The sequence below is a fragment of the Enterococcus sp. ARL09-542 genome (assembly GCF_005234805.1).
Classification (GTDB): Bacteria; Bacillota; Bacilli; order Lactobacillales; family Enterococcaceae; genus Enterococcus_D; species Enterococcus_D gallinarum.
In genome coordinates this window covers 230687-288357 of sequence record NZ_QPQX01000003.1, presented here as the reverse complement: position 1 = coordinate 288357, position 57671 = coordinate 230687, and the positions used below count along the sequence as shown (strand labels likewise).

The 57671-nt window shown below is 41.1% G+C and carries 60 protein-coding genes, 1 tRNA gene and 2 pseudogenes (2 of these 63 running past the window's edge); 44 read left to right on the top strand and 19 right to left on the bottom strand.

What is annotated here, in order from left to right; all coding sequences use genetic code 11:
* A protein-coding gene (nrdE, locus tag DVW06_RS05370) for a class 1b ribonucleoside-diphosphate reductase subunit alpha (RefSeq protein WP_003127407.1) crosses the window boundary here: on the bottom strand, positions 1-1441 show its 5' portion. 719 nt of this gene lie to the left of the window's left edge; the window shows 1441 of its 2160 coding nt (coding positions 1-1441); the start codon lies at positions 1439-1441; its stop codon lies off the left edge, out of view.
* 98 nt (positions 1442-1539) lie between these two features.
* Entirely contained in the window at positions 1540-1764 is a 225-nt protein-coding gene (nrdH, locus tag DVW06_RS05365; protein WP_003127409.1) for a glutaredoxin-like protein NrdH, read from the bottom strand.
* A 357-nt stretch (positions 1765-2121) separates the two neighbouring features.
* On the opposite strand from nrdH, the gene DVW06_RS05360 reads away from it, so the two are divergent.
* From DVW06_RS05360 to DVW06_RS05280, 17 genes and pseudogenes are all read left to right on the top strand, one after another.
* Positions 2122-2589, top strand: a complete 468-nt coding sequence (locus tag DVW06_RS05360; protein ID WP_003127410.1) for a ferrous iron transport protein A — start codon at positions 2122-2124, stop codon at positions 2587-2589.
* The gene (gene feoB / locus DVW06_RS05355; protein ID WP_137264482.1) at positions 2586-4733 is read left to right on the top strand and encodes a ferrous iron transport protein B; all 2148 of its coding nucleotides are present in this window, start codon (positions 2586-2588) and stop codon (positions 4731-4733) included. The genes DVW06_RS05360 and feoB overlap by 4 nt, the downstream gene beginning before the upstream one ends.
* Entirely contained in the window at positions 4730-4861 is a 132-nt protein-coding gene (locus DVW06_RS05350; RefSeq protein ID WP_005471667.1) for a FeoB-associated Cys-rich membrane protein, read from the top strand. Before feoB ends, DVW06_RS05350 begins: the two co-directional genes overlap by 4 nt.
* Positions 4862-5151: 290 nt before the next feature.
* Positions 5152-6408, top strand: coding sequence for a CapA family protein (locus tag DVW06_RS05345; protein ID WP_137264490.1), 1257 nt, complete (start codon positions 5152-5154; stop codon positions 6406-6408).
* Between the two features lie 369 nt (positions 6409-6777).
* Positions 6778-7242 carry a PTS sugar transporter subunit IIA gene (locus DVW06_RS05340; RefSeq protein WP_005471669.1) on the top strand — a complete coding sequence of 155 codons (465 nt, stop codon included), beginning with the start codon at positions 6778-6780 and terminating at the stop codon, positions 7240-7242.
* A complete protein-coding gene (locus tag DVW06_RS05335) occupies positions 7235-7510 on the top strand; it encodes a PTS sugar transporter subunit IIB (protein ID WP_005471675.1) in 276 nt (91 codons plus the stop codon). Before DVW06_RS05340 ends, DVW06_RS05335 begins: the two co-directional genes overlap by 8 nt.
* Positions 7511-7533: 23 nt before the next feature.
* Complete coding sequence (locus DVW06_RS05330; RefSeq protein ID WP_021149274.1) at positions 7534-8796, top strand: PTS ascorbate transporter subunit IIC; 1263 nt, start codon at positions 7534-7536, stop codon at positions 8794-8796.
* A 116-nt stretch (positions 8797-8912) separates the two neighbouring features.
* Positions 8913-9527, top strand: a complete 615-nt coding sequence (locus DVW06_RS05325; protein WP_003127416.1) for an SIS domain-containing protein — start codon at positions 8913-8915, stop codon at positions 9525-9527.
* Positions 9524-10417, top strand: coding sequence for a dihydrodipicolinate synthase family protein (locus DVW06_RS05320; protein ID WP_003127417.1), 894 nt, complete (start codon positions 9524-9526; stop codon positions 10415-10417). The genes DVW06_RS05325 and DVW06_RS05320 overlap by 4 nt, the downstream gene beginning before the upstream one ends.
* The gene (locus tag DVW06_RS05315) at positions 10410-11042 is read left to right on the top strand and encodes a bifunctional 2-keto-4-hydroxyglutarate aldolase/2-keto-3-deoxy-6-phosphogluconate aldolase (protein ID WP_003127418.1); all 633 of its coding nucleotides are present in this window, start codon (positions 10410-10412) and stop codon (positions 11040-11042) included. Before DVW06_RS05320 ends, DVW06_RS05315 begins: the two co-directional genes overlap by 8 nt.
* A gap of 20 nt (positions 11043-11062) precedes the next feature.
* Positions 11063-13159, top strand: coding sequence for a BglG family transcription antiterminator (locus DVW06_RS05310; RefSeq protein ID WP_003127420.1), 2097 nt, complete (start codon positions 11063-11065; stop codon positions 13157-13159).
* A gap of 559 nt (positions 13160-13718) precedes the next feature.
* Positions 13719-14720 (top strand): DUF916 and DUF3324 domain-containing protein, encoded by a 1002-nt coding sequence (locus tag DVW06_RS05305; protein WP_137264481.1) that lies wholly within the window; start codon positions 13719-13721, stop codon positions 14718-14720.
* A gap of 147 nt (positions 14721-14867) precedes the next feature.
* Positions 14868-15608, top strand: a complete 741-nt coding sequence (locus DVW06_RS05300; RefSeq protein ID WP_137264480.1) for a WxL domain-containing protein — start codon at positions 14868-14870, stop codon at positions 15606-15608.
* 48 nt (positions 15609-15656) lie between these two features.
* On the top strand, positions 15657-17414 hold the full coding sequence (locus tag DVW06_RS05295) for a WxL domain-containing protein (protein ID WP_137264479.1): 1758 nt from the start codon (positions 15657-15659) through the stop codon (positions 17412-17414).
* Positions 17411-17647 (top strand): hypothetical protein, encoded by a 237-nt coding sequence (locus DVW06_RS05290; protein WP_003127424.1) that lies wholly within the window; start codon positions 17411-17413, stop codon positions 17645-17647. The genes DVW06_RS05295 and DVW06_RS05290 overlap by 4 nt, the downstream gene beginning before the upstream one ends.
* 716 nt (positions 17648-18363) lie before the next feature.
* The gene (locus DVW06_RS05285; protein WP_081132291.1) at positions 18364-19200 is read left to right on the top strand and encodes a WxL domain-containing protein; all 837 of its coding nucleotides are present in this window, start codon (positions 18364-18366) and stop codon (positions 19198-19200) included.
* Positions 19187-19432, top strand: a pseudogene (locus DVW06_RS05280) (IS3 family transposase); the annotation flags it as partial. The gene DVW06_RS05285 and the pseudogene DVW06_RS05280, both read left to right, overlap by 14 nt.
* Positions 19433-19530: 98 nt before the next feature.
* Here DVW06_RS05280 and DVW06_RS17765 read toward each other — a convergent pair.
* From DVW06_RS17765 to DVW06_RS05260, 4 genes and pseudogenes are all read right to left on the bottom strand, one after another.
* A pseudogene (locus DVW06_RS17765) lies at positions 19531-20333 on the bottom strand (glycerophosphodiester phosphodiesterase).
* A gap of 681 nt (positions 20334-21014) precedes the next feature.
* Positions 21015-21284: a hypothetical protein gene (locus tag DVW06_RS05270; protein WP_003127426.1), complete on the bottom strand. Its 270-nt coding sequence runs from the start codon at positions 21282-21284 to the stop codon at positions 21015-21017.
* A 5-nt stretch (positions 21285-21289) separates the two neighbouring features.
* Entirely contained in the window at positions 21290-21511 is a 222-nt protein-coding gene (locus tag DVW06_RS05265) for a hypothetical protein (protein ID WP_003127427.1), read from the bottom strand.
* 228 nt (positions 21512-21739) lie between these two features.
* Positions 21740-21812: transfer RNA gene (locus DVW06_RS05260), tRNA-Lys, on the bottom strand.
* 283 nt (positions 21813-22095) lie between these two features.
* Here DVW06_RS05260 and DVW06_RS05255 point away from each other — a divergent pair.
* From DVW06_RS05255 to DVW06_RS05220, 8 genes are all read left to right on the top strand, one after another.
* Entirely contained in the window at positions 22096-22662 is a 567-nt protein-coding gene (locus DVW06_RS05255; RefSeq protein ID WP_005471696.1) for a DUF1836 domain-containing protein, read from the top strand.
* On the top strand, positions 22655-23524 hold the full coding sequence (locus DVW06_RS05250) for a DegV family protein (protein ID WP_003127431.1): 870 nt from the start codon (positions 22655-22657) through the stop codon (positions 23522-23524). Before DVW06_RS05255 ends, DVW06_RS05250 begins: the two co-directional genes overlap by 8 nt.
* A 358-nt stretch (positions 23525-23882) precedes the next feature.
* Positions 23883-24170 (top strand): DUF1905 domain-containing protein, encoded by a 288-nt coding sequence (locus tag DVW06_RS05245; RefSeq protein ID WP_005471698.1) that lies wholly within the window; start codon positions 23883-23885, stop codon positions 24168-24170.
* Positions 24171-24326: 156 nt separating this feature from the next.
* Positions 24327-25031 carry a response regulator YycF gene (gene yycF / locus DVW06_RS05240; RefSeq protein ID WP_005471699.1) on the top strand — a complete coding sequence of 235 codons (705 nt, stop codon included), beginning with the start codon at positions 24327-24329 and terminating at the stop codon, positions 25029-25031.
* Between the two features lie 3 nt (positions 25032-25034).
* On the top strand, positions 25035-26876 hold the full coding sequence (gene walK / locus DVW06_RS05235) for a cell wall metabolism sensor histidine kinase WalK (protein ID WP_003127434.1): 1842 nt from the start codon (positions 25035-25037) through the stop codon (positions 26874-26876).
* The gene (locus tag DVW06_RS05230; protein WP_021149292.1) at positions 26873-28177 is read left to right on the top strand and encodes a YycH family regulatory protein; all 1305 of its coding nucleotides are present in this window, start codon (positions 26873-26875) and stop codon (positions 28175-28177) included. The genes walK and DVW06_RS05230 overlap by 4 nt, the downstream gene beginning before the upstream one ends.
* Complete coding sequence (locus DVW06_RS05225) at positions 28178-29032, top strand: two-component system regulatory protein YycI (RefSeq protein ID WP_137264478.1); 855 nt, start codon at positions 28178-28180, stop codon at positions 29030-29032. It begins immediately after the preceding gene.
* 53 nt (positions 29033-29085) lie between these two features.
* A complete protein-coding gene (locus DVW06_RS05220) occupies positions 29086-29892 on the top strand; it encodes an MBL fold metallo-hydrolase (protein WP_003127437.1) in 807 nt (268 codons plus the stop codon).
* A gap of 128 nt (positions 29893-30020) precedes the next feature.
* Here the strand turns inward: DVW06_RS05220 and DVW06_RS05215 are convergent, their stop codons facing one another.
* Positions 30021-30665 (bottom strand): CPBP family intramembrane glutamic endopeptidase, encoded by a 645-nt coding sequence (locus DVW06_RS05215; protein WP_137264489.1) that lies wholly within the window; start codon positions 30663-30665, stop codon positions 30021-30023.
* A gap of 232 nt (positions 30666-30897) precedes the next feature.
* Here DVW06_RS05215 and groES point away from each other — a divergent pair, with 232 nt between their 5' ends.
* A complete protein-coding gene (gene groES / locus DVW06_RS05210; protein WP_003127440.1) occupies positions 30898-31182 on the top strand; it encodes a co-chaperone GroES in 285 nt (94 codons plus the stop codon).
* 29 nt (positions 31183-31211) lie between these two features.
* Complete coding sequence (groL, locus tag DVW06_RS05205; RefSeq protein WP_003127441.1) at positions 31212-32840, top strand: chaperonin GroEL; 1629 nt, start codon at positions 31212-31214, stop codon at positions 32838-32840.
* Positions 32841-33234: 394 nt separating this feature from the next.
* On the opposite strand, the gene DVW06_RS05200 is transcribed toward groL, so the two are convergent.
* The gene (locus DVW06_RS05200) at positions 33235-33486 is read right to left on the bottom strand and encodes a helix-turn-helix domain-containing protein (protein WP_003127442.1); all 252 of its coding nucleotides are present in this window, start codon (positions 33484-33486) and stop codon (positions 33235-33237) included.
* Between the two features lie 187 nt (positions 33487-33673).
* On the opposite strand from DVW06_RS05200, the gene DVW06_RS05195 reads away from it, so the two are divergent.
* Together DVW06_RS05195 and DVW06_RS05190 are read left to right on the top strand one after the other, a co-directional pair.
* Positions 33674-33946 carry a hypothetical protein gene (locus tag DVW06_RS05195; protein WP_003127443.1) on the top strand — a complete coding sequence of 91 codons (273 nt, stop codon included), beginning with the start codon at positions 33674-33676 and terminating at the stop codon, positions 33944-33946.
* Between the two features lie 10 nt (positions 33947-33956).
* On the top strand, positions 33957-34892 hold the full coding sequence (locus DVW06_RS05190; protein WP_005471706.1) for a LacI family DNA-binding transcriptional regulator: 936 nt from the start codon (positions 33957-33959) through the stop codon (positions 34890-34892).
* 27 nt (positions 34893-34919) lie between these two features.
* Here DVW06_RS05190 and DVW06_RS05185 read toward each other — a convergent pair whose 3' ends face one another.
* Entirely contained in the window at positions 34920-35681 is a 762-nt protein-coding gene (locus DVW06_RS05185) for a MerR family transcriptional regulator (RefSeq protein WP_003127445.1), read from the bottom strand.
* 112 nt (positions 35682-35793) lie between these two features.
* Between DVW06_RS05185 and DVW06_RS05180 the strand changes: the two genes are divergently transcribed.
* The 5 genes from DVW06_RS05180 to DVW06_RS05160 all read left to right on the top strand — a co-directional run bounded on the left by DVW06_RS05180 (position 35794) and on the right by DVW06_RS05160 (position 41660).
* Positions 35794-36672, top strand: a complete 879-nt coding sequence (locus DVW06_RS05180) for an HAD-IIB family hydrolase (protein ID WP_029487224.1) — start codon at positions 35794-35796, stop codon at positions 36670-36672.
* Complete coding sequence (locus DVW06_RS05175) at positions 36659-37009, top strand: DUF1827 family protein (RefSeq protein WP_005471710.1); 351 nt, start codon at positions 36659-36661, stop codon at positions 37007-37009. The genes DVW06_RS05180 and DVW06_RS05175 overlap by 14 nt, the downstream gene beginning before the upstream one ends.
* Positions 37010-37209: 200 nt before the next feature.
* Complete coding sequence (locus DVW06_RS05170) at positions 37210-38676, top strand: nicotinate phosphoribosyltransferase (RefSeq protein WP_003127448.1); 1467 nt, start codon at positions 37210-37212, stop codon at positions 38674-38676.
* A 51-nt stretch (positions 38677-38727) separates the two neighbouring features.
* On the top strand, positions 38728-39552 hold the full coding sequence (nadE, locus tag DVW06_RS05165) for an ammonia-dependent NAD(+) synthetase (protein WP_003127449.1): 825 nt from the start codon (positions 38728-38730) through the stop codon (positions 39550-39552).
* A gap of 278 nt (positions 39553-39830) precedes the next feature.
* Positions 39831-41660, top strand: coding sequence for an LTA synthase family protein (locus DVW06_RS05160; RefSeq protein WP_374849309.1), 1830 nt, complete (start codon positions 39831-39833; stop codon positions 41658-41660).
* A 192-nt stretch (positions 41661-41852) separates the two neighbouring features.
* On the opposite strand, the gene DVW06_RS05155 is transcribed toward DVW06_RS05160, so the two are convergent.
* On the bottom strand, positions 41853-43499 hold the full coding sequence (locus DVW06_RS05155) for a MutS-related protein (RefSeq protein WP_005471715.1): 1647 nt from the start codon (positions 43497-43499) through the stop codon (positions 41853-41855).
* Positions 43500-43553: 54 nt separating this feature from the next.
* Positions 43554-43991, bottom strand: a complete 438-nt coding sequence (gene nrdI / locus DVW06_RS05150; protein ID WP_005471716.1) for a class Ib ribonucleoside-diphosphate reductase assembly flavoprotein NrdI — start codon at positions 43989-43991, stop codon at positions 43554-43556.
* A gap of 112 nt (positions 43992-44103) precedes the next feature.
* Here nrdI and gloA2 point away from each other — a divergent pair, with 112 nt between their 5' ends.
* Together gloA2 and DVW06_RS05140 are read left to right on the top strand one after the other, a co-directional pair.
* Entirely contained in the window at positions 44104-44481 is a 378-nt protein-coding gene (gene gloA2, locus DVW06_RS05145) for an SMU1112c/YaeR family gloxylase I-like metalloprotein (RefSeq protein ID WP_124018646.1), read from the top strand.
* A gap of 93 nt (positions 44482-44574) precedes the next feature.
* Positions 44575-45141 carry a GNAT family N-acetyltransferase gene (locus tag DVW06_RS05140; RefSeq protein ID WP_005471718.1) on the top strand — a complete coding sequence of 189 codons (567 nt, stop codon included), beginning with the start codon at positions 44575-44577 and terminating at the stop codon, positions 45139-45141.
* A gap of 5 nt (positions 45142-45146) precedes the next feature.
* Here the strand turns inward: DVW06_RS05140 and DVW06_RS05135 are convergent, their stop codons facing one another.
* Together DVW06_RS05135 and DVW06_RS05130 are read right to left on the bottom strand one after the other, a co-directional pair.
* Complete coding sequence (locus tag DVW06_RS05135; protein WP_124018647.1) at positions 45147-45668, bottom strand: LURP-one-related/scramblase family protein; 522 nt, start codon at positions 45666-45668, stop codon at positions 45147-45149.
* A gap of 38 nt (positions 45669-45706) precedes the next feature.
* Positions 45707-46576 carry a Cof-type HAD-IIB family hydrolase gene (locus DVW06_RS05130; protein ID WP_005471720.1) on the bottom strand — a complete coding sequence of 290 codons (870 nt, stop codon included), beginning with the start codon at positions 46574-46576 and terminating at the stop codon, positions 45707-45709.
* Between the two features lie 128 nt (positions 46577-46704).
* On the opposite strand from DVW06_RS05130, the gene DVW06_RS05125 reads away from it, so the two are divergent.
* The 5 genes from DVW06_RS05125 to DVW06_RS05105 all read left to right on the top strand — a co-directional run bounded on the left by DVW06_RS05125 (position 46705) and on the right by DVW06_RS05105 (position 50575).
* Positions 46705-47394 carry a uracil-DNA glycosylase gene (locus DVW06_RS05125; RefSeq protein WP_137264477.1) on the top strand — a complete coding sequence of 230 codons (690 nt, stop codon included), beginning with the start codon at positions 46705-46707 and terminating at the stop codon, positions 47392-47394.
* A gap of 141 nt (positions 47395-47535) precedes the next feature.
* Positions 47536-48519: a phosphate acetyltransferase gene (pta, locus tag DVW06_RS05120; RefSeq protein ID WP_003127459.1), complete on the top strand. Its 984-nt coding sequence runs from the start codon at positions 47536-47538 to the stop codon at positions 48517-48519.
* A 535-nt stretch (positions 48520-49054) separates the two neighbouring features.
* On the top strand, positions 49055-49528 hold the full coding sequence (tsaE, locus tag DVW06_RS05115; protein ID WP_003127460.1) for a tRNA (adenosine(37)-N6)-threonylcarbamoyltransferase complex ATPase subunit type 1 TsaE: 474 nt from the start codon (positions 49055-49057) through the stop codon (positions 49526-49528).
* A complete protein-coding gene (locus DVW06_RS05110) occupies positions 49521-50048 on the top strand; it encodes a GNAT family N-acetyltransferase (protein WP_029487219.1) in 528 nt (175 codons plus the stop codon). The genes tsaE and DVW06_RS05110 overlap by 8 nt, the downstream gene beginning before the upstream one ends.
* 5 nt (positions 50049-50053) lie before the next feature.
* Complete coding sequence (locus DVW06_RS05105) at positions 50054-50575, top strand: GNAT family N-acetyltransferase (RefSeq protein ID WP_005471730.1); 522 nt, start codon at positions 50054-50056, stop codon at positions 50573-50575.
* Positions 50576-50621: 46 nt separating this feature from the next.
* Here DVW06_RS05105 and DVW06_RS05100 read toward each other — a convergent pair whose 3' ends face one another.
* Together DVW06_RS05100 and DVW06_RS05095 are read right to left on the bottom strand one after the other, a co-directional pair.
* Positions 50622-51155, bottom strand: a complete 534-nt coding sequence (locus DVW06_RS05100) for a 3'-5' exonuclease (protein ID WP_005471732.1) — start codon at positions 51153-51155, stop codon at positions 50622-50624.
* 106 nt (positions 51156-51261) lie between these two features.
* Complete coding sequence (locus DVW06_RS05095; RefSeq protein WP_005471734.1) at positions 51262-52014, bottom strand: exodeoxyribonuclease III; 753 nt, start codon at positions 52012-52014, stop codon at positions 51262-51264.
* A 90-nt stretch (positions 52015-52104) separates the two neighbouring features.
* On the opposite strand from DVW06_RS05095, the gene DVW06_RS05090 reads away from it, so the two are divergent.
* From DVW06_RS05090 to DVW06_RS05080, 3 genes are all read left to right on the top strand, one after another.
* Positions 52105-53034 (top strand): Gfo/Idh/MocA family protein, encoded by a 930-nt coding sequence (locus DVW06_RS05090; protein WP_003127467.1) that lies wholly within the window; start codon positions 52105-52107, stop codon positions 53032-53034.
* 75 nt (positions 53035-53109) lie between these two features.
* Positions 53110-54000: a UDP-N-acetylmuramate dehydrogenase gene (murB, locus tag DVW06_RS05085; protein ID WP_369914735.1), complete on the top strand. Its 891-nt coding sequence runs from the start codon at positions 53110-53112 to the stop codon at positions 53998-54000.
* A gap of 251 nt (positions 54001-54251) precedes the next feature.
* Complete coding sequence (locus tag DVW06_RS05080; protein ID WP_238696165.1) at positions 54252-55412, top strand: hypothetical protein; 1161 nt, start codon at positions 54252-54254, stop codon at positions 55410-55412.
* Positions 55413-55504: 92 nt separating this feature from the next.
* Here DVW06_RS05080 and DVW06_RS05075 read toward each other — a convergent pair whose 3' ends face one another.
* The 4 genes in view from DVW06_RS05075 to DVW06_RS05060 are tightly spaced (at most 12 nt apart) and all read right to left on the bottom strand, a layout consistent with a single transcriptional unit that may run on beyond the window.
* The gene (locus tag DVW06_RS05075; RefSeq protein ID WP_003127470.1) at positions 55505-56140 is read right to left on the bottom strand and encodes an ECF transporter S component; all 636 of its coding nucleotides are present in this window, start codon (positions 56138-56140) and stop codon (positions 55505-55507) included.
* A gap of 1 nt (position 56141) precedes the next feature.
* Positions 56142-56699, bottom strand: a complete 558-nt coding sequence (gene coaC / locus DVW06_RS05070) for a phosphopantothenoylcysteine decarboxylase (RefSeq protein ID WP_137264476.1) — start codon at positions 56697-56699, stop codon at positions 56142-56144.
* Positions 56700-56711: 12 nt separating this feature from the next.
* On the bottom strand, positions 56712-57464 hold the full coding sequence (locus DVW06_RS05065) for a phosphopantothenate--cysteine ligase (protein ID WP_005471745.1): 753 nt from the start codon (positions 57462-57464) through the stop codon (positions 56712-56714).
* Positions 57461-57671, bottom strand: the final stretch of a protein-coding gene (locus DVW06_RS05060; protein WP_124018650.1) for an acrylyl-CoA reductase family protein. 779 nt of this gene lie beyond the right edge of the window; only the last 211 of its 990 coding nucleotides appear in the window; its start codon lies off the right edge, out of view — the gene reads right to left on this strand; the stop codon is at positions 57461-57463. Before DVW06_RS05060 ends, DVW06_RS05065 begins: the two co-directional genes overlap by 4 nt.

Sequence of the window (57671 nt, the reverse complement as noted above, 5' to 3'; positions counted from 1 at the left end):
AACCATATTCCATTTGATTCTTCGCAAAATAGGTATGCAAGCCCATTGCACCTAAACCAATCGTATGGTTCAACGCATTTCCATTTTGAATAGAAGGAACAACGTCGATGTCAGAAGCATCTGTAACAAAAGTCAATGCGCGAGTCATGGCACGGACGGATTTTCCAAAATCAGGACTGTCCATCAAATTGACGATGTTTGTTGAACCAAGATTGCAACTAATGTCGGTGCCAAGCACTTCATATTCTTGTTTGCCGTTGATTACAGAAGGTTCTTGAACTTGCAGGATCTCTGAACAAAGGTTACTCATAATGATTTTGCCATCGATTGGGTTGGAACGATTGGCGGTATCAATATTGATGATGTAAGGATAGCCAGATTCTTGCTGCAATTTCGAAATTTCATTTTCAAGGTCCCGAGCTTTGATTTTTGTTTTACGAATGTTAGGATTCATGACTAAATTGTCGTATTCTTTTGTGATGTCGATGTAAGAGAACGGAATACCGTATTCTTTTTCGACACTGTATGGGCTGAATAAATACATGTCTTCATTTTTACGGGTCAATTCATAGAATTTATCAGGAACGATCACACCAAGAGAAAGAGTCTTGACCCGGATTTTTTCATCCGCATTTTCTTTTTTGGCAGATAGGAAACTGATGATGTCTGGATGGAACACGTTGAGATAAACGACACCAGCACCTTGCCGCTGCCCGAGTTGATTGGAGTAGCTAAAGCTATCTTCGAACAATTTCATGACCGGCATCACACCACTGGCAGCGCCTTCGTAGCCTTTGATTGGCGCACCAGCTTCCCGTAGGTTAGACAACGTGATTCCCACGCCGCCGCCGATTCGAGAAAGTTGCAATGCGGAATTGATCCCCCGACCGATTGCGTTCATATCGTCGGTCAACTGGATCAGGAAACAAGAAACCAATTCGCCTCGACGTTTGCGGCCAGCATTCAAAAAAGAAGGTGTTGCCGGCTGATAACGCTGATAGATCATTTCATCAGCCAAAGCCAAAGCTAATTCTTCATCTCCATCTGCAAAATAGAGGGCATTGAATGCTACACGGTCCTCATAGCTTTCCAAATAGGCTGTTCCATCATTAGTTTTCAATGCATATTGAGAATAAAATTTGTACGCTGCCATGAAGGACTTGAAGGTAAAATGCTGTTCCGACAGAAACTGATAAAGTTCTTCGATAAACGCAGGACGATACTTACGAATGAAAGCTTCTTCTAAGTAGTCATGTTCAATCAAGTAATCGATTTTGTCAGTGACTGAATCGAAAGTCATCGTATTTGGCTCAACATTTTCTTTGAAAAAAGCCGCCAGGGCTTCTTTATCTTTGTGTAGAGGGATCTGTCCATCAACGGGGCGGTTGATTTCATTGTTCAATTTAAAATAGCTTACATCTTTGATTTCTTTCAAGCTCATAAAAAGCAACCTCTTTCCTTGTTTTGATCGTATAAAAAAGGATCTGCAGGTCTTGACGACTGACAAATCCTCCAAAAACACATTGGTTAAGTTACTGCTTAGCTGGCCAATTGACGTAATTGATCCGGACGGAAGCCAATGATTGTTTGTGCATCAGAAGTGATGATCGGAACGCTTTGGAATCCTTGTTCTTTCAAAAACTCAATTGCTTCAGGCTGGTTGTCAATATTGATTTCTTCAAAAGAAATATGATTATCGCTTAAAAAGCGTTTTGCCATTTTACATTGCATACAGTTGTTTTTTGAAAATAGTTTAATATTCATAATGATTTCCTCCGAGTCAGTAGTAGTTATAAATCTAGTATAAATAAGTCTTGGAGAAAGTCAACGGAAAAACACTATATCTAGTGCTTGTGAAAATTACATACACAATTTATAGTGTTTAGCCAGTTTTTATACAGCCAAAAAAAGCTGATTTTTCCTAGAAAATCGCGATTTATAGCCAAAAAGATCCGAGAATATGCAATGGATGTGAGTAAAAAAAAATCGAATTGTGAACGAACTTTCAAGTTCCTCTGTGAAACAGATTGACTTTAGTCCTAAATCGCTCTATTATAATGATAATCATTCTCAATTGAACGAATAAATAATAGGAATCTTTCACAAGAGGAGGAAGAAATCATGAAAATGGCGCAAACAGAGGCTTCCAGAATATACCAAATCGAAGCGATCACGACACCAAAGAACGTCACGGCGCATTTAAATGATTTGGGTCTTCGGGTAGGCGTTGACATTCTCATGGTTCAAAAAAACTGTAAAAGCGGCATCATCTTGCATCGGGACAACCGGATCGCATTGGATGCCAGCGTCATGGAGCAGATTGACGTGTCCGAAAGACAACAGCAGACGGTTTTGACTTCTCTAGATCAATTACATGTAGGAGAGCAAGGCAAGGTGGTAAAAATTGCAACGACTGGTGCTTTGCGGCGGCGATTGATGGATATGGGGATCACCAAGAATGTGCCGATTCATATCGTGAAACTGGCGCCACTAGGTGATCCGATCGAGATTCGCTTAAGAGGATATGAACTGTCGTTAAGAAAACAAGAAGCAGCTTTCGTCTTTGTTGAAAAAGGAGTAGAGGAATGACCTATCAATTCGCATTAGTCGGCAATCCCAATAGCGGCAAAACCAGCACCTTCAACCAACTGACTGGCGCGAAGCAAACCGTTGGAAACTGGCCGGGGGTAACAGTCGAGCGCAAATCAGGAAAGCTCCGTAAAGCCAAAGAAATTACCATCCAAGATTTGCCGGGCATCTATTCATTGTCTCCTTATACTCCTGAAGAAGTGATCTCGAGAAATTATTTGGCAGAAGCCCCCATCGATGCGGTTTTAGATATTGTTGATGGCACAAACTTGGAGCGGAATCTCTACCTCACTTTGCAATTGTTGGAAATGGGTCTGCCTACAATAGTGGGAATCAATATGATCGATCTTTTAAAGCGCAAAGGGATCCAGATCAACTTTGAGAAGCTAGCCTATGGCTTAGGCGTACCGGTTGTGGGAATCAGTGCCTTGAAACAACAGGGACTGAATAAGCTGATCGATGCTGCAAAGAAAAGAGCAGGAAATGGTCAGTCAAGCGTCATCTACGATTCACGTTTAGAGGCGGCTTTAGCAGAGATCATGGGTCTATTGCCAACTGAAATTCCCGAGAGCAAACGACGCTGGATTGCTGTCAAGCTGTTTGAAGGTGACGAATTGATTCGTCAACAAGTCGCTTTGACTCCGAGCGATGAAAAAGAATTAGCGGAAATCATTAAAATCACGGAAATGATTTTTGATGAGCAAAGCGATGCAATTATAGTAAACGAACGGTATGGATTCATTCAACAATTGTTAGCTTTAGCAACAGTCAAGGAAGAAGAGTACCGCTTGTCCTTAAGCGACAAAATCGACCGTGTGTTGACCCACCGCCTACTGGCACTACCGATTTTTGCCCTTTTCATGTGGGGAATCTACTTCTTATCCATCCAATCGATCGGTACGATGGGCACCGACTGGGTCAATGATGTCCTGTTTGGCAGCTTAGTCCCGGATATTCTGCAGCAGCTGATGAACCAATGGCAAGTAGCCCAATGGCTGCAGGAATTGATCCAAGATGGGATCGTGGCGGGTGTCGGGGCTGTCCTTGGATTTGTTCCACAAATTTTTGTGCTCTTTTTCTGCTTGGCGTTATTAGAAGATTGCGGCTACATGGCACGCATCGCTTTTGTGATGGATCGCTTGTTCCGCAAGTTTGGTTTGTCAGGAAAGTCTTTCATTCCGATGCTGATCGCTACTGGCTGTGGTGTACCTGGGGTCATGGCCAGCCGGACTATTGAAAATGAAAAAGATCGCCGTTTGACGGTCATGGTCACGACATTTATGCCTTGTTCTGCAAAGCTGCCGATCATTGCACTGATTTCCGGGGCGTTCTTTCCCGGCAGTTCATGGGTCGCACCTTCTGCGTATTTCATTGGGATGGGGGCCATTATTTTATCAGGTATCGCATTGAAAAAGACTGCTCTCTTTGCCGGCGACCCAGCACCCTTCATCATGGAGCTGCCTGCCTATCATTTGCCGCAACTAGGAACCGTGTTGAAAAGTGCGATTGATCGGGCCGTAGCCTTCATCAAAAAAGCCGGAACGATCATCTTCGTTGCATGTATCTTTATCTGGTTTACTTCTAGCTACAACTTTACCTTTGATCGAGTGGGGGAAGAAGAAAGCATCTTAGCCTTTTTCGGCCGTTTGTTAGCACCGATTTTTGCGCCACTAGGCTGGGGCACTTGGCGAGGTGCCGTGGCGACCATTACAGGATTGGTGGCAAAAGAAAATGTCATCGGGACTTTTGGGATTTTGTACGGCCAAAGTGGGGTTTCTGAAACCGGTACAGAGATCTGGCAAGTGCTGCGAGGCGATTACACCCCAGTAGCCGCCTACTCCTTTTTGATTTTTAACTTATTGTGTGCCCCTTGTTTTGCGGCCATCGGCGCGATCCATCGTGAAATGGGGGATAGCAAGTGGACTTGGTTGGCTATTAGTTACCAGTGTGGACTGGCTTATTGTGCAAGTCTGATTGTTTACCAATTCGGGCATATCTTCTTTGAAGGAGGGCAACTGACAGTAGGAACCTTGGCAGCGTTGATTGTTCTTGGTTTGTTGCTGTTTGCTCTGATAAAGAGACCCCAACAAAAAAATTCACCACTATTACAAGTAGTCGGAGAAGTAGTAGGAGGCGAAAAATGATTGCAACGATTCTTTTAAGTCTAGTGATCTTTGGCTATGCAGGAAAAGTGCTTTATCGAATGGTCAAAAAAGGCAGTTGTTCTGATTGCCATCAAAGCTGTCCAGTAAAGCAAGAAGAGAAAATCTAAAAATTATCCATGAATCTAACGCCAGTTTTATTAGGTAACTAGCGAGTATGAGTAAAGCAGTTAGGCAGAAATGCCTAGCTGCTCTTTTTATGAGAAAGGGCTATCAAAAGAACTGATTCTTTAGTATGATTAATTATATACATGATATATAGGTTTGTTTTATTAAAGAAAGTAAGCAGAAAAACAGCATGAAACGAAATGTAGATAAAGCAAATATCATAAACAGTAATGCAAACAAGAACGAGCGAACGTTGATAATGAAAGTTACATTGGGAAGGCGGAGAGCAGCAATGAGGCAACAACGAAGGATTGAACAACGGAAAAGACAGCTTCTATGGGCATTGAGCATAAGTTTACTGCTTGTTACGATTGCCGTTAGTTATTGGCTGATTCACACCATGCGTACTGGGACTGATTCGTCAACAAGCTCCCCAGATAACCAAGTGTCACTTTCTACTTCCAGCCAAGAAACAACAACGGCCTCTCAATCGTCGAAAATTACTCTGACAGCAAGTGGCGATATGCTCTATCACAGACCAGTTTATATGAGTGCATTTGATGGGAAACGCTATGATTTTGACAATGACTTTGAGCAGGTGCAACCGTTGATCGCTTCTGCCGATATTGCTTTTGGTGACTTTGAAGGCACCATCAATCCCAACAAAGAACTAGGCGGTTATCCTACCTTTAATGCGCCTCCGAATGTAGTAGAAAGTATCAAAGCAGCTGGTTTTGATGTGATTGATCTAGCCCATAATCATATTTTGGATACTGGAATCGAAGGGCTTAAAACGACTGCTAATGCTTTTCAGGAGATTGGATTGGAGCCGATTGGTGTCAATGTAAATGATCAAGGGATATTCGTCAAAGAAGCCAATGGCATCAAAGTAGCGATGCTGGCTTATGCTTACGGATTCAATGGCAATGAAGCTAGCTTGGCACCGGAAGAATATACGACCTATTTAAAAGATTTATCCATGGAAAAAGTAGCAGCTGAAATCAAAGAGGCAGAGAAAGTAGCCAACATCACCGTTGTTATGCCGCAACTCGGTGTAGAATATTCCTTAGAACCTACAGAAGAGCAGCAGAAGATTTATCGACAAATGATCGACCTCGGAGCGGACATCATTTTTGGCGGTCATCCACATGTCGCTGAACCAACAGAAATCATCGAAAAAGACGGCGAGAAAAAATTTATTCTCTATTCAATGGGAAATTTGCTATCCAATCAACGCTACGAAACAGTCAACAACTATTGGACCGAGCGAGGGGTCATTCCAGAAGTCGAACTCACAAAAGAAGGTGATCGTACATTTTTGAGTGATATCAAGCTGCATCCAACATGGGTCTCTAAAGAGCCGATCCCTGATCGTAGATATGACGATCCAGAGTTTGGCACTACCGAAGCCTATGATTTTCAAGTTGTACTGGCAGAAGAATATCTTCCTGGGGGGAAGTATGCGGATAAAGTACCCGAAGACAAACGCCAGCGAATCGAAATCGCGTATCATGAAATGATGGAGCTGCTAAATTTAAAATGGAAATAAGCAGCTGAATCTGTCTCACTAACCTATGACAGGTATCAAGCAGGCATCTTTTGAGGTAAGATGTCTGCTTTTTTGCTGTTTTATTTAGTAGCTCGATCATCTTGCAGCAGATCTTTTAGGAGCATTTAGCCCGCTTTTTCTAGTAATGACACCCACAAGTTGAACAGAATGACAATCACTGAGAGCAGACTAGTTGCTGTAAGTTGATAAAACAGCAAAATTCAGCAAATTTCATTGGCTACAGTTCAGTTTTTCAAGCTTTTTTCTAGAAGAGATGAACGCAATCACTATTGCCGGTACCAGTGATATTGCTTATAGTAAACGCATACAAGAAGACTCGAGAATTCTTTGTACGAGAGGTGGTTAACTTTGTTAAGCGAATTATTAAAAGAAGACTATATCCAATTGGATATCTCAGTAGAAAATTTTGACGAAGCAATCAAAGCATCCGCACAGCCGCTATTGACTGCCGATGTCATCGAGAATGAATACATTTCATCCATCCTTTCCATTTATCATGAGATTGGGCCTTACATTGTTATTACGAAACAAATTGCGCTGCCTCATGCACCCATAGAGAAGGGGGCAAAGAAATTAGCATTAGGATTCACTCGGTTAGAACGACCCGTCATTTCTGGTCATGAATCAAATGATCCTGTCAAATTTTTGTTTCCCCTTAGCGCACCAGACAATGAATCCCATATTTCATTGTTATCCGAACTGGCTGAGTTGCTGGGCAACAAAGACTTTCTGGAATTGTTAGGACGAATGACTGAAAAAAACGAACTAATTGCATTTCTAAAAAAATTTGAAGGAGAGAATAACTATGCATAAAGCACTGATTGCCTGTCGAGCAGGCGTAGGCTCAAGTCTGATGTTAAAAATCAAAGTGAATGAGGTCATCCGGGAAAATGACTTTCCAATCGAGGTGGAACATGCGTCTTTAGATGCGGTCTCTGGTTTTACGGGAGATCTGATCATTACTTTGACAGATGTTGCCAATGAATTAAGAGAAAAAAATTTGCAGCAAACCATTATTGGGATCAACAACATCGTTGATAAGAAAGAAATCAAAGAAAAAATCGCAGCCGCATTAGTCTAAAAATCAATGAAGGAGAAACGCTCATGGATTTAATTATCAGTTTTCTTAGTACGCCAGCCGTACTTTTAGGTTTAGTTGCAATGATTGGGTTATTGGCCCAAAAAAAATCAATGACCGAAGTGTTGACTGGAACCTTTAAAACCATCATCGGTTTCTTAGTATTCAGTTCCGGCGGTTCGATCATGACTGGCGCACTACAGAATTTCAATACCCTATTCCAAAAAGGGTTCAACATCGTAGGGGTCGTTGCATCGCCAGAGGCCGCCACTGCCCTAGCCCAAACAGAATTTGCATTTGTGACCAGTTGTACATTGATTCTCGGCTTTTTGATGAACTTAGTCATTGCTCGAATCACGCCATTTAAAAATATTTTCTTTACCACAGGACATAGTTTGTTTTTCGCTTGTGTGTTGTCATTGATTCTAAAGGCTCATCAGTTTGCTGATATTCCAGCGATATTAATTGGCGGAACATTACTCGGCTTTTTCTCTGCTGCGTTACCTCAGCTGTGCCAACCATTTATGCGGCGCATTACTGGCAGTGATGAGACCGCCATTGGACACTTTAACATGGTGGGTTATGCATTGTCTGGTTACATTGGGATGCTATTTGGTAAACACAAAGATAAAACAACGGAACACATCAATTTTCCGAAATGGTTATCCTTTTTTAGAGACTTCTTGATGGGCGTTGCGGCAGTTATGCTAGTGCTATTCTATATCTCTGCATTAAAAGCGGGACGAGATGTCACTCAAGAATTAGCAGGAACGACTCATTGGCTGGTCTTTCCTTTCGTGCAGGCATTTACCTTTACTGCGGGGATGTCGATCTTGATGACTGGTGTGCGCATGTTCTTGTCTGAAATTACGGCGGCATTTGTTTCGATCTCGGAAAAATTCATTCCAAATTCTCGTCCGGCATTGGATGTGCCAACTGTTTTCCCGTTTGCACCAACAGCAGTCATTGTAGGGTTCTTATCCTCTTATGTCGCTGGCTTATTGGGAGTATTGATCATGGTGCTTTTCAATTTTCCAGTCGTGATCATTCCAGCAGCCCATATTTGTTTTTTCTCCGGAGGAACAGCCGGCGTTTTTGGAAACTCTACTGGCGGTTGGCGGGGAGCGATTGCAGGGTCCTTTGTCATCGGGCTGTTACTCGCCTTTTTACCAACAGTTCTTTACCCGGTGTATGGTAGCTTAGGCATCGAGGGATCGACATTCCCAAATATCGACTACAACGTCATGGGAATCTTATTAGATAAACTATTAAGTTTGTTTGGTCAGTAATCGATCGCTAAGACATTTGTCATCAGCTGAACTTCTGAATCTTTGCACGCAAAAAGAACTATCTCAAAGTGTGCAAAGATTCAGTGAAAACGAATCAGTGACAGAAAGGATTTTATATGGAAACAACGAATTTAGCTTATTTTTTGCAAACAACCAAAGATGAGCTTACAGCTTATTTGAATGAGATCAATCAACAACAGTTGATCGATGCAGCTGAACTGATCGTTGCTGCAAAAAAAAAGAAGGGGCGTGTGCATGTGACTGGCATCGGTAAGCCAAGTCATGTTGCGGAATATATAGCAGCTTTGCTTTCTTCCACAGGCACTCCTACCTATTTTTTAGATGGAACTGAAACGATCCACGGCTCTGCCGGACAAGCCGAAAAAGGGGATGTCGTGATTGCTATTTCCAATAGCGGCGAAACAGAAGAATTGAAAAAATCGCTTCTTACTCTGAAAGCTTTAGGAATAAAAGTCATCGGAGTGAGTGGAGGTATCGACTCATGGCTGCAAAAACATTCCGATGCCTTCTTGTTTGCTGGTATCACGAATGAAGGAGATCCGTTGAACAAACCCCCACGAATCTCGATATTGGCAGAAATCATCGTTTTACAAAGCTTGTCGATTTTACTGCAACAAGAAGCCGCCATTGATATTGATGATTATTATGCATGGCATCCTGGAGGAAGCTTAGGGAGTGCTATCATGCAAGAAAGAAGTGTCGAAGAATGAAGATCGAAGGAATCATTACAGCCATGGTCAGTCCTTTAGATGAGCAGGGAATCGATCGAGCAGCCACTAGAAGACTAGTTAATCAATTGATTGCGAAAGGGATCCATGGGTTATTTATCCTAGGGACCAATGGGGAGTTTTATGCCTTATCTCATGCTGAAAAGCTCGAATTGGCAACCATCGTTGTAGAGGAGACAGCAGGTCGGGTACCAGTATTTGCAGGAGCAGGTGGGATTTCGACAGAAGCTGTCATTGATTTAGTGAATGAATTTCAAACCATTGGAGTCACAGCGGCTTCCATCATCACTCCTTATTTGATCAAGCTTACGGATCAAGAAGTAGTCCAACACTATAAAATGATTGCTGCAAAGACAAAACTCCCGTTGATTCTCTACAATATTCCTAAGAATACCGGCATTGCGATCAATGAAACCATCTTTAACGCATTGCTGAAAATACCCACTATTATTGGGATCAAAGACAGCAGCGGGGACATAGAAAACCTCAAAAGCTATCTCAAATTGAATGAGCGAGACGATTTTTCTATTTTAGTAGGTTCTGACTCTTTGATCTTGGAAGCGTTGGAATGTGGCGCTGATGGGGCAGTCGCAGCAACTTCCAATGTCTTAACGACAACTGACTTAGCTATTTATCACGCATTTAAAAGTGGTGAGACCCAGAAAGCTAGAAACTATCAATTAAGTATTGAAGACTTTCGCCGTATCTTAAAGTTCGGTACAGTACCCAGTGTCCTAAAATACTGCGTAGGTTGGATGGGAATTCCTGTCGGTGATCCTAAGCTGCCGGTGCTGCCAGTAGATGAACAGGACTATCCAGAGATCCATCAAGTTTTAGCGGAATATCGAAAAGTGGAGGGATTCGATGAATAAGAAGCTCGTGATCCTCAACCGGATCCATAAAGAAAAAATCATGGCGATCGTACGGGTCGAAACAGTGGAACGAGCCGTTGAAATTGTTGAAGGCTGTAAAGCCGGTGGTATAACTTGCTTGGAAATCAGTTATACGAATAACAATGCCGGGGAAATCATCAAGCAACTGAAAGAAATCTATCAAGACGAAATCGTTGTCGGTGCTGGAACCGTATTGGATAGCGAAACCGCTCGGGATGCGATTTTACATGGTGCTGAATTCATCATCTCACCGGCTTTTTCAAAAGCAGTCGCACAGATAAGCAATCGCTATCAAATCAGCTACATGCCAGGCTGTACTTCTATCTCTGAGGTTTTAGAAGCTCTCGAAGCAGGAGCGGATATGATCAAAGCATTTCCAACGTCTTCTTTACATGGGCCAAGGATCGTCTCAACAATCAAAACACCATTGCCGTTTGTCCCGATCTTATCTTCAGGGGGCGTTTCTTTGACAAATGTTACAGAATGGTTGAATGCTGGTGTAGAATGTATGGGAGTAGGAACATTATTGACAAAAGGTTCGCAAGCAGAAATTGCAAAGAATGCGGCACGATTGCGCAAAGAAATCGACACATTTGTGAATTAACAAAGAGAGGAGAGAGGGTCATGATCGATCAACGCACATTACAGCTGATACAGAAAATGATTCAAAAACCATTGATGGAACAAGAGGAGATAATGCGCTTCTTTTCTCTGTCAAAAAATCAATTGGATTATGCAATCAGAAAAATCAATGAACTATTAAAAGCAAATAAACAGCCGTTGATTCGATCAGATCCTTATTTTATTCAATTAGCACCAAAGGCAAAAGCTTTTTTTCTGAATGATTTCCTAAACGGTGCCGTTTATACCCAGTATGAGATGAATAGTGAAGAACGAAAAAAATATATTTTTCTGATGTTGTTTTATTATGAATCAGACTATCTTTCTGTGAATCACTTCTTGTCTGCGCTGCGTGTTGGCAAGACTACCTTTATGGCGGATATGAAAAAATTAGAAAAAGAACTGTCTCTGTCAATGATCACTATTGGGTATACGCGGAAGAACGGCTATGGGCTGATTGGGAATGAAGAAAATCTGCGTAATTTTTTTATGAAGATGATGTTTCATGATTTTGGGGATAATCAGGAGGAGTTTGTCTATCATTATTTCTTGGTCAATGAAAAAATTGATGGCTTCTCACAGGTCGAGGGTATCGCAAGAGAAAAACTAAAAACCTTTTCTTTAGAATTAGTGGAGAATCGCTTGAATGAATTCTCTTATTTGTTTACGATGATCCTTCCTCGTTTAAACAAACAGTGGCAAGATTTTTATGAAACCTATAATTACCAGACTTTTTTTCAGATGAAAGAGTATTTATTTGCAAAAGAATTATTAATGGAATTTGGTATCACAAATAAATCAGCCCAATTGTATATCTGTGGGTGGCTGCTGGGGATGGCGCTAGGGGATACCACTTATCCATCAGCGGATTTTTCGATTATTCATGAACTGGTCGAGCGCATCATCAAACGCTTTGAACTATTGTCCGGCATCCGTTTTAAAGATAAGCAAAAAGTCATCAATCAATTATATAGTCACTTTCGACCAGCTTATTACCGCTTGTTTTTTCAATTGCCAATTATCAATCCCTTACATAAAAAAATTATTGAAGAATATGAAGATCTGTATCAGATTGTTCAAGAAACATTGCGTCCCATCGGAAATCTTTTTGAACGCGGAATCCCAGAAGATGAAGTTTCTTTTTTAACCATCCACTTTGCTTCTTTGATCAATGATTTTGATGAATACCAAGTCAATCAAAAAATTGGTGTGATTGTTTGTCCGAATGGAATCGGTAGCTCTGCCATGATCTATAATGAATTAAAAATGATCTTTCCAGACATTATTTTTATCGGACCCATTGAGACCAAAGAACTATTGCTTGAGCGCCCTGAATGTGACCTGATCTTTACTACGGTACCCAATGTCAGTCTTTATACACTGAAAAAGCCAGTTTATGTGGTAAATCCAATAATGACCAATGAAGAAAGAAATCAATTGATTCAAGAAGTTTACCATCAGCCCAGCGAAGCTATTTCTCTGATTGGGGTGGAAGAACTTATGGCTGTTATCAAAAAGCATGCGACAATCGAAGATGATAAAAGTTTGAAGAAAGAATTGCAATTGCTCCTTACCAGAAGAGAAGTCAATCCAGCTTATTCAGCAACCCTAGGCGAGGAAAGAAAGCCCGTTGCGTTGATTGATATGCTTAACCCACAGTACATTTTGACTAATATAAAAGTACGCTCTTGGGAAGAGGCATTCTATTTGGCAGCAACGCCACTGATCAAGGATCAAGTGATCTCACGTGGTTATATTGATACGATCATCCAAAACGTTCGCAAAGAAGGACCTTTTTTCATTATCATGGATCAAGTAGCATTGCCTCACGCACGGCCAGAAGAAGGCGCGTTAAAGCTAGGCCTAGGCATCACAGTCTTACAAGAACCAGTGATAATCAACAAAAAAGCGTCGATTAAATACATCTTCACCCTCTCAGCAATTGATCACAGCAAACATCTATCTGCCATTGCCGAGCTCGTCGCTTTGTTGGAACAGGAAAGTTTTTTCAACTTACTCGAACAAGAAGCCGATCCTCAACAAATCTTTGACTGGATCGCATCTTTTCTCTTGAAAAATAAGCATATGGTTCCGATGTAATTGGACTGAATAACTACACCAGAGTGATCACCCCCAAAAAATCTAACTTATTGGGTTGCTTCAATAATCAGTGTTGTTTGTGACTCTTTCCACTACAACTGACACACGAAGATGTAGATAAGATAATACCACTGAACAGTCAAAGAGCATTTAGGTTACTTGATGAGAGATCATGCAATAAATCGATCGTGCTTTTAATCAGACGTATACGCTTGAGGTAGGTTATTTACATCTAATAAGGACATGGGAATCCTATCCTTATTGAATGAGGCACTATTTAAGTTATTCCGCTGAATCATGCAGTAAACCCGCTTATAACATCCAGAAGGATCATTTTTAATAATTAAATTAACATTTTTCATATAAAAAGAGCGAGAGCAATCATTGCGTATTATTGATTGCACTTGCTTTTTTTTAGATTCACTCCTTTTTTTAGTCAAAATGAAGGTAGAGATGAATTTGGGACAGCCTTTACCGTCAAGTTATACTATCAAAAGATTAGACTGAGGAGGGGTGTGGTGGAAAACAACAATTTAAGAAAAAAATTAGACGATTTGTCATGATAGCAGTTTTGGCGCTATTGACTATTGGTCTCTTCCAAAAAGAAGTTTTTGCAGAAAACGTCAATACGTTCTCAATCCAACCACTAGATGAGAATGGAAATGTGAATGAGAATGGCTATTACCATATCATTGACGAACCAGGAAAGCAACGCACTGTTTCAATTCGAGTGTATAACCTTTCTGAAGAAGAAATCAGCGTGAATGTGACCGTAAATCCAGCTTCTACGAATCAAAATGGAATCCCCAGTTATTTAGGGGAAGAAGCGTATGATGCTTCTCTCATTCATCGAATGGATCAACTGGTCGCAATTGAAGAGAGTGAACTCCTGATTCCTGCAGGTTCTTCGGTACTCACAACACTGATTATCTCCTTACCACAAGAAGAATGGGAAGGGGATATCCTTGGAGGCATTCGTTTTACTGAAAAAAAGAATCAGCAGAGTGAACAAACTGTGACTCATGAAGTCGCCTATACGGTAGGCATTCTTTTAAATCGAGTAGGCGGGTCAGCAGTTGAAAATGAATTGTTTTTAAATGAGGTGACCGCGAGTCAGCGTAATTATCGGAATCACATTGAAGCAAATCTACAAAATAGAGCTGCTGTGATTGTTCGCAACATGTCTATTCAGTCAAGCATTTATAGAGAAGGAAGTGGAACCCCTATCTATACATATAACGCATACGAGTTGCGAATGGCACCAAATTCTAATTTCAACTTTGGCATCCCTGCTGGAAATCAGCCAATTGAAGCAGGGAATTATGTTCTAAAGACGCAAGTAACAGCTGATGAAAAAGAGTATCGCTTTGAACAATCTTTTTCCATTACGAATGCGAATGCCCGGCAATTAAATCAAAGTGCGGTCAATCTAGAGCGGACGACATCCTACATGTCATATGGGATATTTGTCGGAATTGGCGTGATCCTCGTTCTTTTGGTGATGTGGTGGACTCGAAGGCGGACTCGGAGAAAAAAGAGAAGAAAACGACCCATGATATAAAAAGGACTGGCTTATCGGAGTCATCCAGCAAATTAAAGAGCATAAAATAAAATGCTTAATCGTAATGAAATGAATGAGCAGGATCTTGTGAAACTATGAAGGAACACCCTGTAAAATGAACTTCAAAAGGATAACGGAGGAAAGAAAATGAAAAAAACGACACGAACATTATCAATTGTACTTTTAGCAGCTAGTCTTGGATTGGGTAGCAAAATGGGGGATGCGGCAACTTATGATGACGCAGCGAATATTACGACTGAAGGAAAAGTGAAAATCTTGGAAAATGACTCTTCAAACCCAGTCGTTTCTGACCCGGAGAATCCAGGAAATGAAGTTACTCCCGAAGAACCAACCAATCCTTATCCGGGACTTTTACGGATCAACTATGTATCAAACTTTGATTTTGGTCAGATTCAAAATGTCTCACGTGCGATTGAACAAAAAGCACGGCTCGATCATGTGTGGGTAAACGGTGAAGAAGTCTCGCGTGTGCCTTTTGTCGCGACAGAAGATCGCCGAGGAAGTGAACGGCTAGGATGGGAATTACAAGTATTACAGCCGAATCAATTGGCAGATGCGAGTGGTCATGAATTGATTGGGGCAACGATTACTTTATCCGGGCTGCGTTATGTGAATGCAACGGCTGCTACACCAATAGTCAATCAAAATGAGATCGTCCTCGGAGCAGCGGCACAAACGCTAGCCACAGCAGATGCCGCGCAAGGGTCAGGTGCTTGGGCATTAGCATTAGGACAATCAAATGGAGAAGGGCATACTGACGGTGTTGTATTGCGTATACCAGCCAATACCACAGCAAACAATACTGAATATTCTACTGCGATTGTTTGGGAGCTGGTTGTGGATCCGACTACAGGAATAGGTGGATAAATCACCCTAAATTCTTCTGGATTAATTTGAAGGGAAAGGCGCGATCAAATGAAAAGAAATGTCCTTATCACCATAGCAAGTTTACTCGTTACAGGGCACTTGCTTCCCTCGACAATCCTATTTGCGGAAACCGTTGATGCGTCAGAGAGGCAAAGGGCAGAAGACCAAAGTTCCACTCTTGATTCAGATGAACATCAATTTTTTGAACCCGTAGATGCAGAAGATCATGCGGCTGATGAATCAGAGGGAAACTTAGATTTGCTTGATTCAGGGTTGGATGAAGAGAACATTGATCCTGAATTAAGCACGATTCCAGACAGAACGGAAGAGTCTAAAACGATTCAACCAAGTGAACATAGCGGTTATTCTGACGAAACTGTGCTCACAGCCGAAGCAGTCCCTCAAAAGATAGGACTAGGTGGGAAATTTGTCGAGGAACGACTGAATGAGTTAGTGACAAACGTCAGGCTGAATGGAGATGAAGTCGCAAATGAGGACTTTAAAGTCACTCTTTTGAATCAACCGAACACCACTTTCCTGGGAAATCTGCAAGTCCCAATCACCGTCGTACATGTAGAAACACAAGCAGCGACTCAGATAAATGTACCGGTGGAAGTGATATGGGGCCACTCGATATTTTCACGAGAAGCAGCAATCAGTGCTAGAACTGGAGTAATCAGTCTTCATATCAATGATAACGGACCATCTCTTGTTGCATCAGAAGGATTTGGCAATTCTTGGCCGAATCAAGTTACATCAAGACCACGTTATACGATTTATCGCAACGATTACACCAACCAAACGCTGCTTCCTTTTTTTACAGTAAACCAATCAAGAAGCAGTGTCGTACAAGCTTGGAACAATGTGTTAAACAATAGTCCGATTGACTTTGGTGATGTGATCGGATTAAGCGTAAATAGGTTCGCAGTAGCCAATCAGAATTACAATGGAGCCAATACATGGGTCACGAGAAATGAAGAACCTGTTCGAGAGGCGATTGGCTGGCCAGAGGCTCTGTATATGATGACACCAAGCGGCTTCCAATTGTTGCGAGTGAATCAATTAACGACGAATAAATTAACTTTTGCAGCTAGTAGTTCAACAGAAGAAATCCTTCAGAGAATGACAGAATTTTTCAATTTCCATGAAGAATTTACGGAACAGGAAAAAGAAGAGCTTTCGTTTGATTTGATCCGTTCTGATGCACTATTACCAGGCAAAGAAGGCAAAGCAGTTGTACAAGTGACACAAACAAAAGAAAATGGGTACCGGTTTTCAATGACGTACGAGGTATCCTTTACAGTTGGACTTGGACGACTGGAGTTGGCGGGAATTGCTCATGGCAATTTTGATTTTGGCGACGTCCTAAAAACGAGCCGTAGACAAAATATTCCAGCGCAAGGAGAGTCTGCTCCAACGATTATGGTCAGTGATTACAGTGATACTGCCCAGTGGAGCCTTTATGCGTCGATGAGCCCTTTTATAAATGAAAGAAATCAGGAGTTAAGAGAAGCAGCCATCGCTTTGAAGGAGTTGAAAGTGATCGAATCTGTTCATACAAATATTTCCATTCCCAAAAATGATATCCTGTTGGGAACCACCCCTCAAATGATTGCGGCAAGAGATAGATCAGGAACAAGAGATGAATACGGAAGAACAATCATTCAAATTGGAGAAGTAAAAGACCAGACATTAACCGGTGTGTCACTTCATTTGCCTGCCAATACACCTGTGGACAAGGGAGAGTATCAAGCAACAATTACTTGGGAACTAGTCGGGGATCCGACGATAGGAGGCATTCGATGAGAAAGAGAGTGGTCGTGTTTTTGGTCGGTCTCTGCATTTTTATCCCCGTCTTTTCAAGGAGCACAGTGATTGGACATGCGACAACAAATGAGAATCGTGCGGTTGTGAGCTTTTACCAAGAGGAAGAACCCACCCAACCAGACCTGGATGATCCAAGAACACTCCCACAAACTGGAAGTACCTTTTCTTATATAGGAATGCTAGGCTTAGTCATTGTCTTTGTGATGTGGTAAAAAAACAGAGAAAAAAAACGTAGAAGGACAAATTGAAGATTTCACAGCGTGTTTGTAAAAGAGGGACATCTTTCGAGGCAAAGAACAGCAAAAAAAATTGGTTATACCATCGGCAGGTTCTTCATCAATAAGGAATGACGTGTCGTATAGCAAAAAACCTGAGATAGAATGATCATCATTCTATCTCAGGTTTTTTTGTATCATTTTAATTGATTGATTTAATTGATTGAAGAATAAATAAGAATCGAACAATTTTTAACAAGAGTAATTCTTTCATTTGCTAAAAGGACCTTACTGGCCATTTAATGTACTTACGATTGATAGGAATATCTGTATTAGCCACAAAGCAGAAGCTTTTTAAGCGAAAGAATATCTTTTAAAAGAGGGCATAAGAGGTTCCACCTTCGAACTTGATTTGCTTAAAATCCATCCTAAGATGAGCGTTCACTGGGCTCGAATCTACGGCTCACTGATTAAGAGTGTGATTGTTTAGTCGTTTCATTGGGGTAATAGCTGAAAGGAAGAGATTTAGTAGATGCAACCTGTTTGTTAAAAGTATTCCTTTTTGTAAAGCTCGGAATAATTTCATAATAAAACAGAGGAGCGCCGATTTTATTTTTTTTAAAAGGTTGCAACTTTTCATAAAATAACTAAGAAAAGAAGTGGAATGAGCTCCGCTATACTGTTTATAGCAATGCGAATAAACGAAAGAAAGGATGAAAAAAATGAAGATCAGTAAAGCAGTATTAAAGGCAATTACGTTGAGTAGTGTGCTGGTATTAGGTGGTACATACGCTTCTGCGGCTGAGCAAAATCAGGCAAATCCTTCTGAAGCAACGACACCGTTACAAGGAAACCTAGGTTTATCAGAAAATGGTGGGTACGATCCCAATCCGCCGAGTGATTTAAATGAAAAAACAGGAATCAAAAATAGCTATTTTGGTATTTCTTATGTGCCTAGAACCTTTGATTTTGGGATCACCAAATTGCAAGATAGCATAAAAGAGCAAACAATCACTACGACGAATAAAAATGGAAAAACATTTAACGTTGGAGTGAAAGACAAGCGACGGGAAGATACACAAACATGGTCATTGAATGTGAGACACTCGATTAATGTCGATAATGGCTATCAAGGGGTGGAGCTAAAGGTTCCTCTGGTAGGTGACGTTAAAAGAAATATGAATGATGGGGATACTCCTTTTGAAGCAGACGATTTAACTGAACAAGTCAAAAAAAATAACCAAAATGAAGTAAATAAATCTGAAAATGAGCATCTAATGGTCACATCAGAGGATCAGACGATCATGTATACGAATGGCGGACAATTTGTCAATGGAGTCTATGATTTACAGTTAGGCGATGTCGGTTTACAAATTCCTGATCCAAGTAGAGTGCCAGATCAAACATTTAAAGGAAATGTGACTTGGACATTGACCAACACGCCAATGAAACAACATTATTTAACGAAAGAAATTCGTAATTTATTTAAAGATGGCAACTGCACTACCTTAAAAACAGATATACGCTGTCAAGATGTTGAAGCAGCATAAAATCTTCCAGAGTATGTCTCGTAAAGGGAATTGTTTAGATAACTCACCTATGGAAAACTTCTTTGGTTTATTAAAGCAAGAGATTTTTCACGGAGAAGTCTATCGGAGTTTAGATGAATTGAAAACAAAAATTGACCAATATATCTATTATTACAACCATAAACGCATCAAAAAGAAATTAAATTGGCGAAGTCCGGTTCAGTTTCGAGAAGCTGTAAAAACAGCTGTCTAACAGTTAATCTTATCATACAAAAAAGGAGTGGATTTCTCCACTCCATAAAAGTCTAACTTTTTGGGGTCACTACACTCTGCAAATGAGAAGGGGCTTTTTTATTTTCTGTATTTATTTTCTAATGCTAAAGCTTTTGCTGTGAAGTTGGTAAAGTAATTATCTATACCAAGATTGATTGCCTTTTTTATTTCACTAGTGGAGTTTATTGTCCAAATATTCAAAAGTTTTTTGTGGCCATGAACTAATTTAACATTTTCTTTTGTCATCATACTCTTTTCAGCAGAAACTATATCTACTATGTCATACGTGACTGCCTTTTCTAATTCGCTTTGATTCTTAACTAATAAGAGTTTTGGCATATTTGGAAAACTTTTGCTCAAGTCTTGCAACGGTTTAATATCAGATGCTTGAACTACGATATTATCTTCCAAGTTATTTTTTTCACAAGATCTTCGAAAAGCTTCGTTTGATTGGAGTTTTCCTTTAGTTCTATTACATAATTCACAGTATTCCCGTATCGATTAAACACATCTTGCAAACTCAATATCTTTTCATTATCTTCAGTTCTTAAATCAGAAATTTCATCATCGGTCATATCTACAAAAAGTTTGTCTACACCAGTTATTCTTTTTGCTGATAAATCATGAGAAACATAAAGAGTGTTGTCTCTGGATGTCACAAGATCTTGTTCGATATATTTTGATCCGTATAAAATAGCCAGATCATAAGCAGCGACTGTGTGTTCAATCTCTTCTCCAGAGGCTCCTCTATGGGAGTATACCCTTGAACTGGAATCGTTAGTGTTTTTTATTAAGTAAAATGTTATTACTGAAGAAAGAATTACTAAAAATATTAAGAATGGAATTAGTATTTTTGTTTTTTTTATCTTTTTACGATGCATACGGTACCTCAAGGTTTTTCTTTTATTGTACCAGAAAAAAAATATATAAAGGAACAGTTTTTCTAACTGGGGATCCTAAGGCATAAATAAATGTGCAAATAAATTAATCATTTATCGACGAATACCGACAACTAGGAACTAAAGATGATAAAAATCAACAATATGACGTATTCAAATTAGTCATATTGTTGATTTTTAATGTTAATTGAACAGCAACAACAAGAATCCATGGTAAACAAATAGCCCGCTGCGGAGAGCTTATAAACGAAATATTAAACGTTATTCTTTTCATTTGAATTAAAAATTATTTTATTGTAGCCTTTGTAAGGCGATATTAAATCGTCAATGAAGAGGATTAGGCGGGGGAAACTTGGGGAAGTGTGCCTAATCCTCTTCATTTTAAGTGTACCTAATTTTCCAATAAGAAGCATTACTTTTTGGTAAGATGTACATATGACTTTTATGTTTTTTAAACATATGCAATTTAATATTAACCTTTAGTATTGAATTACTCAAGGGCCAGGTATAGAATGTAAGTACCAACCAATTTTTTAATTTCCAAATCTTCTTTATAAGTTCCCACTCTCTTTCGGGGAGGGTGGGTCGTTTTTTTTTGCACAAAAAAGCACAGCGTATTTACACACACTGCGCAAGTGAAACTATGTTTCTACATCGTAATCATTATAGCGTATTTAACGTCCTATTTAAAGACTCAAACTCAATCATAATCTTCGTCTTGCCAATCACCGAATACTTCTTAACAACAAATTGCTTCCGATCGTTAAACTCACCAGCAACCACAACCTGCATTCCCTCATCCACATCTGCCAAGAAGTTTAAACTATGTGCTGCAATCAAACAATTCGTACCGTCAAGAGAGAAACGCACTAAAGGGGTCCTCGACATTTTCAACACTCGTATCTTCGAAACTACACCTCTCAATGATTTCATGATAACTACTTCTTACTTCTAATTTTTAGTGGAGATTCAATTATCATACGATCATAAAATTTGCCATTTTTTATAAAGCGTTCACGTTTTACAGCAATAGATTTATCGCTTTGAGCTAATACAGCAAGAATGGATAAATCTAAGAAAATCTTATCATCGTCAGAAAGGGTAGAGTATTCGTTAGCAAGTTTTGCATCAATTTGTTCTGCAATCATATCTTCAAACATTTAAAATCACTCCTCGCAAGAATTATACGAACCTATGTTCTATTTGTAAACAAAAAAAGGCGAAACTCCTCAAAAATAAGTTCCGCACAGAATTGTTATAAAATAAAAGAAGATAAATTTATATACCCACAAAGTATACCCACAGCATAAAAAAAGCCACATCAAGGTTTCTTTTCTAAACTACCGAAGTAGCCAAGAAACCTTATGTGGCGTGGGTTTGGCACCCAATGGGCCGTGAGGGGCTCGAACCCGCGACCCGCTGATTAAGAGTCAGCTGCTCTACCAACTGAGCTAACGGCCCGTATCAAAATTACTTTATTATCTTAGCACTCCGACTTTTAAAAATCAATCGTTCTGTTAAAAAAAAATCCGTTTTTTTATCTTTCGTTTCAAAAGAAGACTACCCATAGAGTACATACTCCGTAATACTTATCCCCTTCAAAAATCAAATTCTTTTGTTTTCCTAAATTTTGAGCAGAGGACTACAATCCAATACCAGTATATGGTAAAATTTATCTAGTTATCAAAACCAGATAAAAAGTTTTTGATAAACCAATATTCTGCTATTTAAGATGGAGAAGATTATGGAAAAATTACGTTCAGATTTATTTGATTGGAGCGAGTCGCTGAATTCCTTTCATTTGCCGCGGTGGGAAGAGCTGCCAACTTTGGAACTGTACATGGATCAAGTCATTACGTTGATCGATCAGTACTTGTCGCCGGTAATCCAGTCGGAAAAACATTCACTGCTGACATCATCAATGGTCAATAATTACGTCAAAAAAGGGATGATCCCACCCCCAGAGAAAAAACGGTATAACCAAAAACATTTGGCATTTTTGATTGCCATTACGATGTTGAAGCAAGTGTTGACAATCCCAGAAATCAAGACGGGAATATTGTTTCAAGGAAAAGTAGTCGGGATACGAAATGCGTACAATTTATTTTGTGAAGAACAGGAAAAAGCCATTTGGACAGTCTGCCAAGAGGCAGCAGGGTCAAAAGAAGCGGTGTCTACCGATCCGATTCCAGTAGAACTGATCGCGATCAAAGGGGCGACCCGTTCGTTTGCAAATAAATTATTGGCAGAAAAAACGATTGAACTAGAAGTAAATTACTTGGAAACGCACAAAGGAGAATCCCATGAATAAAGAGAAAATTGCCCTGCTTGTCGACTCGGGAACCGATGTCCCGGCAGAAATCATGTCACAATATGGTATGTATATGTTGCCATTGCAGATCATATACAAGGATCGGACGTATACGGATAAAGTGGATATTACAGCGGAAGAGATCTATCAACGATTGCCGCAAGAAATTCCTAGTACGTCATTGCCCGATGGTGAAACCATCAACAAGATATTTGATCGGATCAAAGCCGATGGCTATGAACAAGTTCTGGCAGTCACCATCTCTAGTGGGTTGAGCGGTACTTATAATGTTGTTCGCTTGATGGGAGAACAACGGAATGACTTGGATATTTTTGTTTTAGATACGAAAAATATCGGGATTGGTGCTGGATTACAAGCGATCAGAGCTGCTGAGTTGCTGAATGAGGGAGTCACATGGCAAGAGCTCAAAGAACAGCTGCTACAAGAAGTTGTCCGAAATAAGGTCTTTTTCAATGTAGCGACATTGGAGTACTTGCAAAAAGGCGGCCGAATTGGTTTGGTTGCTTCAATTCTCGGAAATGCCTTGAAATTGAATCCAATCATTTCTTGTAATGACGAAGGGATTTATTACACAGTAGCGAAATCACGAGGACGTAAAAAGAGTTTGGACAAGACCGTTGAACTGGTGAAACAGTACATTGGAAATCACAAACAATTTCGCCTAGCCGTGGCCCAGGGGGATGCGTTGGCAGAAGCTAAAGAAATGAAAACTCGTCTTGAACAAGAATTTCCTCAAGTGAAAGAAATTTTCTTTGGACAGATTTCACCGGCACTGGTTGTGCATACAGGGCCTGGATTATTAGGCGTCGGAGTGCAGCTGTTAGACGAAACGGGGATTTGATCGAGTGACTGTGATCGTTTTCTAAGAGCCGCTCACAATCATTCATTAATGAATGTTAAAAGGTATGAAAGTTGTCTTTTCAACTTTCATACCTTTTTTTGTGCCGATGAGTGAAAAGAAACCTGTTTCTCTAGAGATGCCGCAATGGTCAGTGACATGAAGGGTTGGCGCTCTTTTGCTCTCTTTTGCTCCTATTTACTCCTAAGTTATTTTCGTTGAACAAAACAAGCAGTATAATGATTTCATAGAACAAAGCAACAGTTCTCCAAGGAGACGGATGCTTACAGATGGAGCTTTATGCTATCCGGATTACTTAAGGCAGTATCTTGAGTTGTTTATGAAAAAGGAGTGAGTGACAATGAAAGAATATGTTTTTGAATCAACCATTTATTCTTCTGAGATTGGTAAAGGTGGAGCATACGTGATTTTTCCTTACGATTTGCGGGCTGAATGGAATAAAGGGCGGCTGAAAGTTCAGGCAACATTTGATGGCGTTGACTATCAAGGAAGTATCGTCAATATGGAGTTGAAAAATCAAGACGGAAGTATTTGTTATATTTTAGGAATCAAGAAAGAGATTCGCAAACAGATCAAAAAAGACATTGGCGATACTGTAAAAGTTGTTGTGAAACCTATTACGGAATGAATAAGTTAGCAATCATGAGTATGAAAAAGAAAGAACATCGATACAAAATTTTCTTAAGAATAAGCATAGATCAAGGCTAAGATTTGAGGAAAGATGAAAACACATCCTAAATCATGTATAATAAGTAGGAAAGAATAAAAAATGAGGTGACATTTTTTGAAAAAGATCCTAGTCGTGGACGATGAAAAACCGATCTCGGACATCGTCAAATTCAATTTGACAAAAGAAGGCTACGAAGTATATACAGCTTATGATGGTGAAGAAGCATTAGAAAAAGTGGCAGAAGTTGAACCGGATCTGATTTTATTAGATTTGATGCTGCCGAAAATGGATGGATTAGAAGTGGCACGTGAAGTTCGAAAAAATCACGATATGCCGATTATTATGGTTACCGCCAAAGATTCTGAGATCGACAAAGTGTTAGGACTGGAATTGGGTGCCGATGATTACGTGACTAAGCCCTTCTCCAACCGTGAATTAGTAGCTCGTGTCAAAGCTAATTTACGTCGCGGTTCTGCTTCGGCGAAAGAAGCAGAAGAAGCACCGAATGCAGAATTGACGATCGGTGATTTGACGATCCATCCAGATGCGTACATGGTAACTAAAAATGGCGAAGCAATCGAATTGACCCATCGTGAATTTGAACTAATGCACTATCTAGCGAAACATTTAGGTCAAGTCATGACACGGGAACATTTGCTGCAAACCGTCTGGGGATATGATTATTTTGGTGATGTGCGGACCGTCGACGTTACCGTTCGCCGTTTACGGGAAAAAATCGAAGATAGCCCAAGTCATCCGAATTATTTGGTCACTCGTCGCGGAGTCGGCTATTACTTGCGGAACCCTGAACAGGAATAAGCTATGAAAAATAAGGTTCGCTTTTTTCGATCAGTGAACTTCAAAATCGCCCTGACTTTTATCTTGATCTTATTGATTTCGATCCAGATTATCGGGGCGTATTTTATTCGCGAATTAGAGAAAACAACGATCGATGCCTTTAAGCGCGACATGGAGGCAAGAGCTAGCACGTTGGTCGTTACTCTAGGTTCAGAACTTAGTCGAATGGACGCCGAAGACAGCCTCGATTGGGATGCAATGAATTCTTCTTTGAACCGGATCCTTTCCAGTACCAACTCTTCTGAGATTTTAGAGATGCGGGTCGTAGATGAACAAGGAATCATTCGGGCAACCACCAATATCAATGATCGAGGTTCAGTGGGTGAAAAAAACGATTACCGAGATTATGATACGAACCGTAGTGAAGTGTTGTATGACGAATCGACAGGACAGCGGGTCTACAACATTGTCCAATCGATCCAGTCGCCTACAGGGGATACGGTTTTAGGTACATTGTACCTGCGAAGCAATCTGGAACAGAAATACAGTGAAGTCAGTGATACTGCCGTGATTTTTGTGACGGCTTCTTTAATTGCTGCAGCGATCTCAATTGTTGTTGCCCTACTTGTTTCTCGATCCATCACTCAGCCGATTGGGGAAATGCGGGAACAAGCCATTCGGATTGCCAAAGGGGATTATAGCCGCAAAGTAGCAGTTCATGGCCAAGACGAACTGGGACAGCTGGCTGAAACATTCAATCAGCTAGGAGAACGTATCGAAGAAACACAAGAAGCAATGGAGTCGGAACGAAATCGACTAGATAGTGTCCTCTCCCACATGACCGATGGCGTCGTAGCGACTGACCGCCGTGGGAAAGTCATTACAATCAATGAGATGGCGATGTCGTTATTGAATGTTACTTCTGAAGAAGCAGTCGGTCAATCGATTCTGACTCTGCTCCAAATCGATGAAGAATACACCTTGCGTAAACTGCTAGAAAGTCCTGATGAAATGCTGATCGAACGGCCGAACAATGACATCGTTGGAACGAATTTGATTTTACGAATCGACTTTTCAATGATTCGCCGTGAGTCTGGATTTATTTCTGGTTTAGTAGCGGTGATGCATGATGTTACAGAACAAGAGAAAAATGAACAAGAGCGGCGAGAGTTTGTATCCAATGTGTCTCACGAATTGCGAACACCTTTGACCAGTATGCGCAGCTATATTGAAGCGTTGAGCGAAGGGGCTTGGCAAGATCCAGAAATCGCACCGAACTTCTTGAAAGTGACATTAGATGAAACGGATCGGATGATTCGAATGATCAATGACCTACTGAGTCTTTCACGAATGGACAGCGGCAATGCGCAACTGCAATTGGAATACATCAATTTCAATGAGTTGGTCAGCTTTGTGTTGGATCGATTTGATATGATGGTGACGAATGAGAACAAAAAATATGTGATTCGTCGTGAATTCACCAAACGTGAACTTTGGGTCGAAGTCGATACGGATAAGATGATTCAAGTGATCGACAATATTATGAACAATGCTATCAAATATTCACCTGATGGCGGTGTGATCACAGTCAAATTGATGGAAACCCATAACAATATCGTTTTGAGTATCAATGATCAAGGCCTAGGCATCCCTAAAAAGGATCTTACCAAAATCTTTGACCGCTTTTACCGTGTTGATAAAGCCCGCGCCCGGCAACAAGGTGGTACTGGTTTAGGATTAGCCATTTCCCGCGAAGTGATCAAATCTCATGGGGGAGCCATTTGGGCAGAAAGCCGAGAAAACCGCGGTTCAACATTTTATATCATGTTGCCATATGAACCGTATGAGGAGGATTGGTGGGAATGAAAGTCTCAGAAAAAATGATTCGTTTAGGTCTGATCGTTATGGTTGCCCTAAGCTTTTACTTTTCCTACATGATTTGGCTGAATCCCACCGGTTACGATCGTTCAGTCGAACAAGCTACAGATACAGTCAATACGAGTATTCAGACCTACAAACAAAAAAGTGATTTATTTTTGCCATTGTATTTAACCTGGATCCACCAAGATGAAGTCAAGGAAACCAATTCTGAAACGTTGATTCGTGACGTTCAGGGACTGCTCTCGGATGCTCAAGTCAATGATCTGACGGTACAAAATTATGATTCCAAGTCTTTTTCAGAGGCAGCAACATTGGATGAGGGAGTGACGTTGGCGTATTACACGCCGTTCTTACTAAATGATTACGCGGAGACCTTTGATGTTGAATTGGCATTAGGTGACAACGAAGCCAACAAAATGGCTTTCTCCCATATTCAAATCGATTTGAAAGAGAATAAAATCCAGTTTGTGAATTTGGAAGAATCACGGATCATTGAAGGCAAGATTGACTGGGATAAAAATGATGTGAATCGCATTTTGAAAGATAATCCAAGAGAATGGACAGCGATGCGCCAGGAAGAATCAGGAAAAAGCAATCAGTTCTATACACAGGACACGATCAAGCTGAAAAAATACAGCTATGTTTCCTCTTTGCAATCGGCGAATCTCTTTCGAGAAGCATTTTTTACTTCGCCAAAAGATGTCAAAGTCAATGATGATAGTGTAGATACTTATTATTATGAAGGTGGACAGAATATGGCGGTTTTGCATGATGATCAAGTAGTCAAATTTGAAACCACTGTTTCAGAAAGTGATGAAACGGATCTGTTTATGCAAAGTGCGGACTATATTCGTCGTTTGGGCAACAATTTCGGAACGATACGCTTTTTTGATCGGTTGAGCAATCAACTAGATTATCGTATTTTTGTAGAAGGGTATCCAGTCTTCAGCAGTGGTGCTCAGGGATTGATGAAAGTAACTTTTTCTAACAGTGGGCAATTAGGGAATCGAGAGATGGCAATCGAATCTAGTTTAAATGCGATCCAAGTGCCGATTCCTTCTGAGACCGAGGTGGAGCTGCCTTCAAGCTTAACCGTTCGCAGTGACTTGCTTTCTGCAGGGGCAGAGACGGATCAGCTGCAGCAGATTATTGTTGGCTATCAATGGGGCGACATCAAAGGGGCTTCTGTCGTCGATTTGACACCAACTTGGTATGTAAAGTATGAGAATAACTGGTTCAATTATCAGGAATTAATGGCTAAATTGACAGAAACGGGGGGAGTTTGATTGGATTTCAAGCGAATCGAATGGATTTTTTTTCTAGCGTTTTTGGGGTTGAATGTCTTTTTGTTCAACATTTACAGTGAAGCCCGCAGTGAACAGCAGAACGTTTTGCAGTCAAATCAGACGATCCCGATTGAACAGCGACTAGCCTCAGAAGACATTAAATATTCAGGAGAACTTTCTGACGAGTATTTGAGCGGGTACTATTTAAGCGGTGAACAAACCGATTTGGCAGCCGCTTTAAGAGAAGCGCAAGGGGAGAAACGATTAACTGAAGCAACTACAGTAAAAGGACAACAGTTGACTCATATTTCCTCGGGTGGTTTCTACATTAGTGATGATACTCAGGCAGAAAAGACGGTCAATGAATACCTGCAGCGTAAAGACCAGGTACTTTATGGAGATGAATACCATTATAGGAAAAACTTGTCGCTGTTGGATCAAGAATATCCAACCATTGTTGCTAGCCAATCCTATGAAACTATTCCCTTCAATGATAGCTCAAGTCGGATCGATATGACTTTAGCATCGTCAGATAAACTGTTGCAGATCGCTAAGTATACTCAGACCCACATTTCCAATATCACCCCGCTGCGGGAGAAAATGACTCTCTATTCAGAGAAAGAAGCCGTCAACACGCTTTATTTGAATAATAAGTTGCCTAGTCATTCTAAGATATTATGGACAGAGCTGGCTTACACAAGGATTTTGATTGTTGGTGATCGGAATGTCTACATTCCGGCTTGGTTCGTTGCTGTCAAAGCAGATGCGGATGTAAATATTCAGATCGAAACTGTCAATGCCTTTAGTAATCGAATCATTACAAACAATGCAGTACAAAAAGTAGAAAATCCATAGAAAAATAGGTATAATGGAACTCGTTGAAAGTAAGAGAGAGGAAGACAGAAACAATGATGAAGGAAAGTGCCTTTCAAGTAAGCATTTTAGCTAGCGGAAGTTCAGGAAATTCGTTATATATCGAGAGCAACAAAAAACGAATCCTAGTGGACGCAGGACTGAGCGGCAAAAAGATCACTTCATTATTGGATGAAGTTGGACGCAAGCCAGAGGATCTAGATGCTATTTTGGTCACCCATGAGCATCGCGACCATATCCACGGTGTAGGGGTCTTGGCGCGCAAATACAAGTTGGATGTCTACGCAAACACAAAAACATGGCAAGCAATGGATAATATGGTAGGCAATATTGCGGTTGAACAAAAACATGTTTTTGAAATGGGTAAAGTTTTGACGATGGGGGATATGGACATCGAAAGTTTTGGCGTTTCCCATGATGCCGCAGCACCACAGTTCTATCGGTTCCATAAAGATGGCAAATCTTTTGTGATGTTGACCGACACAGGTTATTGCAGCGATCATGTTCGGGGGATCATCAAAGGGGCCGATGCGTATCTTGTCGAAAGCAACCATGATTTAGAAATGCTGCGGATGGGTCCTTATCCTTGGAGTCTCAAACAGCGCATTCTTGGGGATCGTGGGCACCTATCCAATGAAGATGGGGCACTAGTCATGGCAGATATATTGACGGATAACACGAAGCGAGTTTATCTCGGGCATTTGAGTAAAGAAAACAACCTAAAAGAGTTAGCCCACCTAACTATGGTCAATACGATGAAAGAACATGACTTAGGTGTCGGTGAGGCCTTTGAGGTTTATGATACGGATCCCGATAAAGCGACTGAGTTATTCAGTATTTGAGGATGAGTGGCGAGCGTTTTTTTGAAGAAAACAACGGTGATGGAATGCGGACAGTTTTCCACCAAGCCAGAGAATTTATCTTAAGACAAAAAACGATGTTGAAATTTTCAACATCGTTTTTTTTTGTGTCATGGAACCTTGATATAACCGGCGTGAACCAATAGTTGAATGATAATGACTAGTGTATTCATTCCCACGTGGGTAATCATCGATGTCCAGATACGTCCTGTCAACGCATAAAGTCCAGAGAAAAAGAGTCCCAATAGAATATACACCAACAAGTGATTGTCACTGTGTGCAAAGGCAAAGGCGACAGCACTGACAATGACACCTATCCAAATATTCGAATAGTTTGCAATGATTCCCACAAGGGCACGGCGAAATACAAATTCTTCCATGATAGGTCCGCCAATCATAGCGGCAAGGGCAAAAATCGGGTTTTGCAGAATAATAGTGATAATATTCTCAGTATTCTGCGATGCAGCCACTTCGCCAAAGAGCGACTCAATAAAGACAGCGAAGTTTTGCAAAAGAATGGCGGCGATGATTCCTGTTAGGCCATAAACAATAATAGCCGATACTTTTGGCTGCTTGCGTTCAAACGACAGCGGTTCATTTTGTTTAAAATAAAGAAAAATCATCAAGATTGCGCCGGCGATATACGAAAAGGTTGTGGCAGGGATCGTAGCACCACTAGATATAAAAGCGACAGGAATAAAAAATGCGACCCCATAAATCAAAATCGTCGATAATGCGTACTTTTTTAGAGACATAAGTGAAATCATCACACTCCTTTTTTTCTATTATAGACTAGTGACTCATTAGAAACAAAATTTTTCCTTAGGTTTTTACGGTATGGAGCAATAAAAAGAAAAAGCTAAAATAAATTTAATCAAAAGGCTTGCAAAAAAAACAGAAAATGAGTAATATTAATTTTGTGAGTTAGCACTCTATGTATGAGAGTGCTAACGGAAATTCTATCAAATACAATTGGAGGGATTTATCGTGTTAAGACCATTAGGTGATCGCGTGATTATCGAAGTCGCAAAAGAAGAAGAAAAAACTGTGGGAGGTATCGTGCTTGCTTCAGCAGCTAAAGAAAAACCTCAAACAGGAACCGTCATTGCAGTCGGTGAAGGACGCACGCTAGAAAACGGTGAAAAAGCTCCTGTTGCTGTCAACGTGGGCGAACAAGTCATGTTCGAAAAATACGCTGGCACAGAAGTGAAATTTGAAGGTAACGAATATTTGATCGTTGCTGCAAAAGACATTATTGCAGTAGTTGAATAAAAAATAATTTAGTTGAGGTGAATGTAATCATGGCAAAAGAAATCAAATTTGCAGAAGATGCACGTGCAGCAATGTTGCGTGGGGTAGATAAATTAGCAGATACAGTAAAAGTAACCTTAGGCCCTAAAGGTCGTAACGTCGTTTTAGAAAAATCTTATGGTTCACCATTGATCACAAATGATGGCGTAACGATTGCAAAAGAAATCGAACTAGATGATCATTTCGAAAATATGGGGGCAAAACTTGTTTCTGAAGTTGCTTCTAAAACAAATGACATTGCTGGTGACGGAACAACGACAGCAACATTGTTAACACAAGCGATCGTTCGCGAAGGACTAAAGAACGTGACAGCTGGTGCGAATCCATTAGGTATTCGCCGTGGGATCGAAATGGCAACTAAAGTTGCTGTTGAAGAACTACACAACATTTCTTCCATCGTTGACTCAAAAGAAGCCATTGCACAAGTTGGTGCTGTGTCTTCTGGTAGCGAACAAGTCGGAAAATACATTGCAGACGCGATGGAAAAAGTCGGCAATGACGGCGTAATTACCATCGAAGAATCCAAAGGGATCGAAACAGAATTAGATGTAGTGGAAGGCATGCAGTTTGATCGCGGTTATCTTTCACAATACATGGTCACTGACAATGATAAAATGGAAGCTGCTTTAGAAAATCCATACATCTTGATCACAGACAAAAAAATCTCTAACATCCAAGACATCTTGCCATTGTTAGAACAAATCTTACAACAATCAAAACCATTGTTGATCATCGCTGATGATGTCGACGGTGAAGCATTACCAACACTTGTATTGAACAAAATCCGCGGTACATTCAATGTCGTGGCAGTCAAAGCACCAGGCTTTGGTGACCGTCGTAAAGCCATGTTGGAAGACATTGCGATCTTGACTGGCGGTACTGTTATCACTGAAGACTTAGGTTTAGAATTGAAAGATGCAACGATCGACAACCTAGGACAAGCAAGTAAAGTTGTTGTGGACAAAGACAACACAACAATCGTTGAAGGTGCTGGCGACAAATCAGCAATCGATGCTCGTGTGCAATTGATCAAAAATCAAATTGCTGATACAACATCTGATTTTGACCGCGAAAAATTACAAGAACGCCTAGCGAAATTAGCAGGCGGTGTGGCAGTCATCAAAGTGGGTGCGCCAACTGAAACAGAATTAAAAGAATTGAAACTACGCATCGAAGACGCATTGAACGCTACGCGTGCAGCAGTTGAAGAAGGAATGGTATCTGGTGGGGGAACTGCCCTTGTCAATGTCATCAACAAAGTAGCAGCCATCGAAGCAGACGGCGATGCAGCAACCGGTGTGAAAATCGTCTTGCGTGCGTTAGAAGAACCAGTACGTCAAATCGCTGAAAATGCTGGCTACGAAGGATCCGTGATCATCGACAAATTGAAACACGCAGATCTTGGCGTTGGTTTCAATGCAGCAACTGGCGAATGGGTAAACATGCTTGAAGCAGGAATCGTTGACCCAACGAAAGTAACACGCTCTGCGTTGCAAAATGCCGCTTCTGTAGCCGCATTATTGTTAACAACTGAAGCAGTCGTTGCTGACAAACCAGAACCTGCTGCACCAGCAGCTCCAGCAATGGATCCATCCATGGGCATGGGCGGCATGATGTAGTTATACTAAAAGAACCCCTTAGCGAAGGGGTTCTTTTCTTTATGCTTCTATTTCTATGATAGAAAGGAGCAAATACCAATGGTCCATTGCTTGCTCATTGGTATATTGAATTCCTTATCATTTTGGCATTCACCGCTAACATAGCTCAAAAGAGATACTCCATATTTTTACACCAAATAGGAATTAACTTCATGTTGAATGATTCAGTGAAGAAGTTTATGATCAATCTATCAAATCTATTTCATTTTCATTCTCTTTTTGAGACACCCACTCTTCCTACAAGAGTGGGTATTTTTGCTTAAAAAGTAGTCCTTTTACTCAAAATGAACGTGCGCCTTACTAGCTTGATTTTTATTCTAACTAGCAAGGAGCAGTTTCATGTAGCACTTTTTTATCAAGACAGCGGATAGCGCTGCATGTTTTCTGTCTGTCCTAAAATGTAATCTACTGACACATCATAAAAGGCAGCAAGATGCAAAATCGTCATAACGTCTGGTAGACGATCACCAGCTTCGTAATCCAAATAGTCTTCCAACGATACATCGATTTGCTGCGATACCTCTTTTTGCGTCAATGCTTGCCCTTCTCGCAAAAATTTGAATCGGCAACGCAATGTATCCAATAAAAAAGCTTCTTCTAATGTCAATTTGCGTTCCTCCTCGAATGGAAAAATGATTGATGACTTCTTTCTCCATTTCTATTGTAACAACATTCTAGAAATAAGCGAAATGATTCACAACATCAGAAATAAACAAGGAGAAAAAAAGAAAACAAAGTGCTTGCTCTGGTACGCGTTTCATAGATTATTCTATTCATGAAAGGGGCGTATGAAGATGCACACTTATATGGAAGTAAAGGGAAACAATGGAATACAACGCTGCTATGTTGCACTTGAATTTGATGGGATGAACTTGATTCTCACGAAGCCCAAGGGATTTTTTAGAGAAAAGGTCGCACAAATACCGCTTGCAGAAATTGGGCACCTGGTACAGGATGAATATTTTGGTGCGCAACGAATCAGTTTCATTCATCAGAATGATTATTACCAATTCTATGAATGTGGGGCAAGTGTGATAGACTATATGAAAGAACAATTATTTGTCTAAGGAGAAGCGCATGGCGAACATTCGGGATATTGCTAAGCTGACCGGTTATTCGGTCTCAACGATTTCACGAGTCATCAATAATAATCCTTATGTGGATGAGCAGAAGCGTCAGGAGATTTTGCGGGTAATGGAACAAGTCAACTATATCCCGAATCATACGGCACGTGTGCTAAGCTCGGGAAAAACGAAGAACATCGGAGTGATTCTCCCATTTGTCAATCATCCGTATTTTGATATCCTTCTAAGCGGGATTACTGCAAGTGCTTTTTCCCGTGGGTATAAGGTGACTTTGTTGCCTACCCGCTATGAACCAGAAATGGAAGAAAAGTACCTGCAAGAATTTGCGGCAAAAGGGTTTGATGCTCTGATTATCACATCAAGAGCAAATCCCCTCGAAAAACTATTGCCCTATCGTGCTTATGGCCGCATCGTTTTTTGTGAAAAGATCGACTCTGTCCAAGATGGATGCACCTATATCGATCGTGAACAATCCATTCGGGAAGTGTTTGCTTATTTGAAAGAAAATGGTATCGAGCGTATTGGAATTACACTTGGAAGAAGTCGTAAGCTGAGCAGCAATTCGAAGATCACAGTTCGTTTGTGTCAGGAATATTTCCCAGCTTTTACCGAAGAATTGATTTTTTGGGATTGTTTGACGGAAGAAGATGGGCGAGAGGCAGCCGCTTTCTTTGCTGATAAAAATGTCCAAGCGATTTTTACCAATGGGGATCAGGTAGCTGCTGGTATCAAATTGGCTTCTTCCTCCGAACGACTACTTATTGGCAGAGACAATTTATTTATTAGTGAAGTTCTTCAATTGTCAACCATCGACTATCATTTGCATGAATGTGGAGAAATGGCGTTGAAGTTAGCAATCCAAGAAGAACAAGGGTCCATCCGGATTCCTTATACGTTTATCAAACGAAGAGGACTTGAGCACACATAATGCGGCTCAAGTCCTTTTTATGGGTCATTAATCTGCGTAATGAGCGATGACTGCCTGTAAACAGCTGGCTGCGCCTTGGCCTGCTTTTTGATCGTAATAGTCAGTAAAACGTGCATCATGAATGTACATTTCACCTAAACTGCGATGATAATCGGCAGAATAAAATGGCGCTGCAAGCTGCAGCCATTTTTTGTGCAACTGGAAGGCTGTTTTTGCCAAAGAAGAAGTCACGTCAAATGGCTCTTGTACCACTTGTTTCAATGTTTGAATTAGTTCGTTTTCGGTTTGTTCCAATTCTTGGTAGGTTTCAAATGACATGTTCTGCCATTTTTGATTGCTTTGTTCAACGACTTCTTCCCCATAAGCGGCACGGATCTCTTCGCCATAGGTTTCTTCATTGGCTGCGAGTTTTTGTTGTTTAAAATAAGTGAATTTTTCTTTATCTGACATAGTCTGTTCTCCTTCATAATAATTGATTGTTTGGGCTAATGTTGTCAATAAGCGATCAAGCGCTGCTCGTTCCTGAGACAATCGGTTGTAATGAGCAACCAACAGTGTTTGAACATCTTGTTCGGGATCATCTAGCAAATGACGGATTTCTTCTAGAGGGAGGCCAAAGGATTTAAAGTACAAAATCTGTTGCAGACGATCCACTTGCTGTCCCCCATAAATACGATAGCCGGCTGAATTGATCCTTTGTGGTTTTAATAATCCGATTTGATCATAGTAGCGCAATGTACGGCTGCTGACGCCAGAAATTTTAGCCAGTGCTGTTATACTATATTCCAAATTTCTCCCTCCTTATGCTCTCATCATAAAGGTTTACGTAACGTCAATGTCAACAAAAAATTTTTTGCTTCGTCAAATTATGTTATAATTATAGCAAAGAAAGGAAGATTCGATGCAAATAGTTTTTTCCGATATAGACGGGACATTTCAGGAAATGGGTCAGCCTGTCCCTGAAATCAATAAAACAGCGATCAACTATCTGAAAGCACAAGGCGATCATTTTGTTTTTGTGACTGGTCGAGGGTATGATCTGGTAGAAGCACTGATGATAGAAGAAGGAATCTCCTGTGATGTCATCTTTGGCAATGGCGCCGGCTTGAAGTTGGAAGGTCAGGCGCCTGTTTTAGCCAATTGTTTGCCGCTAGCTACCTTAGAAGCGGTGACAGCTATTTTAGAGAAAGAAAATGTTTTTTATTTTCTGCACACCGATCAAGGAGTGATCTGCAAAGATCCTGCGGATTATCAAGAACAATTGACCGCATTGACCAATAAATTAGTTACAGATCTCGGTGAGAGAGGGGCGATGATTGCTGAATACAAGCAAGCCTATTTTGTGCATGACTGCATTCATGCACCGGATCTTTTAGCCTACATTCAGGAACGGCCGACGATCAATGTCCTAAAGATCGAACTGATGGAAGCATCGGATGAAAAGATCGAACAGTTGCGTCTATTGCTGCAGACTGAACCAGTCAGTGCGTTTCAGTCATTTGTTCAGACATTGGAAGTCGTTGATCCCTTAGCAACAAAAGGAGCCGCGATCACGAATTTTATGCAGGCTTTCCCTCATGCAAAGAGTTTTGGGATCGGGGATGGTGAGAATGACTTAGCCATGTTTGAAGTGGTAGATGTCTCTGTTGCAGTAGCCAATGCGAGTGAATCGATCCGTAACGTTTGCGATCGTATGATTCCTAGTGCAGCTGACGGCGGAGTCGGCCAATTTATCATGGATGAACTAATACGAGAGGATGTTGTATATGAAATTGATTGAAACACCAGTCAACCAAAATTTGAATTTGGAGACATTTTATCCGGTCATCTCAAAATTTATTTTTGATAAAGTCGCGATTAAATACTACAAACTTTATTCTCTTGATCGAACCCAGATCATGTATGTGGATACTTTTGACAAGATCACATTGGTTTTGATCAACAATAAAAAGAAGATCAGCCGCGGAGAAGTGGATACAGCGATTCATCGCTTACTAAAAGTTGACCGCAAGGATGTCACTGTAGATGTCAATATCCGTAAAAAGATGGAAGCAGCGGGAGTCAAGTTTGCGAAACCTCGCAAAGATATCATCCTAGTTCAATTAGCAGTTGATTAACCATTAGCAGCCTGTGTTATAAGTTGAAGCAAGACCCAATGATTCGAGTGAAACTGGTGGAATACCCCATCGTATCATGAAGTTTTTCGGTCTTTTTCTAACTTATGGCACAGACTTTTTTTGAGGAAAAAAACAAGAAATACTTTCTTTTTTTATTTTTTTGCTATAATAGGGAGAAGTAAGTATGAGGGAGCAAAACGATGCAAAAATTATTTAAAGATGATAGTTTCACTTTGCATACTGATCTCTATCAGATCAACATGATGCAAACCTATTGGGAATTAGGACGTGCGGATTTGAATGCAGTCTTCGAGTGCTATTTCCGTGACATGCCCTTTGAGAATGGCTATGCTATCTTTGCAGGGTTAGAACGCTTAGTCGATTATTTGAACAATTTGACCTTTTCAGATTCAGATATCGATTATTTAAGAGAAATCGGCGGATATCCGGAGGCTTTCTTGGATTATCTGAAAGAATTCAAATTTGCCTGCACGGTTCGTTCAGCTTTAGAAGGCGATCTCGTCTTCAACAATGAGCCGATCATTCAAGTTGAAGGACCTTTGGCACAAGCTCAATTGATCGAAACAGCCTTATTGAACATGGTTAATTTCCAAACATTGATTGCAACAAAAGCTGCTCGGATCAAGTCTGTGATCGGAGATGATCCCTTATTAGAATTTGGGTCTCGTCGTGCGCAAGAACTGGACGCAGCGATTTGGGGAACTCGTGCGGCTTATATCGGAGGTGCGGGTGCCACAAGTAATGTTCGAGCAGGCAAGATCTTTGGCATCCCTGCAAGCGGGACGCATGCTCATTCTCTTGTGCAATCCTATGGCAATGATTATGATGCCTTTATGGCGTATGCCAAGACGCACAAAGACTGTGTCTTTTTAGTCGATACGTATGATACATTGCGCTTAGGTGTACCAAATGCGATTCGTGTCGCAAAAGAACTAGGGGACCAAATCAACTTTTTAGGAGTACGGATCGATAGTGGAGACATGGCTTATATCTCCAAAAAAGTCCGAGAACAACTAGATGAAGCTGGCTTTACAGAAGCTAAGATCTACGCATCAAATGATTTGGATGAAAGCACGATTCTAAGTCTAAAAATGCAAAAAGCCAAAATCGATGTTTGGGGTGTCGGTACAAAGTTGATCACCGCCTATGATCAACCGGCATTGGGAGCCGTTTATAAACTGGTTTCGATCGAAAACGAACAAGGCGAAATGATCGATACGATCAAATTATCCGGTAATGCTGAAAAAGTTTCTACACCAGGCAAGAAACAAGTCTGGCGTATCACACGTAAAAAAGACGGCAAGTCTGAAGGGGATTATGTGACTCTTTGGGACGAAAACCCCCAGGAAGAAAAAGAGTTGTTCATGTTCCATCCGGTTCACACCTTTATCAATAAAACAGTGACAGATTTTGATGCTCGGCCTTTGCTGCAAGACATTTTTGTAGAAGGACAGCAAGTCTATCAATTGCCGGATCTTGAACACATCAAAGCCTATGCTACAAATTGTTTGGATTCATTATGGGATGAGTACAAACGAGATTTGAATCCGCAAAAATACCCAGTCGATCTCTCTCAAGAGTGCTGGAATCACAAGATGCGGACCATTGAAAAAGTGCGTACGCAAACCAAAACAGAAATTATTTAATTGGTCCTAGAAAGCTAGGACCAATCTTCAAAAAAATTAGGAGGCGTTTCTATGACATTGCAACAAGAAATCATTCGCGAGTTAGGCGTAGTTCCAACAATTGATGCGAAAGCAGAGATTCGTAATAGCATTGAATTTTTAAAAGCATATCTTCAAAAAAATCCCTTTTTGAAAACTCTTGTTTTAGGGATCAGCGGTGGACAAGATTCAACACTGGCTGGTCGATTGGCTCAGTTGACAATGGAAGAAATGCGCAGTGAGACGAATGATCCCAATTATCAGTTCATTGCGATCCGCTTACCTTATGGAGAACAGGCTGACGAAGAAGATGCCAAAAAAGCCATCGAATTTATCAAACCGGACATTACATTACGAGTGAATATCAAAGCAGCCGTCGATGCGCAAGTGGCAGCCGTCGAAGAAGCTGGCTTACCTGTTTCTGATTTTAATAAAGGCAACATCAAGGCACGTCAGCGGATGATTACTCAATATGCCGTTGCAGGCGAAAAAGCTGGCGCTGTTTTAGGAACAGATCACGCGGCCGAAAACATCACCGGTTTCTTTACAAAATTTGGTGATGGCGGAGCTGACCTCTTGCCGCTATTTCGTTTGAATAAACGTCAAGGACGTCAATTGTTGCAAGAATTAGGAGCGCCGGAAGCACTGTACAAAAAGGTTCCTACTGCTGATTTGGAAGATGGCAAACCAATGATCGCTGACGAAGTAGCACTTGGTGTGACTTATGATGAGATCGATGATTACTTGGAAGGAAAGACCGTTTCACCAAATGCGCAACAAACGATTGAAAATTGGTGGCACAAAACACAGCATAAACGGCATCTGCCAATATCAATCTTTGACGACTTCTGGAAATAAATCTTTTTTACTCTGTGATAGTTTTTGGTCCATCGCATCTAGGAGAAAATAAATATCCGAACGATTTATGAATGAATTTTTTCCGAGAGGCCTCGCTGTATCGCTCAACGAGGTCTTCTGGATTTCATAGATTGTTCGGGATTTTTTGTTTTTTTTTTATCTTAGTCATAACTCTCTTCAAGGAAGAATGGCAAGAATAAAAAAACAAAACAAGCAAACGGCTCTTTACATTCTAAATCGCAAAGCATAAAATACAGGTTATGGTTAGAAAAGGAGGAATGTCCTTCGTGAAAAGAAAGATTCATCCCAAGTTGCAGATGGGGCTAAAACTAATCGGTAGTTTTATTTTGATTCTCTTTAGCAACCTTTATCTACAATGGTGTCAAAACAACCTTTCTGTTGAGCTAGCATTAAAATTTGCTTTTTCTTGGCACACAGAAAAGTTTTTCTTAGCTTGTCTGGTGCTGCTGCTTTTCTATGGGTTATTGACAAGTCTGGCTGGATCCCTTGGAGTCGGGGCGCTGTTTTATAGCATTGTGATCGGGATCTTGGGTTATGCAAATTACCTCAAGATGGCTTATCGGCAAGAACCAATCTATCCAGATGATTTGAAAATGATCACTCAGTTTGATTTGCTGCATACGATGATCGGAACAGGCCCCTTCGTCTTGGCGATGCTATGTGTGATACTCGCAGTGGGGGCAATTATCTGGAGTATTTATCGCAGCCGTAAATTGTCAAAAAAGAAACAGATCCTCAGAGGGCTGACAATGCTCGTTTGTACAGTTGGTTTAGTTTATGTTTCGCATTTTAATGACAGCAATAATTTGCTTAGAAAAGCGTATAACCGGACCGCATTATGGATCCCTTATTCACAAAAAATGAATTACTACAATACCGGTTTTATTGGTGGGTTTCTATTCAATCTGCGGGTCGATGCAATGGAACAACCAGCGGGTTATTCTGAAGCTGCGATAAAAGAAATTGCCAAAAAATATACCGCTGAAGCTGGCGAAACAAACAAAACGCGTGACCAAGAAGCGCCAAATATCGTTTATGTCATGAGCGAAAGCTTTTCTGATCCGAGCCATCTAAAAGGACTGACGATTACAGGGGATCCTTTGAAGGATTATTATGCGGTAGCCGATCAAACGATCAGTGGGAAAATGTTGTCGCAAAATTATGGTGGCGGGACTGCAAACATTGAATTTGAAGCATTGACCAGTTTTTCAATGGGGTTGTTGAATCCGCAAATGACCACGCCTTACACGATGCTGGTCCCTAAATTGACACAATTGCCTTCAGTGGTCTCATTCTTGCAAAAACAAGGATATGATGCGACTGCGATCCACCCCTATGATACATCGATGTACAAGCGGAAAGATGTCTATGATGTGATGGGTTTTCAAACCTTTTTGGATCAAGACACGATGACTTACACGGACAAGATCGAGAACAATCCTTATATCTCGGATGCTTCTGCTTATAAAGAAGTTCTGTCTCTTTTGTCAGATGAGAAAAAGCCGCAATTCGTTCACTTGGTGACGATGCAGACCCATATGCCTTATGAAGGAAAGTATCAGACATTAAATTATCAAGCCACAGGCGATGGAAATATAACTGCTCTTGAAAACTATCTGCAAGATATCTCTTACAGTAGTACCGCACTAAAAGACTTTATTGAACAATTGAAGCAGCTGAATCGAAGAACAGTAGTCGTTTTCTGGGGGGATCACCTGCCAGGCATCTACTCGGATGCGATTAAAGATCAAAATGATACTGCTGCGCTGCATGAAACGGAATTCTTGATGGTGGATTCTGATGGAACCTTTTCAACTGACACTGTTCCGGTAACGAGTCCCTTTTACTTTGCACCTAACGTGTTGAATGAAAGTCAGCAACCAATCAATGGATTTTATGCGTTGCTGCTAGCACTGCAAGAAAAATTGCCGGCTTTTGAACATGGGCAGTATTACCAAGGCGAACAGTGGCGAAGTGAGCTAAGCTTAGATGCGAAATCACGGCAGTTATATGAAGACTATCAGCTGATTCAATATGACATTTTACAAGGAAAACAATATAGTTTACAGACAGATTTATTTGGCTAAGAAAAATTGTCTAACATAAAAAGGCTGTGACAAAAGAAGGATCAAGGAAGAAACACATTGCTCTTATTCAGAGGAGGCTGGTTTCTTCGCTAAATGTCTTTCTTTTGTCATAGCCTTTATTTATTGAGCAATCCTAGCGATGTGTTTTAAGCAGCATGTCTCTACTAAGGATCACAGATTTCTTGTAGGTCATTATAGATCTTGCCAAGTCCGTTGCTGATTGAAGTAAGCTGCTTCATTTTCAGCCTGTTCAACGATTGATTTCGGATAACCAAGCACTCGCAGTAGGGCAATCGCATTACGGCTTGTTGAAGGACCTTGTTTGACCTTATAGTCAAAAGAGATACCGTCATCGGCTGTGACTTGTTCAGAAAAATGGATATTGCTGCAGTCATTTTTCAATATTTCAGTCAGTTCAATATCATGAGTCGCAATAAAAGCCAAACTTGTATAACGGCTCAACCAATGAATGATACTAGCAGAAGCAGCGATCCGCTCAATCGTATTGGTTCCCTTCAGTATCTCATCGACAAAGCAATAGCAGCGTTCTTTTTGCTGAACTTGTTCCAACAATCGTTTGATCGACTTGATTTCTGCAACAAAATAGCTATCGCCCTCAAACAAATCGTCTTCGACCGCCATTGAGGTCAACACATGACCAGGTTCCATCGTAAAGGATTCAGCAACAGCTGTTTGGATAGTTTGCGCCAATAGACAATTGATAGCGATGCTTTTGACATAGGTCGATTTGCCAGAAGCGTTTGACCCGGTTACCAGTGTATTGGTTTGCCAGTCGACATCATTCATGACAGCTTCAGTCAGAAGGGGATGATAGGTCCCTTTTGCGCTGACCGTTCCTTTTTTGAATTCAGGGATACAAGTGATCGGCATATAGGTACGGAAATTAAGGATCGCGCAAGCAATTTCCAACTTGCCTAACAATTCCCATAATGCGATCGCTTGTTGATTGTATCGAGCCAATAAGGTAACGACGTAATGGTACGAGATAAAAGGCAGCATAAAGATGATATTGATGTATTCAAAAAGCATATCGCCTTCACTGCCATTTTTTGAACGAAAAGAAACGCCGAATCGGGGGATTTTTTTCAGAGGCAGCAGTTCTTTTTTGATTTGCTCTTGTAATGGTGTGGCAAGTTTGGCAATCTTGTTGCCGCAGGCCACTGTCTGAACTAGATAGCGCATACTGTTGAGTTCTGTTTCTAGTGTGGCTTTTTTGATCGAATAGTAAACCGTATTAAAGAGGACGCTTATCAAAATCACTGCAATTCCTGGCAAAAAGCCAAAAGCTATCAAAATCAGCCCAACAATCGGCAAACAGCCCAATAAAATAAAGACAGGCAAGTTGCCAATACTTTCTTTCTTCCCTGATGCCAGATAGTTTTTGGAAAAGTTATTATCCAGTTTCCCAAGTTGGGCAAAGGTATATTGGGTATCTTCGCGAATTTTTGGATTGGCTGCGAAAAAATCAATTAACGCGGTCAGCTGTCGATCCGGCTTAAATTGAAAGTTGCGCAACTGCTGATAGAGAGCTTCAGAACCTACACTGGAGTAAGTACTGTTGATCATTTCAAAAACCTCGAATAAGTCTAAGTCATACCAAGTAATGTCATCGATCTCACTATCATGGGGATAAAAATCTTTCTCTACCATCCAGGCCTTTTTGAGGCTTTCTTCTTTGTCAAAGCGAGGCTGACGGGGGAATTTTCCCCATTCTTGTTTGACGCGACGTCTTAATTTTATTCGGTTCCAAGTATCTAAGCCAATAATAAGTGCACTAACGAACAAGATAATCAAGATAACCATATATTTTGCGTCCATGTTTTTCTCCGTTTCTAGGAGCAAAAGCAGGATCTAGCTCCTGCTCCTTCTAAGTTAATTGATTTTACGCAAGACATCATAAATGCGTGCGATGTCCTGCGTTGTTCCTCGCAGTTCAAAATCAGCTAGAAATGGAATCTGGAACTGTTCAGCATATTGTTTGGCAGTCAGGCAGTATTGATAATTGAAATTTTTGTTGCCGCTGCCGATCACACCGCGACAATAGCGGGCATTATCCGCATAATCAATATACTCCCGCATGGTTTCTGTCAAAATTTCCTGATCCCCATTATCTACGCCGTTGCCGCCTTCAAGATAGGTCGGCACAAACACGACAAAAGGTTCGCTTTCTTCTTCGAAAATGGAATTGTCATCAATTTCTTTGACGGACCATTCTAGAGGATGCGCTGTTGGCTGCTGGGCGGCATAGTCCATTAGTCGTTTGACAAATGCCCGGGTATTTCCTGAGATTGAAATATAAAGTAGTTTCATGTCATCACCTTCCGTATCCAGTATAACAGAATCAAAATAAAATAGAGCAGGTCTTTTGTAGCCAAAGGAAGGAAAAATAGGTAAACTAAGTAGATAGAAAAGGAGTGAGCATATGTTTTCTGAGATGCATCATGTGGCCATTATTGCCAGTGATTACCAACGAGCAAAATCATTTTATGTCGACAAATTAGGATTTAAGGTGATCCGTGAGCACCATCGTCCCGAAAAAAACGATACCAAAATCGATTTGGCTTTTGGCTCATCTGAGATTGAGTTGTTTATCGTGGATCAACCACCTAAACGAGAAAGTTATCCGGAAGCAACCGGCTTACGACACTTGGCTTTTCGAGTAACAAACATTGAGAAAATGGTAGCAGAACTTGAAACAAAAGGAATTACGTGTGAGCCGATTCGCTTTGACAGCTTTACGAATAAAAAAATGACATTCTTCCAAGACCCAGATGGGTTGCCACTGGAACTACACGAATAGTATCGAGGATTCATTCGAAGCGCAACGACACTTTTTTACTTCGGATGACAAAAAAATGCTGTTATTCTGAAGAAAACACAAGGAGGAGAAATCGTGATTCGATTTGCACAAAAAGAAGATCGTTTTGCTATGGCGAAACTTGTTTTAGTCATTTTAAAAGATATGGAATTACCGTTTGTGGCAGAAATAGGAGAAGAAAAAACGCTCGAGATCTTGGCTGAAGCGATGTTAGAGCCTGATTATCGTTATGGTTATACCAGAGGATTGGTCAATGAAATCGATGGACAAGTGGCTGGGGTTGCTTTTGGTTACCCAGATAAAGATGAACCTACCATTGATGAACCGTTAACGAAGATTCTGGAGTCCTACGGTTTGGATAAAGAAATGAAACTGTTCGTTGATCAAGAAACGTTGCAGAACGAATGGTACTTAGATACCATTTGTGTCGATGAAAAATTCCGTGGAAAAGGGGTTGGCTCAGCTTTATTGGCTGCACTGCCAAAAATTGCCCAACGAGATGGCTATACCACAATTGGTTTAAGTGTCGATAAAGCCAATCCACACGCCAAACGTCTCTATGAACGTCACGGTTTTCAAGTGGTTGCTGAACGAAAGATCAGTGGTCATCTATATGATCATATGCAAAAAGAAACCAGTTGAGTATCTCAGCTGGTTTCGTTCGTTAATCGTAACTCCAAATGTTGCTGGGTCTTGCGTTTGCGATTGTAGAGCCAATAATCCATAATCGCAGCAATACAAATGCAAACTGGCGCATCCTCATCGTTGACCACATCGATCACATAATAATCGCCAGTCAATAGTGTTGCTTTATCCATTTCCATGATCTTCTTGTTGAAATGATGGATCGCATACCGATGATTGTAGATATCCCCATGGACAGCCCAATGGAGCTGTTGGATATAATAAAAATCCCCAGGCCAGTTGAAAATTTTTTGTAACGTACCTACTTTTTCAAAGTCCTTGTAGATCTCAAATCGTGTGCCAAAGGTAAAACTGATTTGCTTAATACTGGCGACCAGTGTGCCGTCCAAACGATAGAGGGAAAGTGCATCGCCATTAGTTCCCCAGCGCCCGACCATCAAGAATAACGATTTGCCCTTTTCGTCTTTAACGATCGTTCGCGTGATACTGCTGAGTTGTCTGTCTTGAATAAAAAATTCCGACATATCTACGCCTCCTCTTGTATCCCGAAAAGCTGCGTCAATTATAAATTCTCATCGATTGCCCGAATAATTGCTTTGCCGACTCCTGATTCAATGTTAGTATCCGTCAGATACTTCGCATATTCTTTGACTTCGATTTCCCCGTTACCCATAGCAAAGCTGACACCAGCAAGCTGTATCATGCTGACATCATTCAAGTTGTCACCAATCGTCATGACATCCGACAGTTGAATCGCTCGCTCTTTAGCAACGTGTGCCACCGCGATCCCTTTTTGGGCATTGCGATGATTGATTTCAATATTGTTTTGTCCGGAAGAAGTAACCACTAAGTCGCCATAACCATCGATTTCTTGTGTGATCGGTCCTAAAACACGCGCGCCATCTTGATGGAAGCAAATGATTTTTAAGATTTCCAGATCTTCAATCGCAAACAGTTCATTGAAGTCTTTGACATAATTGATGGGAAGAAAAGCTAGTCGTGCAGCAGTCATGGCAATGGCCATTTTGTGGGTCAGATGGGGCATTGCTTCTGCTGTATGGATCGCAAAATTCTCGATTCGGCGCGTCTGGCTTTCTGAATAAATGCCATTGCTCGTGGAAATCTCAAAATAAATGTCTTTTTCTCTTAATAAGTCCATCAATGAACGGGTTTTTTCTTTAGAAATAGGAACGGTGAATAAAGAAGTTCCTGATTTGTCAAACACTTGTGCACCATTAAGTGTGATCATAGCACAATCAATACCGGCTTCTTGCAAAGGCGGCAGAGCTTCTTTCCGGTTGCGCCCAGTGGCCACCATGAATTCGACTCCTTGGGATTGGGCATATTTGATCGCTTGGATATTTTCTTCTGAAATCTGCATGTTGGCGTTTAGTAAAGTACCATCCATATCAGAAGCGATTAATTTTATCATTGTCAGCGTCCTTTCTTATGGTTTCTATAGAATAGTGTACCACAAATCAGCAATTATTTTTGAGAATGTCTCCTTGTTTCTTAGGCAGATCTTTTGTTATCCTTAACTAAAAGCAAAGGAGCGAGACGATGAGAAAGATTTTAGAAAATGATTGGCAAGAAGTTTTGCAAGCTTCATTCGATCAAACCTATTACCAACAGTTACGGGAATTTTTGAAAGTAGAATATGCAACACAGAAGATCAACCCGGCAATGGACCATATTTATGAAGCACTGAAGCTGACTCCGTATCATGAAGTGAAAGTAGTGATCTTAGGACAAGATCCATATCATGGTCCGCATCAAGCCCATGGGTTATCTTTTTCAGTCCAACCCGGAGTACGGATTCCGCCTTCTTTACGCAATATCTATAAGGAATTGCAAAGTGATCTAGGCATCGCGCCAGTCTCTCACGGTTATTTGGTTCCTTGGGCGCAACAAGGAATTTTACTACTAAATACGGTGTTGACAGTTCGTGAAGGACAGGCTTATTCGCATCGAGGCAAAGGATGGGAACGATTGACAGATACTATCATCGAAAAGCTGAATCAACGGGATAAACCAGTGATCTTTGTATTATGGGGAAAACCAGCCCAGCAAAAGAAAGCGTTGATCGATACGAAAAAGCATATCATCATAGAATCTCCCCATCCAAGTCCGTTATCTGCCAGTCGTGGTTTCTTTGGATCGAAACCATTTTCAAAAATCAATCAAGCATTGATCGCATTGGATGAAACACCAATTGACTGGCAATTACCAGAAAAAATAGTACAGGTGTGAAACTGTAGTAGTGCAGAAGAGACGGACTGTGAATTGTGTAACAAAAATTATCTTTTTCGATTAGTACAGCATTTTTATCTGTTCTTTTTTTTGCAACTATTGTACAATGTAAGGGTATAAAAAAACTGGAGGTCTTTACCCGTGGAACTATTCGAAAGTTTAAAATTTAAAATCGTGCGTCGTCATATCAAAATCGTTTTCCCAGAAGCAACAGATCCTCGTATCCTTGGTGCAGCAAGCCGTCTACGTTCAGAAGAATTGGTAGAACCAGTTTTGATTGGTAACCCTGCTGAGATTGAGAAAGCAGCGGAAGCTCGAGGAATCAACATCGCTAATTTTGAGATCCTAGATCCTGAAAACTATGACCGGTGGGATGAAATGGTCGAAGCTTTTGTTGAGCGCCGAAACGGCAAAGCAACAAAAGAGCAAGCCGAAGAAATCTTAAAAGATGTTAATTATTTTGGTACGATGTTAACTTACATGGGGATCACTGAAGGAATGGTTTCAGGTGCGATCCATTCAACGGGCGATACGGTTAGACCTGCATTGCAGATCATTAAAACAAAACCAGGCGTGAGCCGCACAAGTGGTGCCTTTTTGATGGTTCGTGGTCGTGATCAAGAAAAATACCTATTTTCTGACTGTGCCATCAATGTGAACCCTTCTGCCCAAGAATTAGCAGAGATCGCTGTTGATTCAGCAAAAACAGCGGAATTATTTGATATCGATCCAAAAGTTGCCATGCTTAGCTTCTCGACAAAAGGTTCAGCTAAAGCACCAGAAGTCGATAAAGTGGTTGAAGCAACAAAAATTGCCCAAGAATTGGCGCCTGAGTACGAAATCGATGGTGAATTGCAATTCGATGCTGCTTACATTTCAGCTGTCGCTCAATTAAAAGCACCAGAATCAGAAGTAGCTGGTAAAGCAACGGTCTTTGTCTTCCCAGATTTACAATCTGGAAACATTGGCTACAAAATCGCACAACGCTTCGGTAACTTCGAAGCAATTGGACCAATCCTGCAAGGATTGAACAAACCAATCTCAGACCTTTCTCGCGGATCAAACGAAGAAGACGTCTACAAACTATCCATCATCACAGCAGCACAAACATTGATGGATAAATAAGATAACTAATCAAACAACCAAGCCGTTCCTTTTGTCAAGGAACGGCTTTTTGCTGCGAATCACAACGATTGGCTTGCATAGCAAGACAGAGTTGATGATGAGCAGTACTAGGCGACTAAAGGGAGCGTAGTAACCTTCAGCCTGAATCACTGCGATTGGCTTGCGAAGCAGAGAGCAGATGATGAGCAGCGGGGATCAAAGAAAGCGTAGTAACCTTCAGCCTGAATCACTGCGATTGGCTTGCGAAGCAGAGAGCAGATGATGAGCAGCGGGGACCAAAGAAAGCGTAGTAACCTCAGTATGAATCACAACGATTGCCCTTAGAGTGGCATGGAAGTCTAGTTAGCGCAACAAGCTTAGAAACAATTGCAGGCAAAGCAAGATGAGGGGCGTCGCTTCCAAAAATACTGCCCACAGCAGGATAAAAATGGTTTTTCTTTCAAACTCCTTGCGACGGTACGCTCTTTACTTTTGATTCTAAAACAAGCTATACTAACTACTAACAGCAAGTGAAAAGATAAAGGACGGATCAAACATGATAACGATCGCTGATTTAGATGCAACAGAAAAATTTGCCGAAGTGATTGGCAGAGTGGCCCTGCCTGGAGACAATTTGGTGTTAACTGGGGAACTGGGAGCCGGTAAAACGACGTTGACCAAAGGGATCGCTCGAGGTCTGGGGATCAGTCAACTGATCAAAAGCCCAACCTATACGATTATTCGTGAATATACTGAAGGTCGGTTGCCACTCTATCATATGGATATTTACCGGGTAGAATTTGGCGCATCAGACTTGGGATTAGATGATTATTTTGAAGGTGATGGTCTTTCTGTGATCGAGTGGGGAAATCTTCTGGAAGAGTCTTTACCGGAAGATTATTTGGAACTGATTTTGGAAAAAGATAATACAGAAGAGCAAAAACGTTTTGTGAAATTGCTTACATTTGGTCCGAAAGCTGAGGCTTTCCAACAGCGTATTTTGGCGCAATGGGAGGCAGATAATGAGTGACATTCATTTGACATTGCGTGAGGCTCGGGGCGAAGATGCGGCAGAACTCTTGGCAGTCAGTCAAAAGATTGGTCAAGAAACTGACTTTTTGGTCATGGATGAAACAGGCCTCGCCCTGCCTGAAGCAATGTTGGCACAGCAACTAGAAAGCTTGTATGAACAAGACAATCACCTCCTATTGTTAGCCCTTGATGGAGAACGAATTATTGGTATGGCTTCTATCAAAGGTTATTCGGAATGGCGCATGGCCCATGTAGGAGAAATAGGTCTATCGATTTTAAAAGACTATTGGGGAATGGGACTAGGGTCACTTCTTTTAGAAGAATTGCTTGAATGGGTCAGTGAAGTAGGGTTGTTGACACGCTTGGAGTTGACGGTCCAAGCGCGCAATGAACGATCTATCCATTTATATCAGAAGTACGGATTTGAAATTGAAGGTTGTATGAAACAAGCCGCCCAAACAAAAGATGGGCAACGAATTGATGTTCTAATGATGGCAAAATTAGTTGATGAGGAGTGAGAAGGATGATCCTGCTTGTTGAACCGGCCCTAGCAGACAAAGAACAGTTAACAGCTTATCGCGCATCATTTTTAGAAGACAATGAAACTATCCACGGAGGTTCTGGGCTAGAAACAGCGGAGACAATCGAAAAATGGCTTGAACTGCAAGAAGCCTACAAATCACCGGCAACTGTTCCTGCTAGTCATGTCATTAGTCGGGTTTATCTTGCAAAACAAGCAGATACAGTCATCGGAATCTTGAATCTGCGGCTAGAGCTCAACGACTATTTGCTGCAGCAAGGCGGTCATATCGGTTATTCTGTGAAAAAAACGTATCGCCAAAAAGGATATGGGACAGCAATGCTTGCTCAATCCTTGTCGATTGCCAAAAGCTTCGGAATAGAAAAAGTACTGGTGACATGCGATGCTCACAATCAAGCATCTGCTAAGGTCATTGAAAAAAATGGTGGTCAATTAGAAGATATATGGATCGATCCGGTAAATGGGAATAGTACTCGTCGTTATTGGCTTTCAACAAATAACTGAAAGACAAAAGAGTAAGAAAGTAAGAAGAAAAGTAAAAAACTGATACTCATTTTACGAGTACCAGTTTTTTTAATGGGTCGATCCCGAAATCGTTTTCTTGACGTAATAAGATCTGAGCACAGGCACGACTATCTTCAAGGGCGTCGTGGTGATTCAGCAAAGGAATCTGCAGCTGTTGGCAGACAGTATTCAGCTTGTGATTCTCGAATTCAGGATAGAGTTTGCGGCTTGTACGTACTGTACAGAGTGAAAGATAATTTGGCTGTTCTATTCCATAGTAATCAAGACATCCAGCTAAAACGCCAGTATCGAAACCAGCATTGTGGGCAACGATCAGACTGTTGAGATTATAATATTGCTGGATTTGTTTCCAAATGTCAGGAAATTTAGGAGCATTGACGACGTCTTCCGGATGAATGCCATGGATTTGGATATTTTTCCAAAAGAAATCTGTCTCCGGCTGGATCAACGTGTAGTATTCTCCAACAATTTTACTGTCCCGAACCATGACTAATGCCAATGAACAAGCACTGTGCTTTTGATAATTGGCTGTTTCAAAGTCCATTGCGATAAAATTCATTGCCTTCACCTCAAAGCTATTCTAGCACAAATCTTTGAAATGAAAAGATACAAGATTTTTTTGGCAGGATGGCCGATAGGACACAGCGAAAGAATATGGTAAGCAATTAGTTTAACTGCAATTCGACGGGGCAATGATCACTGCCTAAGATTTCTGTATGGATTTTTGCATCAACCAGGCGGTCATTTAAATCGTCTGAAACAACGAAGTAATCGATGCGCCATCCAGCATTATTTTTGCGCGCATTAAACCGGTAACTCCACCAAGAATAAATCCCTTCAGCATCGGGATAAAAGTAGCGGAAAGTATCCGTAAAGCCTGCTGAAAGTAAGGTTGAAAATTTTTCCCGTTCTTCAGGAGTGAAGCCGGCGTTTTTTTGGTTGGTTTTCCAGTTTTTAAGATCAATGTTTTGATGAGCGACGTTCAAGTCACCGCATAGGATAACTGGTTTTTGCTGTTTCAGATCGGTCAGATAGGCACGAAAAGCATCTTCCCATGTCATGCGATAATCGAGACGACGCAATTCATTTTGGGCGTTTGGTGTATAGCAAGTGACTAAAAAGAATTCGGGGTATTCCAGGGTGATCACCCGGCCTTCGGCATCATGTTCCTCGATGCCAATCCCATAATGGGCAGCAAGTGCCGGTTCTTTAGCAAAGATCGCTGTACCAGAGTATCCTTTCTTTTCTGCATAATTCCAGTATTGCGTGTATCCTGGCAGATCCAACTCGATCTGCCCTGCTTGCAGCTTCGTTTCTTGCAAACAAAAGAAGTCTGCATCGAAGGTCTCAAAGGCTTCTAAAAAGTTCTTTTTGACGATTGCTCGTAAGCCATTCACGTTCCAAGAAATAAATTTCATATTTGTCCTCCTCGGTTCAACTATATTTTCCATTCTACCGAAAAAAAGTGTAAGATTAAAGCAAGACGTAACGTTTAGGAGGAATCAGTCATGAAGATCGGTGTTATCGGGTTAGGAAATATTGCACAAAAAGCATACTTGCCAAGTTATATTGCATTGCAGGATCAAGCGGATTTTTATTTTGCCACCCGGCGTGAATCCGTTCAGAAAGAATTGCAGCAACGTTATCGGTTGGCGCATATGTACACCAATTTAGACGAGCTGATCGATCAGGGAATCGAGGCTTGTTTCATTCATACAGCTACTGGCAGCCACTATGAGTTGATCAAAAAATGTCTGACAGAAGGAATCCATGTCTTTGTCGATAAACCGGTCAGCGAGAATTTTGCTGAAGTAGAAGAATTGTTTGCTCTAGCTAAAGCAAAACAAAAGTTGTTGATGGTCGGCTTCAATCGCCGCTTTGCCCCGATGGTCGATCAATTAAAACAAATTCCGGATAAGCGGATGATTTATCTGTCAAAACACCGGCAAGCTGCTAGTCATGATACCAAGTATGTGATCTATGATCTCTTCTTACATTTGGTGGATACTGGTGTCTATTTATTGGATGAACCGATCATCGCGCATACTAGTCAGATCAAAGAATCAGCGGATGGATTGGAGACGGCCACACTGATCTTGGAAACAGCACATACAACGGCGATTTTGACGATGGATCTCAAGAGTGGTGCCAATACGGAAGATTACCGGATCACCGCCAAAAGCGGAACCTATGATGTGAGGAATTTGACTGCTCTTACGGAGTATGTGGAGGGGAAAACGGTGGAACATGAGTTTGGCGATTGGGAAACAACGTTGAACAAACGAGGGTTCTATCCATTAGTTTCGGCATTTATTGCAGCAGTCGCCGATCCAACAGCTATCGATCTGCGCCAAGCGCAAGTGATAGACAGTCACCAGCTTTGCCAAGAAATGATCGCTGCCAATCATCGGGCAAAAAGTGATTCTTTAGAGAAGTAGCAACTTTTCAATGAACATGCTAAAATAAGGAAGATGTTTAATGTGAAAGGACTCTTTCTTGTGAATAAAGAATTAATGATCAAGCAATTTCCAGAAATTGCGTTACTAAAAGATGAAGCTTTATTGAATTATACGTATACGAAAACAGGAGGGCCTGCAGATATCCTGGCTTTTCCCAAATCAGCAAAAGAAGTAGAACAAATTGTCGCCTATTGTCGAGAAACTGATACTCCTTGGTTGGTCTTAGGCAATGCTAGCAACTTGATCGTTCGTGATGGTGGGATTCGCGGTGTTGTGATCATGCTATCAGAAATGAATCAGATAACGGTAGAAGATACCACTTTGATCGTCGAAGCAGGCGCGAAGCTGATCGATACAACGTATGTGGCACTCCATGAATCGTTGACAGGATTTGAGTTTGCTTGCGGGATTCCAGGAAGCGTCGGGGGAGCGGTATTTATGAATGCCGGTGCTTATGATGGTGAGATTCAAGATATTTTTGCGTCCTGTGATGTCTTGCTCGCAGATGGACGCGTCGTGACTATGATGAAAGAAGAGATGGCGTTTTCTTATCGCCACAGTACGCTTCAAGACCAACATGCGATCATTCTGTCGGCTCGTTTTGATTTGGCGCAAGGGGATCAAGATCAAATCAAGAAACGAATGGATGAGTTGACGGAACTCCGTCAGCTGAAACAACCATTAGAATATCCTTCTTGCGGCAGTGTCTTCAAGCGGCCTGTTGGTCATTTCACTGGCAAGTTGATTCAAGACGCCGGTTTACAAGGATTGAAATGGGGCGGCGCGCAAATTTCTGAAAAGCATGCTGGCTTCATCGTCAATGTCGATCATGCTACAGCGACGGACTATGTGGAACTGATCGCTCATATCCAACAAGTGATCAAGGAGCGATTTGATGTCCAGTTAGAGACAGAAGTGCGTATTATCGGAGAAGAAGCAAAATAATTCAACATGTTCGTAATTGTGACAACGTCTGATGACAAATCGATATCTGAAGAATGAATGTATTGCAAGGCTTCGTAAGGCATCGTTGCGATGTATCGAGAACCTATAGCATTACTTGAATCTTTCAGAACGGTTGTTTATTTGGACAGTTGTCACATTTTTTATTAAAAAAGGCAATGGGAAGGCTGTACTATTTGTCTACCCATTCCGTCTTGGCTACAATAAAGAAAAGGGGAAAATGGAGGGATAGTATGAAAAAGTGGTTGGGTATTGGCTTGTTGGTTGGGCTATTCTTTTTAACCGGTTGTACGAAATTACCGCAGGATCAGTTTGCTGATGGGTTAACAGTACAAAAAGATATGAATGCTGGTGACTTTAGCGTGACGATCGATACATTTGAATTTGCTGGCGAGGACAGCCAAAATTCACAAGAAAGCATGATCGCAGGGATGATTTTCTCCCAGTTGGCGGGAACCAAGATCACAGGAAATTTTGTTGAAGATCCAAAAAGCAAAAATATTCGTTTGGATGCCTCACTGTCTTCTGGAGAAATCGATGTTCCACTGAATCTTTTGATCGATGGCAAGAGCCATGACACCTACCTTTCAGCAGAAATAGTTGAGGCAATGAGCAATCTGTTTGCATTTGATACATTCGGTACATCGGATACGTTTGCATCGGATACATTTGATAGTAGCGAAACGCCAGATACGATGGGGAAAGATAAATATATTCGTCTGTCACCAGATGAGATGTCAGATCTTGACACGGACCAGCTATTGAACAATAGCTTATTTTCTTCTGAGACATTGGCAGAGTATGTCAAAACGTTGGATCGTGAATCTTTTAAAAGAGATGGTGACACCATCACGCATACATTCACAAAACAAGAGCTGTTGGACTTTGTTGACTATGCCAAAAAACAAAAGGCAGACACTAGTGAGATTACGCAGTGGGAAGATCTGCTGAAAGACAGTGAGCGTATTGATTTGACTGTATCTGTCAATGCAAAGAAACAAAACCAAAAAGTTGTGATGAACATGACCCAATCTGGCGAGCTGCCTTTGGCTATTGGGATCACGTTTACTATCAGCGGCAAACAAAGTGATGAAAAAGTTCAGTTACCTGCTTCAGAAAATGTCGTTGATCAGCAAGAGTTTTTTGATTCCTACCAAGAAGACTCTTTTTGGGATGACAGTTATTACGGCGATGATCCCCTCTCTGATGAAGATTGGACAAATTATACGCTAACAGACGAGGAGTTTGACCAATTATTAGAGATGGTTGCCACTGATCTACAGGGCATGACGGATGAAGAAATCGTTGATTTTTTGTTGATTTATGAAGACTTACTGACCGAAGAACAGGACCAGCGTTTGGCTGAGGCATTGCAAGTAAGCCAAAATTTATGAGCAGCATAAAGGAACACTAAAAAAAGAGCCATTGAAGCAAGCTTATCAAGCTGCTTCAATGGCTCTTTTTATTTGAAGTTCTTTCAAATGAATCAAAAACGTGGCTTTTTCGTCAATCTCAGTAATACAGAAGCAACAGCCATGGTCGCAATTCCTGCAACGATCGCCTCTGGGATACCTTGTGTCAAAATAACGCCAAGGATGGCGGTATAGACGGCAGTTCCGGCATTACCGATCGCAGCGGCATATTCTTGTTGGAATAAAAAGTAGATGAGGTTCATCACGAGAATCGTATTCGTCAATCCTCCAGCGATTCCAGCAATCAGCAACGAAGTGCTTTGCCGCTTGTTTTGCCACATTTTCTGGCAGGCTTTAAAGACAAAATAAGGGACGATTCCGATCAGAATGCGAGGAATCAGAGCAACCAAGATCGCTTTCCAACTTCCATGATCCATGCCATAGACTGGGACAAATGGCGAGAACACAAAAGAAAGCGGCGAGATGATCCACGTTGAACGGACCATACTAATGATGCCAAAAGCCCCTCCCAGAAAGCCGCCGATCCGTGGTCCTAAAATGATGGAAGCAATGATCACGGGAATGTGCATCGTAGTAGCATTGATCGGACCTAAAGGAATGAACCCTAGAAAAGGAACGGATGCTAAAAGAATCAAGATCCCCAGGAAAAATGCAGTTAAAACTAAATCAAAAGTGGCTATTTTTTTCATGTTAGACTCCTCGTACTTCCAATGCTGCAACACCTTGTTCAACGATCGCTTCCACGGTCGCCAGCGCGCCGCGGCCGAAATCCCCGCAAGCCAACAAGGCTTCGCGAGGAGCGATCTCTTGATAACCGACCTCTTTCAAAATGGCTAGATTTCGTTGCACGATTGGATTTTGATACATATTGGTATTCATCGCTGGTGCAATCAGTTTTGGTACCTCCGCAGTCAATGCCAAAGCGACCGTTGAGATCAGATCATCTGCTAAACCATGAGCCAATTTACCAATCAAGTTGGCACTGGCTGGCGCGATCAAGAAAAGGTCCGCTTGCTTCGCTAATTCGATATGGTTGATCCGGTCAGGTTGGCGTTCTTGCATCACATCCACATGGATTGGTCGCTTAGATAATGACTGGAGAGTCAATGGTGTGATGAATTGCGTACTATTAGCAGTCATCATCACGTCGACTGCATACCCTCGTTTTGTCAACTCATTCGCGATATCCGCTGCTTTATAAGCGGAGATACTTCCGCTAATACCTAATAATACATGTTTTTGTTTCATTTTAATTCCTCCTTATCCAAGGGGCTCTTCATTTTTCAATAATGTATCTACGATCAATGCGGCAATTTCTGGCTTAGTATGGCCGGTACCGATTTTTTTATCGGCAGTTAGTAAGTGACCAATATGCTGATCTTCTTTGATCGTAGTCAAGTCATTGGCCAAGACATAATCTGCTTGATTTTTAGCTAGACTATCACGGGCTACTTGAAAAAGTGTTTCTTCCGAAACATCGACTAATAATTTGAAACCCACCAACTTTGTCTGAGGTTGTTTTGCTTTGATTCGCTGGATCACTTTAGGTGTTTTCTTTAAGACCATCACTAGATGATCAGTATTCGAAGAGAGTTTGCCTGACTGTTCCATTGACTGTGCTACTAATGTCTCTAACAACTCAGGAGATACTTGGTTGTCAAATTGTGGAAGCAGCTGATTGATCGCTGTCAAGAATGCTTCTTGTGACCAACTGTTAGCAGGTGTGAAATCACTGACCGCCATGCTGTGGATCACTGCAAAGTAAGTATGTGCCGATAATAAGGACTCAAGACAATTCAGTAATCCAAGAGTGCCTTCGATAGAGTGGACCGTCAATCGTGAATCGTTAGCTGGCTGTTTTGCTTGACGAGTTGTGACATAATCAATTTCAATCCCTTTTTCTAATAACGCTTCAGCGATGGCTTTGCCTAATGAACCTGTTGAATGATTCGTGATCGACCGTACTGAATCAATTTTTTCGGAAGTTCCGCCGGCAGTGATCAATATTCTCATGTTTCTGATGCCACCTTGACGATTGTCCGACCTTGATGGGTACCGGCTAATAAGGATGCGAGTGTTTCCGGCAATGTTTCAAAGGTAATCTCATGACTATGCAGCTGATCTGCGACATACCAGCCTGTTGCTAGACGTTGCCAAAGTTCGTTACGAGTGGCAGTGTCAACATTGACCGAGTCAATACCGATCACGCGGATGCCGCGA

What these genes read in the sequence shown, in the direction of transcription:
- DVW06_RS05190 (WP_005471706.1), top strand. Translation starts at nt 33,957, where the DNA reads ATGGCGAACATTCGGGATATTGCTAAGCTGACCGGTTATTCGGTCTCA.
- DVW06_RS05345 (WP_137264490.1), top strand. Translation starts at nt 5,152, where the DNA reads ATGAGGCAACAACGAAGGATTGAACAACGGAAAAGACAGCTTCTATGG.
- DVW06_RS05305 (WP_137264481.1), top strand. Translation starts at nt 13,719, where the DNA reads ATGATAGCAGTTTTGGCGCTATTGACTATTGGTCTCTTCCAAAAAGAA.
- DVW06_RS05325 (WP_003127416.1), top strand. Translation starts at nt 8,913, where the DNA reads ATGGAAACAACGAATTTAGCTTATTTTTTGCAAACAACCAAAGATGAG.
- DVW06_RS05180 (WP_029487224.1), top strand. Translation starts at nt 35,794, where the DNA reads ATGCAAATAGTTTTTTCCGATATAGACGGGACATTTCAGGAAATGGGT.
- DVW06_RS05290 (WP_003127424.1), top strand. Translation starts at nt 17,411, where the DNA reads ATGAGAAAGAGAGTGGTCGTGTTTTTGGTCGGTCTCTGCATTTTTATC.
- murB (WP_369914735.1), top strand. Translation starts at nt 53,110, where the DNA reads ATGATCAAGCAATTTCCAGAAATTGCGTTACTAAAAGATGAAGCTTTA.
- DVW06_RS05170 (WP_003127448.1), top strand. Translation starts at nt 37,210, where the DNA reads ATGCAAAAATTATTTAAAGATGATAGTTTCACTTTGCATACTGATCTC.
- DVW06_RS05075 (WP_003127470.1), bottom strand. Translation starts at nt 56,140, where the DNA reads ATGAAAAAAATAGCCACTTTTGATTTAGTTTTAACTGCATTTTTCCTG.
- DVW06_RS05295 (WP_137264479.1), top strand. Translation starts at nt 15,657, where the DNA reads ATGAAAAGAAATGTCCTTATCACCATAGCAAGTTTACTCGTTACAGGG.
- DVW06_RS05080 (WP_238696165.1), top strand. Translation starts at nt 54,252, where the DNA reads ATGAAAAAGTGGTTGGGTATTGGCTTGTTGGTTGGGCTATTCTTTTTA.
- DVW06_RS05245 (WP_005471698.1), top strand. Translation starts at nt 23,883, where the DNA reads ATGAAAGAATATGTTTTTGAATCAACCATTTATTCTTCTGAGATTGGT.
- DVW06_RS05265 (WP_003127427.1), bottom strand. Translation starts at nt 21,511, where the DNA reads ATGTTTGAAGATATGATTGCAGAACAAATTGATGCAAAACTTGCTAAC.
- DVW06_RS05220 (WP_003127437.1), top strand. Translation starts at nt 29,086, where the DNA reads ATGATGAAGGAAAGTGCCTTTCAAGTAAGCATTTTAGCTAGCGGAAGT.
- coaC (WP_137264476.1), bottom strand. Translation starts at nt 56,699, where the DNA reads ATGAAACAAAAACATGTATTATTAGGTATTAGCGGAAGTATCTCCGCT.
- DVW06_RS05155 (WP_005471715.1), bottom strand. Translation starts at nt 43,499, where the DNA reads ATGGACGCAAAATATATGGTTATCTTGATTATCTTGTTCGTTAGTGCA.
- DVW06_RS05095 (WP_005471734.1), bottom strand. Translation starts at nt 52,014, where the DNA reads ATGAAATTTATTTCTTGGAACGTGAATGGCTTACGAGCAATCGTCAAA.
- DVW06_RS05255 (WP_005471696.1), top strand. Translation starts at nt 22,096, where the DNA reads ATGGAAAAATTACGTTCAGATTTATTTGATTGGAGCGAGTCGCTGAAT.
- DVW06_RS05300 (WP_137264480.1), top strand. Translation starts at nt 14,868, where the DNA reads ATGAAAAAAACGACACGAACATTATCAATTGTACTTTTAGCAGCTAGT.
- DVW06_RS05215 (WP_137264489.1), bottom strand. Translation starts at nt 30,665, where the DNA reads ATGTCTCTAAAAAAGTACGCATTATCGACGATTTTGATTTATGGGGTC.
- walK (WP_003127434.1), top strand. Translation starts at nt 25,035, where the DNA reads ATGAAAAATAAGGTTCGCTTTTTTCGATCAGTGAACTTCAAAATCGCC.
- feoB (WP_137264482.1), top strand. Translation starts at nt 2,586, where the DNA reads ATGACCTATCAATTCGCATTAGTCGGCAATCCCAATAGCGGCAAAACC.
- DVW06_RS05175 (WP_005471710.1), top strand. Translation starts at nt 36,659, where the DNA reads ATGAAATTGATTGAAACACCAGTCAACCAAAATTTGAATTTGGAGACA.
- DVW06_RS05330 (WP_021149274.1), top strand. Translation starts at nt 7,534, where the DNA reads ATGGATTTAATTATCAGTTTTCTTAGTACGCCAGCCGTACTTTTAGGT.
- DVW06_RS05230 (WP_021149292.1), top strand. Translation starts at nt 26,873, where the DNA reads ATGAAAGTCTCAGAAAAAATGATTCGTTTAGGTCTGATCGTTATGGTT.
- groL (WP_003127441.1), top strand. Translation starts at nt 31,212, where the DNA reads ATGGCAAAAGAAATCAAATTTGCAGAAGATGCACGTGCAGCAATGTTG.
- DVW06_RS05105 (WP_005471730.1), top strand. Translation starts at nt 50,054, where the DNA reads ATGATCCTGCTTGTTGAACCGGCCCTAGCAGACAAAGAACAGTTAACA.
- nadE (WP_003127449.1), top strand. Translation starts at nt 38,728, where the DNA reads ATGACATTGCAACAAGAAATCATTCGCGAGTTAGGCGTAGTTCCAACA.
- nrdI (WP_005471716.1), bottom strand. Translation starts at nt 43,991, where the DNA reads ATGAAACTACTTTATATTTCAATCTCAGGAAATACCCGGGCATTTGTC.
- DVW06_RS05315 (WP_003127418.1), top strand. Translation starts at nt 10,410, where the DNA reads ATGAATAAGAAGCTCGTGATCCTCAACCGGATCCATAAAGAAAAAATC.
- DVW06_RS05100 (WP_005471732.1), bottom strand. Translation starts at nt 51,155, where the DNA reads ATGAATTTTATCGCAATGGACTTTGAAACAGCCAATTATCAAAAGCAC.
- DVW06_RS05350 (WP_005471667.1), top strand. Translation starts at nt 4,730, where the DNA reads ATGATTGCAACGATTCTTTTAAGTCTAGTGATCTTTGGCTATGCAGGA.
- DVW06_RS05310 (WP_003127420.1), top strand. Translation starts at nt 11,063, where the DNA reads ATGATCGATCAACGCACATTACAGCTGATACAGAAAATGATTCAAAAA.
- DVW06_RS05195 (WP_003127443.1), top strand. Translation starts at nt 33,674, where the DNA reads ATGCACACTTATATGGAAGTAAAGGGAAACAATGGAATACAACGCTGC.
- DVW06_RS05320 (WP_003127417.1), top strand. Translation starts at nt 9,524, where the DNA reads ATGAAGATCGAAGGAATCATTACAGCCATGGTCAGTCCTTTAGATGAG.
- DVW06_RS05065 (WP_005471745.1), bottom strand. Translation starts at nt 57,464, where the DNA reads ATGAGAATATTGATCACTGCCGGCGGAACTTCCGAAAAAATTGATTCA.
- DVW06_RS05360 (WP_003127410.1), top strand. Translation starts at nt 2,122, where the DNA reads ATGAAAATGGCGCAAACAGAGGCTTCCAGAATATACCAAATCGAAGCG.
- DVW06_RS05270 (WP_003127426.1), bottom strand. Translation starts at nt 21,284, where the DNA reads ATGAAATCATTGAGAGGTGTAGTTTCGAAGATACGAGTGTTGAAAATG.
- DVW06_RS05130 (WP_005471720.1), bottom strand. Translation starts at nt 46,576, where the DNA reads ATGATAAAATTAATCGCTTCTGATATGGATGGTACTTTACTAAACGCC.
- DVW06_RS05110 (WP_029487219.1), top strand. Translation starts at nt 49,521, where the DNA reads ATGAGTGACATTCATTTGACATTGCGTGAGGCTCGGGGCGAAGATGCG.
- DVW06_RS05250 (WP_003127431.1), top strand. Translation starts at nt 22,655, where the DNA reads ATGAATAAAGAGAAAATTGCCCTGCTTGTCGACTCGGGAACCGATGTC.
- DVW06_RS05090 (WP_003127467.1), top strand. Translation starts at nt 52,105, where the DNA reads ATGAAGATCGGTGTTATCGGGTTAGGAAATATTGCACAAAAAGCATAC.
- gloA2 (WP_124018646.1), top strand. Translation starts at nt 44,104, where the DNA reads ATGTTTTCTGAGATGCATCATGTGGCCATTATTGCCAGTGATTACCAA.
- tsaE (WP_003127460.1), top strand. Translation starts at nt 49,055, where the DNA reads ATGATAACGATCGCTGATTTAGATGCAACAGAAAAATTTGCCGAAGTG.
- DVW06_RS05285 (WP_081132291.1), top strand. Translation starts at nt 18,364, where the DNA reads ATGAAAAAAATGAAGATCAGTAAAGCAGTATTAAAGGCAATTACGTTG.
- DVW06_RS05335 (WP_005471675.1), top strand. Translation starts at nt 7,235, where the DNA reads ATGCATAAAGCACTGATTGCCTGTCGAGCAGGCGTAGGCTCAAGTCTG.
- nrdH (WP_003127409.1), bottom strand. Translation starts at nt 1,764, where the DNA reads ATGAATATTAAACTATTTTCAAAAAACAACTGTATGCAATGTAAAATG.
- DVW06_RS05160 (WP_374849309.1), top strand. Translation starts at nt 39,831, where the DNA reads ATGTCCTTCGTGAAAAGAAAGATTCATCCCAAGTTGCAGATGGGGCTA.
- DVW06_RS05135 (WP_124018647.1), bottom strand. Translation starts at nt 45,668, where the DNA reads ATGTCGGAATTTTTTATTCAAGACAGACAACTCAGCAGTATCACGCGA.
- DVW06_RS05125 (WP_137264477.1), top strand. Translation starts at nt 46,705, where the DNA reads ATGAGAAAGATTTTAGAAAATGATTGGCAAGAAGTTTTGCAAGCTTCA.